This is a genomic window from Agromyces sp. ISL-38, assembly GCF_018613935.1.
In the GTDB taxonomy this organism is placed as follows: Bacteria; Actinomycetota; Actinomycetes; order Actinomycetales; family Microbacteriaceae; genus Agromyces.
Window position 1 is genome coordinate 573,164 of the sequence record NZ_JAGGPF010000010.1, and the last position, 55,482, is coordinate 628,645.

At 68.5% G+C, this 55,482-nt stretch carries 57 protein-coding genes and 1 tRNA gene (2 of these 58 only partly in view); 30 read left to right on the top strand and 28 right to left on the bottom strand.

Annotated features, from left to right (window positions below; translation table 11 throughout):
- Window positions 1–833 carry the 5' portion of a winged helix DNA-binding domain-containing protein gene (locus J7E25_RS12910; RefSeq protein ID WP_214870517.1) on the bottom strand. 277 nt of this gene lie to the left of the window's left edge, so only the first 833 of its 1,110 coding nucleotides appear in the window; its start codon is at window positions 831–833; its stop codon lies off the left edge, out of view.
- A gap of 139 nt (window positions 834–972) precedes the next feature.
- On the opposite strand from J7E25_RS12910, the gene J7E25_RS12915 reads away from it, so the two are divergent.
- Window positions 973–2,571 (top strand): ABC-F family ATP-binding cassette domain-containing protein, encoded by a 1,599-nt coding sequence (locus J7E25_RS12915; RefSeq protein ID WP_214870518.1) that lies wholly within the window; start codon window positions 973–975, stop codon window positions 2,569–2,571.
- A 120-nt stretch (window positions 2,572–2,691) separates the two neighbouring features.
- On the opposite strand, the gene J7E25_RS12920 is transcribed toward J7E25_RS12915, so the two are convergent.
- From J7E25_RS12920 to J7E25_RS12930, 3 genes are read right to left on the bottom strand one after another with little or no spacing between them, the layout of a single operon-like run.
- Complete coding sequence (locus tag J7E25_RS12920; protein ID WP_214870519.1) at window positions 2,692–3,522, bottom strand: SURF1 family protein; 831 nt, start codon at window positions 3,520–3,522, stop codon at window positions 2,692–2,694.
- A complete protein-coding gene (locus J7E25_RS12925; protein ID WP_215004729.1) occupies window positions 3,519–3,809 on the bottom strand; it encodes a hypothetical protein in 291 nt (96 codons plus the stop codon). The genes J7E25_RS12920 and J7E25_RS12925 overlap by 4 nt, the downstream gene beginning before the upstream one ends.
- Entirely contained in the window at window positions 3,806–4,189 is a 384-nt protein-coding gene (locus tag J7E25_RS12930) for a DUF3099 domain-containing protein (protein WP_214870520.1), read from the bottom strand. Before J7E25_RS12930 ends, J7E25_RS12925 begins: the two co-directional genes overlap by 4 nt.
- A gap of 132 nt (window positions 4,190–4,321) precedes the next feature.
- On the opposite strand from J7E25_RS12930, the gene J7E25_RS12935 reads away from it, so the two are divergent.
- Entirely contained in the window at window positions 4,322–5,032 is a 711-nt protein-coding gene (locus tag J7E25_RS12935; RefSeq protein ID WP_214870521.1) for a beta-ketoacyl-ACP reductase, read from the top strand.
- Window positions 5,033–5,064: 32 nt separating this feature from the next.
- On the opposite strand, the gene serB is transcribed toward J7E25_RS12935, so the two are convergent.
- Window positions 5,065–5,727, bottom strand: a complete 663-nt coding sequence (gene serB / locus J7E25_RS12940; RefSeq protein ID WP_215004726.1) for a phosphoserine phosphatase SerB — start codon at window positions 5,725–5,727, stop codon at window positions 5,065–5,067.
- Entirely contained in the window at window positions 5,724–6,971 is a 1,248-nt protein-coding gene (locus J7E25_RS12945) for a glucose-1-phosphate adenylyltransferase (protein WP_214870522.1), read from the bottom strand. Before J7E25_RS12945 ends, serB begins: the two co-directional genes overlap by 4 nt.
- 81 nt (window positions 6,972–7,052) lie before the next feature.
- Here J7E25_RS12945 and glgA point away from each other — a divergent pair, with 81 nt between their 5' ends.
- The 3 genes from glgA to J7E25_RS12960 all read left to right on the top strand — a co-directional run bounded on the left by glgA (window position 7,053) and on the right by J7E25_RS12960 (window position 9,459).
- Window positions 7,053–8,240, top strand: a complete 1,188-nt coding sequence (gene glgA, locus J7E25_RS12950; protein ID WP_214870523.1) for a glycogen synthase — start codon at window positions 7,053–7,055, stop codon at window positions 8,238–8,240.
- 59 nt (window positions 8,241–8,299) lie between these two features.
- Window positions 8,300–9,085: an ABC transporter ATP-binding protein gene (locus J7E25_RS12955; protein WP_214870524.1), complete on the top strand. Its 786-nt coding sequence runs from the start codon at window positions 8,300–8,302 to the stop codon at window positions 9,083–9,085.
- Window positions 9,086–9,210: 125 nt separating this feature from the next.
- The gene (locus tag J7E25_RS12960) at window positions 9,211–9,459 is read left to right on the top strand and encodes a type B 50S ribosomal protein L31 (protein ID WP_129520626.1); all 249 of its coding nucleotides are present in this window, start codon (window positions 9,211–9,213) and stop codon (window positions 9,457–9,459) included.
- A gap of 131 nt (window positions 9,460–9,590) precedes the next feature.
- On the opposite strand, the gene J7E25_RS12965 is transcribed toward J7E25_RS12960, so the two are convergent.
- The gene (locus tag J7E25_RS12965) at window positions 9,591–10,292 is read right to left on the bottom strand and encodes an exonuclease domain-containing protein (RefSeq protein WP_214870525.1); all 702 of its coding nucleotides are present in this window, start codon (window positions 10,290–10,292) and stop codon (window positions 9,591–9,593) included.
- A gap of 112 nt (window positions 10,293–10,404) precedes the next feature.
- Between J7E25_RS12965 and J7E25_RS12970 the strand changes: the two genes are divergently transcribed.
- Both J7E25_RS12970 and J7E25_RS12975 read left to right on the top strand, forming a co-directional pair.
- The gene (locus J7E25_RS12970; protein WP_214870526.1) at window positions 10,405–11,298 is read left to right on the top strand and encodes an alpha/beta fold hydrolase; all 894 of its coding nucleotides are present in this window, start codon (window positions 10,405–10,407) and stop codon (window positions 11,296–11,298) included.
- Window positions 11,295–12,398 carry a glycosyltransferase family 1 protein gene (locus J7E25_RS12975; protein WP_214870527.1) on the top strand — a complete coding sequence of 368 codons (1,104 nt, stop codon included), beginning with the start codon at window positions 11,295–11,297 and terminating at the stop codon, window positions 12,396–12,398. Before J7E25_RS12970 ends, J7E25_RS12975 begins: the two co-directional genes overlap by 4 nt.
- Before the next feature lie 30 nt (window positions 12,399–12,428).
- On the opposite strand, the gene J7E25_RS12980 is transcribed toward J7E25_RS12975, so the two are convergent.
- Complete coding sequence (locus J7E25_RS12980) at window positions 12,429–13,211, bottom strand: Sir2 family NAD-dependent protein deacetylase (protein WP_214870631.1); 783 nt, start codon at window positions 13,209–13,211, stop codon at window positions 12,429–12,431.
- Window positions 13,212–13,361: 150 nt separating this feature from the next.
- Here J7E25_RS12980 and J7E25_RS12985 point away from each other — a divergent pair, with 150 nt between their 5' ends.
- Both J7E25_RS12985 and J7E25_RS12990 read left to right on the top strand, forming a co-directional pair.
- The gene (locus J7E25_RS12985) at window positions 13,362–14,168 is read left to right on the top strand and encodes an RNA methyltransferase (RefSeq protein WP_214870528.1); all 807 of its coding nucleotides are present in this window, start codon (window positions 13,362–13,364) and stop codon (window positions 14,166–14,168) included.
- A gap of 10 nt (window positions 14,169–14,178) precedes the next feature.
- A complete protein-coding gene (locus J7E25_RS12990; RefSeq protein ID WP_214870529.1) occupies window positions 14,179–15,471 on the top strand; it encodes a D-alanyl-D-alanine carboxypeptidase family protein in 1,293 nt (430 codons plus the stop codon).
- Here J7E25_RS12990 and J7E25_RS12995 read toward each other — a convergent pair.
- Entirely contained in the window at window positions 15,453–16,238 is a 786-nt protein-coding gene (locus J7E25_RS12995; protein WP_214870530.1) for an SGNH/GDSL hydrolase family protein, read from the bottom strand. The two genes, J7E25_RS12990 and J7E25_RS12995, sit on opposite strands and share 19 nt — an antisense overlap.
- A 62-nt stretch (window positions 16,239–16,300) precedes the next feature.
- Here J7E25_RS12995 and J7E25_RS13000 point away from each other — a divergent pair, with 62 nt between their 5' ends.
- The 3 genes from J7E25_RS13000 to J7E25_RS13010 all read left to right on the top strand — a co-directional run bounded on the left by J7E25_RS13000 (window position 16,301) and on the right by J7E25_RS13010 (window position 20,072).
- Entirely contained in the window at window positions 16,301–18,100 is a 1,800-nt protein-coding gene (locus J7E25_RS13000; protein WP_214870531.1) for a DEAD/DEAH box helicase, read from the top strand.
- Window positions 18,101–18,331: 231 nt separating this feature from the next.
- Window positions 18,332–18,808 carry an Lrp/AsnC family transcriptional regulator gene (locus J7E25_RS13005; RefSeq protein ID WP_308164553.1) on the top strand — a complete coding sequence of 159 codons (477 nt, stop codon included), beginning with the start codon at window positions 18,332–18,334 and terminating at the stop codon, window positions 18,806–18,808.
- A gap of 172 nt (window positions 18,809–18,980) precedes the next feature.
- Window positions 18,981–20,072: a VIT1/CCC1 transporter family protein gene (locus tag J7E25_RS13010; protein WP_214870533.1), complete on the top strand. Its 1,092-nt coding sequence runs from the start codon at window positions 18,981–18,983 to the stop codon at window positions 20,070–20,072.
- A gap of 1 nt (window position 20,073) precedes the next feature.
- Here the strand turns inward: J7E25_RS13010 and J7E25_RS13015 are convergent, their stop codons facing one another.
- From J7E25_RS13015 to J7E25_RS13040, 6 genes are all read right to left on the bottom strand, one after another.
- Complete coding sequence (locus J7E25_RS13015; RefSeq protein ID WP_308164554.1) at window positions 20,074–20,940, bottom strand: DUF3097 domain-containing protein; 867 nt, start codon at window positions 20,938–20,940, stop codon at window positions 20,074–20,076.
- 47 nt (window positions 20,941–20,987) lie between these two features.
- Entirely contained in the window at window positions 20,988–22,178 is a 1,191-nt protein-coding gene (locus J7E25_RS13020) for an MFS transporter (protein WP_214870534.1), read from the bottom strand.
- 114 nt (window positions 22,179–22,292) lie between these two features.
- A complete protein-coding gene (locus tag J7E25_RS13025) occupies window positions 22,293–25,757 on the bottom strand; it encodes an error-prone DNA polymerase (RefSeq protein ID WP_214870535.1) in 3,465 nt (1,154 codons plus the stop codon).
- Between the two features lie 2 nt (window positions 25,758–25,759).
- On the bottom strand, window positions 25,760–27,301 hold the full coding sequence (locus tag J7E25_RS13030; protein WP_214870536.1) for a DNA polymerase Y family protein: 1,542 nt from the start codon (window positions 27,299–27,301) through the stop codon (window positions 25,760–25,762).
- The gene (locus J7E25_RS13035) at window positions 27,298–28,071 is read right to left on the bottom strand and encodes a hypothetical protein (protein WP_214870537.1); all 774 of its coding nucleotides are present in this window, start codon (window positions 28,069–28,071) and stop codon (window positions 27,298–27,300) included. The genes J7E25_RS13030 and J7E25_RS13035 overlap by 4 nt, the downstream gene beginning before the upstream one ends.
- 133 nt (window positions 28,072–28,204) lie before the next feature.
- A tRNA-Leu gene (locus J7E25_RS13040) sits at window positions 28,205–28,288 on the bottom strand.
- A 123-nt stretch (window positions 28,289–28,411) separates the two neighbouring features.
- On the opposite strand from J7E25_RS13040, the gene J7E25_RS13045 reads away from it, so the two are divergent.
- Window positions 28,412–29,737: a M20/M25/M40 family metallo-hydrolase gene (locus J7E25_RS13045; protein WP_214870538.1), complete on the top strand. Its 1,326-nt coding sequence runs from the start codon at window positions 28,412–28,414 to the stop codon at window positions 29,735–29,737.
- Between the two features lie 48 nt (window positions 29,738–29,785).
- Entirely contained in the window at window positions 29,786–30,604 is an 819-nt protein-coding gene (locus tag J7E25_RS13050) for an undecaprenyl-diphosphate phosphatase (protein WP_214870539.1), read from the top strand.
- Between the two features lie 63 nt (window positions 30,605–30,667).
- Here J7E25_RS13050 and J7E25_RS13055 read toward each other — a convergent pair whose 3' ends face one another.
- Window positions 30,668–31,564 (bottom strand): PAC2 family protein, encoded by an 897-nt coding sequence (locus J7E25_RS13055; protein WP_214870633.1) that lies wholly within the window; start codon window positions 31,562–31,564, stop codon window positions 30,668–30,670.
- 108 nt (window positions 31,565–31,672) lie between these two features.
- Between J7E25_RS13055 and J7E25_RS13060 the strand changes: the two genes are divergently transcribed.
- From J7E25_RS13060 to lnt, 9 genes are read left to right on the top strand one after another with little or no spacing between them, the layout of a single operon-like run.
- On the top strand, window positions 31,673–32,347 hold the full coding sequence (locus J7E25_RS13060) for an HAD family phosphatase (RefSeq protein ID WP_214870540.1): 675 nt from the start codon (window positions 31,673–31,675) through the stop codon (window positions 32,345–32,347).
- On the top strand, window positions 32,344–33,411 hold the full coding sequence (locus J7E25_RS13065; protein WP_214870541.1) for a tRNA (adenine-N1)-methyltransferase: 1,068 nt from the start codon (window positions 32,344–32,346) through the stop codon (window positions 33,409–33,411). Before J7E25_RS13060 ends, J7E25_RS13065 begins: the two co-directional genes overlap by 4 nt.
- A gap of 51 nt (window positions 33,412–33,462) precedes the next feature.
- Window positions 33,463–34,407, top strand: coding sequence for an FKBP-type peptidyl-prolyl cis-trans isomerase (locus J7E25_RS18365; protein WP_214870542.1), 945 nt, complete (start codon window positions 33,463–33,465; stop codon window positions 34,405–34,407).
- Window positions 34,408–34,456: 49 nt separating this feature from the next.
- Window positions 34,457–35,482: a WYL domain-containing protein gene (locus J7E25_RS13075; protein WP_308164556.1), complete on the top strand. Its 1,026-nt coding sequence runs from the start codon at window positions 34,457–34,459 to the stop codon at window positions 35,480–35,482.
- The gene (locus tag J7E25_RS13080; protein WP_214870544.1) at window positions 35,482–36,501 is read left to right on the top strand and encodes a YafY family protein; all 1,020 of its coding nucleotides are present in this window, start codon (window positions 35,482–35,484) and stop codon (window positions 36,499–36,501) included. Before J7E25_RS13075 ends, J7E25_RS13080 begins: the two co-directional genes overlap by 1 nt.
- A gap of 39 nt (window positions 36,502–36,540) precedes the next feature.
- Window positions 36,541–36,759: a twin-arginine translocase TatA/TatE family subunit gene (gene tatA / locus J7E25_RS13085; protein ID WP_214870545.1), complete on the top strand. Its 219-nt coding sequence runs from the start codon at window positions 36,541–36,543 to the stop codon at window positions 36,757–36,759.
- Between the two features lie 50 nt (window positions 36,760–36,809).
- Window positions 36,810–37,562 carry a twin-arginine translocase subunit TatC gene (gene tatC, locus J7E25_RS13090; RefSeq protein ID WP_214870634.1) on the top strand — a complete coding sequence of 251 codons (753 nt, stop codon included), beginning with the start codon at window positions 36,810–36,812 and terminating at the stop codon, window positions 37,560–37,562.
- Window positions 37,563–37,574: 12 nt separating this feature from the next.
- Complete coding sequence (locus J7E25_RS13095; protein ID WP_214870546.1) at window positions 37,575–40,004, top strand: RNA helicase; 2,430 nt, start codon at window positions 37,575–37,577, stop codon at window positions 40,002–40,004.
- A gap of 30 nt (window positions 40,005–40,034) precedes the next feature.
- Window positions 40,035–41,621, top strand: a complete 1,587-nt coding sequence (lnt, locus tag J7E25_RS13100) for an apolipoprotein N-acyltransferase (RefSeq protein WP_214870547.1) — start codon at window positions 40,035–40,037, stop codon at window positions 41,619–41,621.
- Here lnt and J7E25_RS13105 read toward each other — a convergent pair.
- The 5 genes from J7E25_RS13105 to J7E25_RS13125 form a co-directional block, all read right to left on the bottom strand.
- A complete protein-coding gene (locus tag J7E25_RS13105; protein WP_129520650.1) occupies window positions 41,575–41,940 on the bottom strand; it encodes an RNA polymerase-binding protein RbpA in 366 nt (121 codons plus the stop codon). The genes lnt and J7E25_RS13105 overlap by 47 nt on opposite strands.
- Before the next feature lie 85 nt (window positions 41,941–42,025).
- Window positions 42,026–42,781, bottom strand: coding sequence for a glycerophosphodiester phosphodiesterase (locus tag J7E25_RS13110; protein ID WP_214870548.1), 756 nt, complete (start codon window positions 42,779–42,781; stop codon window positions 42,026–42,028).
- 8 nt (window positions 42,782–42,789) lie between these two features.
- Window positions 42,790–43,722, bottom strand: a complete 933-nt coding sequence (locus tag J7E25_RS13115; RefSeq protein WP_214870549.1) for an SPFH domain-containing protein — start codon at window positions 43,720–43,722, stop codon at window positions 42,790–42,792.
- Window positions 43,723–43,756: 34 nt separating this feature from the next.
- A complete protein-coding gene (locus J7E25_RS13120; RefSeq protein ID WP_214870550.1) occupies window positions 43,757–44,230 on the bottom strand; it encodes an NfeD family protein in 474 nt (157 codons plus the stop codon).
- Window positions 44,231–44,290: 60 nt separating this feature from the next.
- The gene (locus J7E25_RS13125; protein WP_308164567.1) at window positions 44,291–44,761 is read right to left on the bottom strand and encodes an NfeD family protein; all 471 of its coding nucleotides are present in this window, start codon (window positions 44,759–44,761) and stop codon (window positions 44,291–44,293) included.
- A gap of 139 nt (window positions 44,762–44,900) precedes the next feature.
- Between J7E25_RS13125 and J7E25_RS13130 the strand changes: the two genes are divergently transcribed.
- Entirely contained in the window at window positions 44,901–45,668 is a 768-nt protein-coding gene (locus tag J7E25_RS13130) for an SDR family oxidoreductase (RefSeq protein ID WP_214870552.1), read from the top strand.
- Window positions 45,669–45,731: 63 nt separating this feature from the next.
- On the opposite strand, the gene J7E25_RS13135 is transcribed toward J7E25_RS13130, so the two are convergent.
- Window positions 45,732–46,340, bottom strand: a complete 609-nt coding sequence (locus J7E25_RS13135; protein ID WP_251039006.1) for an HdeD family acid-resistance protein — start codon at window positions 46,338–46,340, stop codon at window positions 45,732–45,734.
- Window positions 46,341–46,521: 181 nt separating this feature from the next.
- On the opposite strand from J7E25_RS13135, the gene J7E25_RS13140 reads away from it, so the two are divergent.
- Window positions 46,522–46,830, top strand: coding sequence for a thioredoxin family protein (locus tag J7E25_RS13140; protein WP_214870553.1), 309 nt, complete (start codon window positions 46,522–46,524; stop codon window positions 46,828–46,830).
- 23 nt (window positions 46,831–46,853) lie between these two features.
- On the opposite strand, the gene J7E25_RS18220 is transcribed toward J7E25_RS13140, so the two are convergent.
- Complete coding sequence (locus J7E25_RS18220; RefSeq protein ID WP_285289841.1) at window positions 46,854–46,979, bottom strand: hypothetical protein; 126 nt, start codon at window positions 46,977–46,979, stop codon at window positions 46,854–46,856.
- A gap of 34 nt (window positions 46,980–47,013) precedes the next feature.
- Complete coding sequence (locus tag J7E25_RS13145; RefSeq protein WP_214870554.1) at window positions 47,014–47,415, bottom strand: RidA family protein; 402 nt, start codon at window positions 47,413–47,415, stop codon at window positions 47,014–47,016.
- 64 nt (window positions 47,416–47,479) lie between these two features.
- Here J7E25_RS13145 and J7E25_RS13150 point away from each other — a divergent pair, with 64 nt between their 5' ends.
- Window positions 47,480–48,451: an NAD(P)-dependent alcohol dehydrogenase gene (locus J7E25_RS13150; RefSeq protein WP_251039007.1), complete on the top strand. Its 972-nt coding sequence runs from the start codon at window positions 47,480–47,482 to the stop codon at window positions 48,449–48,451.
- Window positions 48,452–48,599: 148 nt separating this feature from the next.
- A complete protein-coding gene (locus J7E25_RS13155) occupies window positions 48,600–49,232 on the top strand; it encodes a pentapeptide repeat-containing protein (RefSeq protein ID WP_251039008.1) in 633 nt (210 codons plus the stop codon).
- Between the two features lie 634 nt (window positions 49,233–49,866).
- On the opposite strand, the gene J7E25_RS17940 is transcribed toward J7E25_RS13155, so the two are convergent.
- Window positions 49,867–50,148 carry a hypothetical protein gene (locus J7E25_RS17940; RefSeq protein ID WP_251039009.1) on the bottom strand — a complete coding sequence of 94 codons (282 nt, stop codon included), beginning with the start codon at window positions 50,146–50,148 and terminating at the stop codon, window positions 49,867–49,869.
- Window positions 50,149–50,208: 60 nt separating this feature from the next.
- On the opposite strand from J7E25_RS17940, the gene J7E25_RS13160 reads away from it, so the two are divergent.
- The 3 genes from J7E25_RS13160 (at window position 50,209) to J7E25_RS13170 (ending at window position 52,853) form a co-directional block, all read left to right on the top strand.
- The gene (locus J7E25_RS13160; RefSeq protein WP_308164557.1) at window positions 50,209–51,030 is read left to right on the top strand and encodes a tyrosine-type recombinase/integrase; all 822 of its coding nucleotides are present in this window, start codon (window positions 50,209–50,211) and stop codon (window positions 51,028–51,030) included.
- Between the two features lie 25 nt (window positions 51,031–51,055).
- Window positions 51,056–51,343 (top strand): helix-turn-helix transcriptional regulator, encoded by a 288-nt coding sequence (locus J7E25_RS13165; protein WP_285289852.1) that lies wholly within the window; start codon window positions 51,056–51,058, stop codon window positions 51,341–51,343.
- A 91-nt stretch (window positions 51,344–51,434) separates the two neighbouring features.
- Window positions 51,435–52,853, top strand: coding sequence for a recombinase XerD (locus tag J7E25_RS13170; RefSeq protein ID WP_214870556.1), 1,419 nt, complete (start codon window positions 51,435–51,437; stop codon window positions 52,851–52,853).
- On the opposite strand, the gene J7E25_RS13175 is transcribed toward J7E25_RS13170, so the two are convergent.
- The 3 genes from J7E25_RS13175 to J7E25_RS13185 form a co-directional block, all read right to left on the bottom strand.
- Window positions 52,839–53,399, bottom strand: coding sequence for a hypothetical protein (locus tag J7E25_RS13175; RefSeq protein ID WP_214870557.1), 561 nt, complete (start codon window positions 53,397–53,399; stop codon window positions 52,839–52,841). The two genes, J7E25_RS13170 and J7E25_RS13175, sit on opposite strands and share 15 nt — an antisense overlap.
- A gap of 616 nt (window positions 53,400–54,015) precedes the next feature.
- A complete protein-coding gene (locus J7E25_RS13180) occupies window positions 54,016–55,005 on the bottom strand; it encodes a zinc-binding dehydrogenase (protein WP_214870558.1) in 990 nt (329 codons plus the stop codon).
- On the bottom strand, window positions 54,998–55,482 hold the 3' portion of the coding sequence (locus tag J7E25_RS13185; protein ID WP_308164558.1) for a TetR family transcriptional regulator. The gene runs 109 nt beyond the window's last position; only the last 485 of its 594 coding nucleotides appear in the window; its start codon lies beyond the right edge, outside the window; its stop codon occupies window positions 54,998–55,000. Before J7E25_RS13185 ends, J7E25_RS13180 begins: the two co-directional genes overlap by 8 nt.

The following is a 55,482-nucleotide window of genomic DNA, read 5'->3' on the forward strand; positions in this document are numbered from 1 at the left end:
TCGTCGAAGGCGGCGAGCGCCAGTCGGCTCCGCCCACGCGGCGTGTCGGAGTCGGCGTCGGCCGGCCATCCGGCGTCGGAAGCGACGAAGCGTTCGTCGTCGAACGGGGTGACGGCGTCGCCTGCGGCGAGGAGGCCGACGCGAGCGTCGCTGAGCGTCAGGCCACTCCACCACGCGAAGTCGCGAACGGTCGCCGGCCCGTGCCCGGTGACGTACGCGACGAACATGGCCGCGAGCGTCTCATCGCGGTCGGTAGGCGGCGCGTTTCCAGGCGCCCACTCGTCGAGCAGCACGAGTCGCTGCCCACGAGCCTCGGTCGGGCCCCAGCAGACCACCGCGTCGTTGGCGAGCCACCAGATGAGGTGGTAGCCGCGTTGCCCGGTCGTCTCGATGCCGGCGGCGTTCCATGCCGCCTGCAGTTCATCGCGCGAGCGGGAGGCGCCGCCCGCGAGCTCGCGCTCGGCGACAGCCCGGGCGGCCCGGTAGACGACATCGTCGAGCTCGAGCTGTCGATGCCGCGTGGCCGCGCGCTGCAATTCGCGTCGGCCGGTGATGGAGAGGATGGGGCGCAGCGACGCTGTGGGCAGCAGATGCAGCGTGCCTCGCATGGGCCAGGACCGCACGATCTCGCGGGAGGCGATCGCCGCATCGACATCGGCGGCGACCGAACCCGGCACTCGCGCCCCGATCACCCACTTCGCGGCGGTGAAGTCCTGCGCCTGCGTGGCGCCGAGCCTGGTGACCGCAGCGGTGACCGACGGCAGGCCGCCGCGGAGCCCGTGAGCGTCGAGCCGGGCGGCGCGAACGCGAGCGTCGGTTGCGAGCTTCGGCATGCGACGAGTCTCTCGCGATCCGGCGACATCCGTCGCCCGCCGTACAGCTGACGTCGATGTTCGGCTGCCCCGGAACGATAGACTGGGAGGCTGTGCCGCTCGGCACGCCATCCCACACCCGTCGCTCCGGAGGATTCCCGTGCTCGCCGTCCATGATCTCGAGATCCGAATCGGCGCACGAGTGCTCATGGAGCACGTCGACTTCCGCATCTCCCCGGGCGACAAGGTCGGCCTCGTCGGCCGAAACGGCGCCGGCAAGACCACCCTCACGAAGACACTCGCCGGCGAGACCCTGCCCACCGGCGGCCGCATCGATCGCGGCGGCGAGATCGGCTACCTCCCGCAAGATCCGCGCTCGGGCGACCCCGAGATGCTCGCCCGCACGCGCATCCTCGACGCCCGCGGACTCGGCTCGCTCGTACTCGGCATGCACGAGGCCTCGATGCAGATGGGCAGCGACGACGCGGCCGTCGCCGAGCGCGCGATGAAGAAGTACGGCAACCTCACCGACCGCTTCACGGCGCTCGGCGGGTATGCGGCCGAGGCCGAGGCCGCCTCGATCGCCTCGAACCTGAACCTGCCCGATCGCATCCTCGACCAGCCCCTCAAGACGCTCTCCGGCGGCCAGCGCCGGCGCATCGAGCTCGCCCGCATCCTCTTCTCCGACGCCGAGACGATGATCCTCGACGAGCCGACGAACCACCTCGACGCCGACTCGGTGGTCTGGCTCCGCGAGTTCCTCAAGGGCTATCGCGGGGGCGTCATCGTCATCAGCCACGACGTCGAGCTCGTCGGCGAGGTCGTGAACCGCGTGTTCTACCTCGACGCCAACCGCTCGATGATCGACGTCTACAACATGGGGTGGAAGCACTACCAGCGCCAGCGCGCCGCCGATGAAGAGCGTCGCAAGAAGGAGCGGGCGAACGCCGAGAAGAAGGCCGGCGTCCTGCAGTTGCAGGCCGCGAAGTTCGGCGCGAAGGCCTCGAAGGCTGCTGCGGCGCACCAGATGGTCGCTCGTGCCGAGAAGCTCCTCGCCGGCCTCGACGAGGTGCGCGCCGTCGATCGCGTGGCGAAGCTGCGCTTCCCGACGCCCGCCCCGTGCGGCCGCACCCCGATCACGGCGAGCGACCTCTCGAAGAGCTACGGCTCGCTCGAGATCTTCACGGCCGTCGACCTCGCGATCGACCGCGGCTCGAAGGTCGTCATCATCGGCTTGAACGGTGCAGGCAAGACGACCCTGCTCCGCATCCTCGCGGGGGTCGACAAGCCCGACACGGGTGTCATCGAGCCCGGCCACGGACTGCGTGTCGGCTACTACGCCCAGGAGCACGAAACCCTCGACGTGCAGCGGAGCGTGCTGCAGAACATGGTGAGCGCATCACCCAACCTCACCGAGACCGAGGCACGCAAGGTGCTCGGCTCGTTCCTCTTCACGGGTGACGACGTGCACAAGCCCGCCGGTGTGCTCTCGGGCGGCGAGAAGACCCGTCTCGCCCTCGCCATGATCGTCGTCTCGGGGGCGAACGTGCTGCTCCTCGACGAGCCGACGAACAACCTCGACCCCGCGAGCCGCGCCGAGATCCTCGACGCGCTCGCCCACTACGAGGGATCCGTAGTGCTCGTGAGCCACGACCCGGGCGCGGTCGAAGCACTGAACCCCGAGCGCGTGCTCATCATGCCCGACGGCACGGAAGACCACTGGAGCAGTGAGTACCAGGAGCTCATCGAGCTGGCTTGAGTCCGCGTGGCGCGAAGCGACGCGCGTCTCAAGCAAAGGCGGAGCAGGAGCGGTCGAGGCGCGCCAGCGTCGCGAAGCGCACTCGGCAGACTCGGCTGCGAGACTCTTGCCCGCAGCCCACTATCGCCGATCGAGAATCTCGTCCTCGACGTCGGCGTCGCCACGCTCGCGCTTCGGCCTGCGCGGCGGAGGCGGTGCGGCATCCGGTCCCGCTGCGAGCTCGGCGAGCGCCCTGCGCTCCTGATTCGCGGCCCACCCGAGTCCGATGAACCCGAGCAGGGCGAAGACGAACCACTGCAGCGCATACGACAGGTGCGGCCCCTCGTCGCGCACCGGGCGCGCGGCGGCGAGCGGCGGTTCATCGCTCTCCGCGCGCGATTGCACGAGCACGCCGTACGCACCGGTGTAGGTCGGCTCGTCGATGCGAGCAGCAAGCTCATCGAGGTCGATCGTCGCGAGCTCGATGCCCGTCGAGGTGCGACCGGCGATGCGGCCCTCACCGGCCTTCAACCTCGCGGTGATCTCGACCTGGCCGTCGGGCGGGGGCGGAACCTCGCTCGGGCGCCCATTGGGAGCTTGCGCGATCCACCCGCGATCCACCATGAAGACGAGCCCGTCATCGAGTCGGAACGGGGTGATCACCTCGAAGCCCGAGTTGCCCTCGAACGGGCGGTTGCGCACGACGACCTCCTCTTCGACGAGGTAGCGGCCCGAGAGCTCGACAACTTGCCAGCGCTGGTCGGCGTCGAACGCGGCCGGGTCGGGCAGGGCCTCGGCGAGCGGCACGGGGTCGGCGTCGTAGTTGGCGTCGATCCTCGCCACCTCGGCGAGCGCCTCGGCGCGGCGGTTCAGCTGCCACGTGCCGAGCGCCGAGCAGGCCACCGCGAAGACCACGGTGAGGGCCAGGTACCCGGCCCAGCGCGGCGAGCGGAGGAACGACCAGGAACTCACGAGTCACTCCTCGTCGCGGCATTCGGAGCCGAATCGATCTCGACGCTGGTTTCGGATGCCTCGAATGGCCCCACCTCGACCGGGAACGAGCGCGCCTCGAGGAAGTCGCGCAGGTACCCGACGTGCTCCTCGCACGCGAGCCACGTCTTCGAACGGTCACCCGTGTGGATGCGTGGGTTGCGCCATTCGATGCGCCATGTGGCCGCTTCGCGGCACCCTGCACGTGAGCAGGTGGCCTTCGCGAGTTCGCCGCCCGGGCCGCCGAGGCCGCCGAGGCCGCCGATCATCGGCCGTCCCGCTCGGCGTCGGGTTCGTCGTTCGCCTCGGGTGCATCGACGGTCGGCGCCTCAGTCGTCGTCGGCGTCTCCGCTGTCGGCGGCGCGTCGGCCGTGCCGGGAACCGCGTTCGGGGGAGTCGTCGGCAGGATATTTCCCGGGCGGAGCACTTCCGGTGCGCGGGTCGGACCGCCCACGTTGGCGAGCACGACCGCGATGTACGGCAGGAAGATCGCCCCCGCTGCGAACACCACGAGCCACCAGCCCTGCGCGAAGAGCATCGCGAAGATGCAGAGCACACGGATCGACATCGCGATCGTGTATTTGATCATGCGCGAGCGCCGCTCCGCTTCGGGCGAGGGCGGGAGCGAGGTGATCGACTGCTGCTTCATAATGCTCGCCGTTGGTCACTCGGCGCTCCTCCTACTCAAGCCTACGTCCGCTGCGCCCGGGCGGATGCCGGAATGGACAGCCGTATGCTGGGACGGGCCGATCGGCCGCACGCACAGAAACGGAGTCCAGCAATGACGACGAGCCGCACCGTCCTCGTGACCGGGGGCAATCGGGGCATCGGGTTCGCGATCGCCGGCGAGTTCCTCGCACAAGGCCATCGTGTCGCCGTCACGGCGCGCTCTGGGGAGGGCCCCGAGGGGTCGCTCACGGTGCGGGCGGATGTCACGGATGCGGCGTCGATCGACCGGGCGTTCTCCGAGGTCGAGGCGGCGCTCGGTCCCGTCGAGGTTGTCGTGGCGAACGCCGGCATCACCCGCGACACGCTCCTGTTGCGCATGAGCGACGACGAGTTCACGAGTGTCATCGACACCAACCTCTCGGGCGCGTTCCGTGTCGTCAAGCGCGCATCGAAGGGCATGCTGAAGGCCCGCTTCGGCCGAATCGTGCTCATCTCGAGCGTCGTCGGCCTCTACGGCTCGGCTGGCCAGGTCAACTACTCCGCGTCGAAGGCGGGTCTCGTGGGCATGGCCCGGTCGCTCACGCGCGAGCTCGGCGCCCGCAACATCACGGCGAATGTCGTCGCGCCCGGCTTCATCGAGACCGACATGACCGACGAACTGCCCGAAGCACAGCAGGCCGAGTACAAGAAGAGCATCCCGCTCGGCCGGTTCGCCTCGCCCGCCGAAGTGGCCAAGGTCGTCGCCTGGCTGACCGGCGACGACGCCGGGTACATCTCGGGCGCGGTCATCCCGGTCGACGGCGGTCTCGGCATGGGGCACTAGGACCCCGCGGGGCTAGGACCCCGCGGGGGGCTCTATCCCCGAAGTCCGAGGAGTGCGAGGACGCCCGAGAGATCGGGCCGGTCGATCGCGACGTGCGCGTGTTCGCGCACGATCGGCTTCGCGCAGAACGCCACGCCGAGCGCCGCGCGCCCGAGCATGAGCAGGTCGTTGGCGCCGTCGCCCACGGCGACGGTGCGTTTCAGTGGGATGCCGCTGGCCGCCGCCCATTCATCGAGTGCCGCGGCTTTGCCATGAGCGTCGATGATCGGGCCGTCGACTCGCCCGGTGAGCCGATCGCCGTCGACCTCGAGCCGATTGGCCCGGCAGAAGTCGAGGCCGAGGCTTTCGGCGAGCGGGTCGAGCAACTCATGGAAACCGCCCGACACCACGCCGATGCGCCCGCCGGCGGCGTGCACGCCGGCGATGAGCTCACCGAGGCCCGGCGTCGGCGTCATCCGCTCGCGTGCCTCGGCGAGTACTGCGACATCGAGCCCCGCGAGGGTCGCGACGCGTTCCCGCAGACTCGCGGCGAAGTCGAGCTCGCCCCGCATCGCCCGCTCGGTGACGAGCGCCACATGCGCGAGGCTGCCAGCGGCTTCGGCGAGCAGCTCGATCGCCTCCTCACGGATGAGCGTGGAGTCGGCGTCGAGCACGACGAGCGGGCCGCTCGCGCGGCCCGGGGCGCCATCCGTCACGCGAGGGCCCGGACCCTGGAGCCCTTGCCGACCACCGTGATGCCCGTGTCGGTCACGATGAAGCCGCGCGCGAGGTCGTCGGCGCGATCGACACCGATGCGTGCACCGGCTTCGACCACGACCTCCTTGTCGAGGATCGCCCGTTGCACGGTCGCACCGGCCTCGATGCGCGCCCGGTCGAACAGGATGGAGTCGGCGACGTGCGCGCCGGAACCGACGATCGCCCATGGGCCGAGCACGCTGCGCTCGACGTGCGCACCCGAGATGACCGAGCCGAGCGAGACGATCGAGTCGATCACCGTGCCGAGCGAGCCTCGCGCGTCGCGGGTGAACTTCGCGGGCGGGGAGTTCAGCTGCTGGCTGAAGATGGGCCACTCGCGGTTGTACAGGTTGAACACCGGCAGCACGGAGATGAGGTCTTGGTGCGCCTCGAAGAACGAGTCGATCGTGCCGACGTCGCGCCAGTAGTAGCGGTCGCGGTCGGTCGAACCCGGCACGACGTTGTTCCGCAGGTCGTACACTCCCGCATTGCCCTGGGCCACGAACGCGGGGATGATGTCGCCGCCCATGTCGTGACTCGAATCGGCGCGTTCGCCGTCGCGCAACACGGCATCGATGAGCGCGTCGGCGTTGAACACGTAATTGCCCATCGAGGCGAGCACTTCGTGCGGCGCATCCGCGAGGCCCACCGGGTCGGTCGGCTTCTCGAGGAACCGGCTGATGTGGTTGGGGCGCGCGGGATCGACCTCGATGACGCCGAACTGGTCGGCGAGCGAGATCGGCTGCCGGATCGCCGCGACGGTCGCGTCGACGCCCGACTCGATGTGCGCGTCGATCATCTGGCTGAAGTCCATGCGGTACACGTGATCGGCGCCGACGACGGCGATGATGTCGGGCTGCTCGTCGTAGATGAGGTTGAGGCTCTGCAGGATCGCGTCGGCAGAGCCCGAGAACCAGCGCTTGCCGAGCCGCTGCTGCGCCGGCACCGACGCGACGTACGAGTTCAGCAGCCCGTTCATGCGCCAGGTCTGCGAGACATGCCGGTCGAGACTGTGGGATTTGTACTGGGTGAGCACGACGATCTGCCGTAACCCGGAGTTCAGCAGATTGGAGAGTGCGAAATCGATGAGCCGATACTGGCCGCCGAACGGAACGGCGGGCTTCGCGCGGTCCTCGGTCAGGGGCATGAGTCGCTTGCCCTCGCCGCCGGCGAGGACGATGCCGAATACTTTGCGCGTCACCATGCCCCCCAGCGTAGCCAGAGCGAGGCATCGATGGGCACCGAAGTCGGAGCATGACGGATGCCGCTGCGCTACCGTTGCACCATGCGCGTCGACCTGCTCACCCGCGAATACCCACCCGAGGTCTATGGAGGAGCCGGCGTGCACGTCGCCGAGCTCGTGCGTGCCCTGCGCCGCGACCTCGAGGTCGTCGTGCGCTGTTTCGGCGCACCACGCGACGAGGCCGGCACCTTCGGCTACCCGGCACCCGCCGAGTTCGCCGCGGCGAACCAGGCGCTCGGCACGATGGGGGTCGACCTCCTGATGGCGAGCGACGCCGCCGGGGCGGACCTCGTGCACTCGCACACCTGGTACGCGAACTTCGCCGGGTTTACGGCGAAGCGACTGCACGGCGTGCCGCACGTCGTGACGGCGCACAGCCTCGAGCCGCTTCGTCCGTGGAAGGCGGAACAACTCGGCGGTGGCTATCGGGTCTCGTCCTGGGTCGAGCGAACGGCGTTCGAGGATGCCGACGCGGTCATCGCCGTGAGCGAGGGGATGCGACGCGACATCCTGCGCGCCTACCCGTCGATCGACCCCGATCGGGTCGAAGTGGTCTACAACGGCATCGACCTCGACGACTGGCGGCCGCTCGACGATCCCGAGACGGTGCGCGCGCTCGGTGTCGACCCCGACCGTCCGGCGGTGATCTTCGTGGGCCGGATCACCCGCCAGAAGGGGCTGCCGTACCTGCTCCGTGCCGCGCGGCTGCTGCCCGACGACGTGCAGCTCGTGCTGTGCGCGGGCGCTCCCGACACCGAAGAGATCATGGCCGAGGTCACTGCGCTCGTGGAGGCGCTGCGCGCCGAGCGGAGCGGCGTCGTCTGGATCGATCGGCACCTGCCGCGTGCCGAGCTCACCGCGCTGCTCACGGCCGCGACGGTGTTCGTCTGCCCGTCGGTGTACGAGCCGCTCGGCATCGTGAACCTCGAGGCGATGGCGTGCGGGGCACCCGTGGTCGGCACGGCGACCGGCGGCATTCCCGAAGTCGTCGACGACGGCGTCACCGGCGTGCTCGTGCCGATCGAGCAGGCCGACGACGGCACCGGCACGCCCCTCGATCCCGATCGCTTCGTCGCAGACCTCGCCGCTGCACTCAGCCGTGTCGTCGCCGACCCGGCGCGTGCGCGGGCCATGGGCGAGGCGGGCCGGCTGCGCGCCGAGGCGCGATTCGCCTGGGATGCCATCGCAGCACGCACTCGCGAGGTGTATGCGGCCGTTCTGGCACGATAGCCCGTCGGCGGAGCGCGTGCGCGTCAGGAGCCCACTCGGTGCCCGATAGCATTGGAGCCATGGCGAGCACGGTTCTGCAGTTCCGCGATGTGTCGGTGGTCCGCGACGGCAATTCGATTCTCGATGGGGTGACGTGGAGCGTCGACTCCGACGAGCGCTGGGTGATCCTCGGACCGAACGGCGCAGGCAAGACGACGTTGCTGCAGATCGCGGCGGCTGCGATGCATCCCTCCAAGGGCACTGCGCACGTGCTGGAGGAATCCCTCGGCAAGGTCGACGTGTTCGAGCTCCGGCCGATGATCGGCTTCGCGTCCACCGCGATGGCGCGGAAGATCCCGCGCAACGAGACCGTGCTCGATGTCGTGCTCACCGCCGCCTATTCGGTCACCGGTCGCTGGAACGAGGAGTACGAGGAGATCGACCTCCGCCGCGCCCAGCGCGTGCTCAAGGAGTGGGGCCTCGAGGGCTTCGCCGAGCGCCGCTTCGGCAGTCTCTCCGATGGCGAGCAGAAGCGCGTGCAGATCGCGCGCTCGGTCATGACCGACCCCGAGCTCCTGCTCCTCGACGAACCGGCCGCAAGCCTCGACCTCGGTGCTCGTGAGGAACTCGTCGGGCTCCTCGGCGGGTACGCCTCCTCGCCCGCGTCGCCGGCGATCATCATGGTCACCCACCACGTCGAGGAGATCCCTCCGGGGTTCACGCACGCCATGCTGCTCGCGCACGGCGCCGTCGTCGCGGCCGGCCCGATCGCCGAGTCGCTCACGTCCGAGGCCTTGACCGAGACGTTCGGCCTCCAGATCGACCTCACCGAGGCCGAGGGGCGTTTCGCCGCTCGCGCCGCCTGACCTGCAATCACGTCGGTTCTGCTAGGATCGATAGCTGGCCCGTGGGCCGACAGCTTTCCTGCCCGTGTGGCAGGTGCGAAACCACCGTTCGAACACTCCGCCATCTGAACTCCAAGGAAGTCTCCATGAAGACCGACATCCACCCCGACTACGCCGCCGTCGTCTTCCGCGACCTCGCCTCGGGTGCCACGTTCCTCACCCGTTCGACGGTCTCGAGCGACAAGACGATCGAGCTCGATGGCGTCACCTACCCGGTGATCGACGTCGAGATCTCGTCGGAGTCGCACCCGTTCTACACGGGCAAGCAGCGCATCATGGACTCGGCCGGCCGCGTCGAGAAGTTCAACAAGCGCTTCAAGGGCTTCGGCCAGTAAGAGCCGATACGAAAGGCGGGCGACCGAGGTCGCCCGCCTTTCGTCGTGCCTGAGAGCGATTCCGCTTCGAGCAATGGCCGTGCCCTTCCGAGTCGAGCCCAGCCGACGGATGCCGCGTTTTGCAGCCCTGCTCAGCGCACCGGCCACTCGCCCGACGTGATGAATTCGGGACTGCCGTTCGCGCGGCGCCACGCCTGGTAGTTCTCGGCCTGCTCGCGGCTCCAGTCGACCTGCCGGGCGTGCAGTGCTGCGACGGCGGTCGTGGCCAGCTCGGGGAAGGCGCGGGCGATCGCCTGGGCGACCCGGCCGGCGGCCACGGCATCGGCGCCGGCGTCGTGGGCGTCGACGAGGGAGACACCGTAGTGCGCTGCGGTCGCGGAGAGGGTGCGCTTGCCGCGGCGGTACCGGTCGACGGCCTTGTCGATGACGAGGGGGTCGACGACGGCGCCCGGCGCCGGCAGCGCGGTGAGGCCGTACCGCAGCGCCTCGCGATCGAGCAGGGTCAGGTCGTAGGCGGCGTTGTAGGCGACGATTGGCAGGCCGCGACTCGCGACCTCGGTGAGGGCCGCGATGATCTCGGCGATGGCGGCCGGCGGCGTCTGCCCCTCGAGGCGCGCACGCTCGGTGGTGACACCGTGGATGATCGATGCCGCCATCGGGATCTCGACGCCGGGGTCGACGATCCAGTCGCGCTGCTCGATCACCTCGCCGTCGCGCCCGAGCACGCCGACGTACGCGGTGACGATGCGACTCGTCTCGACGTCGATGCCGGTGGTCTCGAGGTCGAAGACGGCCAGCGTGTCGGCCCAGGGAGCTGCGGTCGTGTCATCCATGTCGTCAGGCTAGGGGTGGCCACCGTCAACAGCGGGGGAGCCCCCCGCGTGTCCGCAGCATCCGTTGTGGAGAGCGCGCCGTCGCCCAGCCCGCGCCCGTAGAATGGCGGGGATGATCGCCTCCCCGTACGCAGAGCAGCTCGCTCGCATTCCCGTGCGGGAGCACCGCATCGACGTGGCCGGCACCGAGACCGCCTGGTGGGAGTACGGCGACGAGCGCGCTCCCGTGCTCGTGCTCGTGCACGGATTCCGCGGCGACCACCACGGACTCGAACCGGTCGTCGCGCAGCTGCCCGGCTTCCGCATCGTCTCACCCGACCTGCCGGGCTTCGGCGATTCTGCGAACTTCGCCGACCGCCCCCACGACATCGACGGCTACGCGGCCTGGCTGACGGCGTTCGTCGCCGCGGTCGGCATCGAGGGCCGCTTCGCGCTGCTCGGCCACTCATTCGGCTCCATCATCGCTGCGGCGGCGGTTGCCGGCGGGCTCGCGCCTGAGCGGCTCGTGCTCGTGAACCCGATCGGAGCGCCGGCACTCGAGGGTTCCCGCGGTGTCATGACCCGACTCGCCGTGTTCTACTACCGCATGGCTGCCGCACTGCCCGAGCGCGCGGGCTTCGCGCTCCTGCGCAACGGAGCGATCGTCCGGGTCATGAGCGTGACCATGGCGAAGACCCGGTCGAAGACGCTCCGGCGCTGGATCCACGACCAGCACGATCGTTACTTCTCGGCGTTCGGCGATCGCGACGCCGTGCTCGAGGCGTTCCAGGCCTCCGTGAGTCACGACGTGCGCGAATACGCTCCGCAGATCGACGTGCCGACGCTCCTCGTCGCCGCCGAGCGCGACGACGTCACCCCGATCGCCGCCCAGCACCTGCTCGTCACCCTGTTCCCCGATGCCACGCTCGAGGTCATCCCCGAGGTGGGCCACCTCATCCACTACGAGACCCCCGGCGACGCCGCGGCGCGCATCCAGAAGTTCCTGCGCTCCGGAGCACGCGCGTGAGGCTCGTCGTCGACTGCCGGTACATCCGCATCGGGCAACACGACGGCATCAGCCGGTTCACGGCCGGCATCGTGACCGAGCTCGGCAAGCGGCATCCGCTCACCATGCTCATCAGCGACCACCGGCAGCTCGAGATGCTGCCGCCGTTGCCGTGGCAGCTCGTGAGCGCGGTCACGAGCATCCGTGAACCGTTCGTGGCGCTGCAGGTGAGAAAGCTCCGGCCCGATCTCGTCTTCACGCCGATGCAGACGATGGGCTCCTGGGGCCGCGACTATCGCCTCCTGCTCACCGTGCACGATCTCATCTACTACGAGAACCGCACCCCGCCGCGCGACCTGCCGGTCGCCGTGCGCCTGTTGTGGCGGCTCTATCACCTCGCGTGGTGGCCGCAGCGGATGCTGCTGAATCGCGCCGATGGCGTGGTCACCGTCTCGCAGACCACAGCGGCGCTCATCCGCGAACACCACCTCACCGATCGTCCTGTCACGGTGGTGCCGAACGCCGCCGACGACGACCTCGGCCGCCCAGAACTTCCCCGGCGCAGCCCCGCCGCGAATCGGCTCGTCTACATGGGTTCGTTCATGCCCTACAAGAACGTCGACACGCTCGTGCGCGCCGTCGCCGCGCTGCCCGACCACGAGCTGCACCTCCTGAGCCGAATCACTCGAGACGAGCGCACCCGGCTCACGAGGCTCGCGCCGCAGGCGAGACTCGTCTTCCACGACGGCGTGACCGATGCCGAATACGCCGAACTGCTCGCCGGCGCCACGGCCCTCGTCACGGCCTCGCGGGCCGAGGGCTTCGGCATCCCGCTCGTCGAGGCAATGCGGCTCGGCACCCCGGTCGTCGTGAGCGACATCCCGATCTTCCGCGAGATCGGCGGCGCGGCGGCGATGTTCTTCGATCCCGACAATCCCGAGGCACTCGTGGCCGCGTTGTGGGCGCTCGAGCGCGAGGGGGAGTGGGAGCGCCGTTCGGCGGCAGCGGTCGAAGCCGCGGCGGGGTACACCTGGAGCGCGTCCGCCGAGCGGCTGCTCGATCTCATGCAGCGCACGGTCGCGCCAGGATCACGTCGGCGCCGACGCAGCGCCCGCGCCTGAACGCTCCGAGCTCAGGCCACGCGGGGCGGATTACGCCAGCAGCGCGGCGGCCATGGCCGTGAGCGTCTCGCTCGCGCCGGCGTGGATCTTCACGACGGCGCGGCTGTCGCCCTTCGTGATGCCGCGGTTCACGACGATGATGGGCAGCCGCCGCCGGCGTGCCTGCTCGATGAGCCGCATGCCCGAGTTCACGACGAGCGACGAGCCCGCGACGAGCAGGACATCGGCCGATTGCACGAGCGACGCCGCGGACTGGAAGATATCGGCCGGCACGAACTCGCCGAAGAAGACGACGTCGGGCTTCAGCACCCCGCCGCAGACGGTGCACGCGGGAATGGCCATGGCCTCGACGTCGTCGACCTGCACGTCGCCGTCGGGCGCGAGGCGGATCGAGGTGCCGAGTTCGATCTCCGGGTTCAGTTCGGTGAGCCGGTCGGCGATCGCCTGGCGCGCATAGTGCTGGCCGCAGATCACGCACAGCACGCGATCCATGCTGCCGTGGAGTTCGACGACGTGACGACTGCCCGCGCGGCGGTGCAGCCCGTCGACGTTCTGCGTGACGATGCCCGAGACGACCCCGCCCGCTTCGAGCCGTGCGAGTGCCAGGTGACCGGTGTTCGGCCGGGCGCTTCCGAAGCTGCGCCATCCGAGGTGACTTCCTGCCCAGTACCGCTTGCGCGACGTCTCGGAGGCCATGAACGCCTGCACCGTCATCGGCGTGCGCACGGGCGCACCCTCACCGCGATAGTCGGGAATGCCCGAGTCGGTGCTCACGCCGGCGCCCGTCAGCACGGCCACTCGCGCGCCCCGCATGAGGCCGATCGCCTCTTCGAGCCGGGCGTCGGTCGTTACCGGTGCTCCGGTGCCAATTGACACACGTCTCCCTTCGACGGTGGTCTGATTCTAGACGTCTCGGTTTTCCGGTATGTTTCGCGCACTGGCAAGCTGGAGGCGAGGAGACCAATGCACATCGAGCGAGTCCGCGACGCGGCATCCGACACCGTCGCCGACTACGCGCGGCTCACCGACGTGACCCTGCGGAGTGTGAACGAGCCCGAGCGGGGGCTCTACATCGCCGAGTCGGCGAGGGTCATCCGCAGGGCGATCGCCGCGGGGCACCGGCCGCGCTCGGTGCTCATGGAGGAGAAGTGGCTGCCAGGACTGCAGGAGGCCCTTGCCCCGTTCGACATCCCGGTGCACCTCGCCGACCCCGACCAGCTCGAGGCGATCACCGGGTATCGCGTGCACCGCGGGGCCCTCGCCGCGTTCGAGCGGCCTGAGCTGCCCGATCCCGCGGAGCTGCTCGCCGGGGCGCGCCGTGTCGTGGTGCTCGAGGACATCGTCGACCACACGAACGTCGGCGCGATCTTCCGCTCGGTCGCGGCGCTCGGCGCCGATGCGGTGTTCATCAGCCCTCGCTGCGCCGATCCGCTCTATCGCCGGAGCGTTCGCGTGAGCATGGGCACGGTCTTCCAGGTGCCGTGGACCCGGCTGCCCGAGTGGCCTGAGGCGGAACGGATGCTGCGCGCCCATGATTTCGCCATCGCCGCGCTCGCCCTCGCAGACGAGGCCGTCTCGCTCAGGGCCCTCGCGGCCGATCCGCCCGCCCGGCTCGCCGTCGTGTTCGGCGCCGAGGGCGACGGGCTCAGCCGGAACGCACTTGCGGCAGCCGACACGGTCGTCACGATCCCGATGTCGCACGGTGTCGACTCCCTGAACGTCGCGGCCGCCGCCGCCGTCGTGCTCTACGCGCTCAGCGCCGACGATTAGGCTCGAACGGATGTCACAGCAGTTGCCGACCCTCTCGCGCGAGCGCCGACCCGATCGCACCAAGACCTACCGGCGCCGGCGCATCGTCGTCTTCGGCTCACTCGCGGTGGTGCTCGCCCTGCTGCTCACCGGCGGCGTGTACGCGGGCAACGCGCTCGGCGCTCCGATCCCCGCTGCGCAGCCGTCGGTGTCGACTCCCGATCAGATCGTCGCACCGGCGCAACCGCTCGCACTGCCGGGCTTCGGCGGCTACGCGGTCGGAGCCGTCGGATTCGACGGCCTGCTCGCCGCGAGCCCCGACCAGTCGCTCATGCCCATCGCGAGCATCACGAAGATCGTCACGGCACTGCTCATCCTCGAGGCCAAGCCGCTCGCGACGGGTGAGGAGGGCCCCGGCATCGAGTACACCGAAGCCGACGTCGATCTCTACTGGCAGGTCGTCGCCGAGAACGGCTCGGTCGCCCCCGTCAGCGCGGGGAGCACCTTGAGCGAGCGGCAGAGCCTCGCGGCGATGCTCCTCGCGTCGGGCAACAACTACGCCATCTCCCTCGCGACCTGGGCGTACGGGTCGATGGAGGCGTTCCTCGACGCCGCCCGAGGCTGGCTCGATGAGCACGGGCTCGAGAACACCCGGCTCGTCGATTCGAGCGGTATCTCGCTCGACAACGTGAGCACGCCCGCCGAGCTCGTCGAACTCGGCGAGATCGCCCTCGCCGACCCAACGGTCTCCGAGCTCGCCGCGACGCAGAGCATCGACCTGCCCGTGATCGGCACCGTCAAGAACTCGAACAAGATGCTCGGCACCCACGGCGTCGACGGCATCAAGACGGGCACGACCGACGACGCGGCGAACCTGCTGTTCTCCGCGGACTACCCGGTCGGCTCCCAGGTCGTCACGGTCGTCGGCGTGGTGCTCGGCGGCGAGAACCACACCGTGCTCGACGAGGCCATCGCCGCCCTCCTCGACAGCATCGCGCCCGGATTCCACGAGGTCACGGCGCTCGAGGCCGGCCAGGAGCTGGCGTCGTATTCCACGGCGTGGGGCGACACCGCCCATGCACGTGCGGCGGAAGGGGCATCCGTCGTCATCTGGAGCGACACCCCGGTCGACGTCGAGGTCGTGGCCGCTCCAGTCACCGTCGCGGCGAGCGGCGCCGAGGTCGGTACGGCAACGGTGCGAGCCGGCACGCAGGAGATCCGCGTCGCGCTCGAGCTCGACGCGGCGATCGAGGATCCGGGCGCTTGGTGGCGATTGTCGAATCCCGGTGCCCTCGAAGCAGGGGCTCAGCCGCCGCGCGAGTAGGGCCCGGCATCGGGCCGCTTCGCCGTGACGAAGTCGCCCGAGGACTGGTGCCGCACCCGGCGGAGCACCCACGGCACCAGGTACTCGCGAGCCCACGCGAAGTCTTCGACGCGAGCCTGGCGCCAGGTGCTGAGGGGCAGGGGCTCGGGCTTCAGCGGCTCGAGCGAGTTCTCGACGTTGAGCGCGGCGAGCACCATGCGCGCGACCGTGTGGTGACCGAGCGAGTTGAGGTGCAGTCGGTCGGGCGCCCACATGCGCTGGTCTTGAATGGTGGTGAGCGCCCACAGGTCGGCGACGATGCAGTCGTACTTCGCGGCGATCGTACGGAGGTTCTCGTTGTAGATCGCGACCTTGCCGCGGATCCCGCGGAACACCGGGGAGAAGCCGACGTCGACGCCCGTGAAGATCACGATGGTGGCACGGTCGCGTGAGAGCCGCTCGATCGCGTACTGGAACCTGCCCGCGATCTCGTCGGGGTCGGTGCCGGGGCGGATGACGTCGTTACCTCCCGCAGAGATCGTGATGAGGTCGGGGTGCAATGCGAGCGCGGGCTCGAGCTGTTCGTCGATGATCTGCTGAATGAGCCTGCCCCGCACGGCGAGATTCGCGTAGGCGAAATCGTCGACGCCCTGGCCGAGCACCTCGGCCACGCGGTCGGCCCAGCCCCGATGGCCGCCCGGCACATTGGGATCGGGATCGCCCATGCCCTCAGTGAACGAGTCGCCGATGGCGACAAAGCGAGACCAGGGGTGCTGCTGCGTGACCATGACTCCATTGTGCACTCGTCGTGGTTCGGGGATGTCGGCCGCCTCGGGTAGCCTCGAATCCAGTGAGCACCGCGACCCCCTCCGGCCCCCTGCCGGGCACCTCGGCCGCCGAGCACCTCTCTCCGTCCTTCCCAGAGCGCGCCGCATGGGGAACGGCGAGCAAGCTGCGCGCGTGGCAGGCCGAAGCCCTCGAGCTCTACCTGGCCGAACAGCCCCGAGACTTCCTCGCTGCCGCCACGCCCGGCGCCGGCAAGACCACGTTCGCCCTGCGCCTGGCGGCCGAACTGCGCGCCCGCCGGGTGATCGACCGCATCACTGTGGTCGCCCCCACCGACCACTTGAAGCGACAGTGGGCGGATGCCGCGGCGCGCGCCGGCATCCGCCTCGACCCCGGATTCCGCAATGCCCACGGCCGCAGCGCGCGGCACTTCCACGGGGTCGTCGTGACGTACGCCCAGGTCGCCATGCGGCCGGCACTGCATCGGGAGCTCACGCTCTCGGGCCGCACCCTCGTGATCCTCGACGAGGTGCACCACGGTGGCGACGCATTGTCGTGGGGCGACGCGATCCGCGAGGCGTTCGAGCCGGCGACCAAGCGATTGTCGCTCACCGGCACGCCGTTCCGGTCCGACACCGCGCCGATCCCGTTCGTGCAGTACGAGCCCGACGCCTCCGGGGTGCGCGTCTCGAAGAGCGACTACAACTACGGCTATGCGCGGGCGCTGCACGACGGTGTCGTGCGCCCGGTGCTGTTCATGGTCTACGCCGGCCACATGCGCTGGCGCACGAGGGCCGGTGACGAGATGGAGGCGAAGCTCGGCGAGGACAACACGAAGGACATCACGTCGTCGGCGTGGCGCACGGCCCTCGAGCCCACAGGAGAGTGGATTCCGGCTGTGCTGCGCGCTGCAGACCGGCGGCTCACCGAGGTGCGGCACGGGATCCCCGACGCCGGGGGGCTCGTGATCGCGACCGACCAGTCGACGGCGCGCGCCTACGCGAAGATCCTCGAGGAGATCTGCGGCGAGCCGGTCACGGTCGTGCTCTCCGACGAGAAGGAGGCGAGCTCGCGCATCGAGGAGTTCTCGGGCAACACGAGGCGATGGATGGTCGCGGTGCGCATGGTGTCCGAGGGCGTCGACGTGCCACGGCTCGCCGTGGGCGTCTACGCGACGAGCGCCTCCACGGCCCTGTTCTTCGCGCAGGCGATCGGCCGCTTCGTGCGGGCGAGGCGGCGCGGTGAGACCGCATCGGTGTTCCTGCCGAACGTGCCCGGGCTGATGGCGCTCGCGGCGCAGCTCGAGCTCGAGCGCGATCACGCGCTCGATCGTCGAAGCGGCGATGACGACGATGATGGGCTCCTCGACGACCAGCTACTGAACGCGGCGAACCGCGAGGAACGCGCGTCCGAGGAGGCCGGACTCGGCACCTGGGAGGCGATCGGGTCCGATGCCTCCTTCGACCGCGTGCTCTACGACGGAACCGAGTTCGGCACGCTCGCAGAACCCGGCAGCGACGAGGAGTTCGACTTCATCGGCATCCCGGGGCTGCTCGAGCCCGACCAGGTCGCAGAGTTGCTGCGCCATCGGCAGTCACGGCAGTCCCGGCGCGCGGGTGAGCGCCGACGGCAGGTCGCCGAAGAGGAGAAGCCCGAACCGGTCGCCCTCTATCGCACGCTCAAGGAGCAGCGCTCGCTCCTCAACAGCCTCGTCGGCCTCTGGGCGAGGCACACGGGCGAGGCGCACTCGCAGGTGCACGCCGAGTTGCGGCGCGTCTGCGGGGGGCCTGCGGTCGCGCAGGCCAGCGTCACGCAATTGCAGGCCCGCATCGAGCTGTTGCGGCGGCGGCTCGGCAGTCGCTGAGCCGGCCGGCGGGACTCCAGGGTGTCCGCGGTCGCGGTGAGCATGGCGCGCATGGACCGCCGAACTCGCGTACTCGGTCGAGCTCGGCGGAGGGCCCTCTTTGCACGACGACGGTGCCTGATGGCTCGAATCGAACAGATTCTGCGTATCGAGGTTACTTGCCGTGCAGGATCCATGCGACAATCTTCGAACATCGAATGTTCTGCATTCCGATTTGTCAGGAGGCCCGTCGTGGCGCAGAAACCCGAACTCGACCGCGTAGACCGGGCGCTGCTGCAGGCGCTCTCCTCGAATGCACGCGCCTCGGGCGCCGCTCTCGCCGCCGAGGTGGGGGTCGCCGAGTCGACCGTATCGCTTCGGCTCCGTCGGCTGCAGGCGCTCGGCACCGTTCGCGGGTACCGCGTCGACGTCGACCTCGCCTCACTGGGCGTCTCGTTGCAGGCGCTCATCGCGATCCGGCTCGTGAAGCACGATCGCAGCGAGATCGACGCGTTCCGTGCGCAGGTGCCGCACCTGCCCGGCGTACTTGGCGTGTTCCACATGGCGGGCGCCGAGGACTATCTCCTCCACGTTGCCGCTCGCGATGCCGAGGAACTCCGCCAGTTCGTGCTCGATCACCTCACGGGACATCCGGCGGTCGCGCACACGGAGACGAATCTCATCTTCGAGCATGTTGACGGCGACGGCTGGAACCGCCTCGTCGGCTGACGCACCGCCGGCTCGTTCGGCGCTCCGAAAACCTGCCAGTTCCGCCGGGTGGGCGCCCCCCACAATGATCGCGCCGATATCGTGGCTGACGGCCGCGATCGCGGCGTGGACGCGACGGGGCGGGCGAGCGCCGAGCGGATCGCCGAGCCTCTGGTGAACGGATGGAGCACGAGTGACCGAGCAGTCGAGCGGATCGGCGGGCGAGCGCGCCAGGTGGCGCCGCTACCTCGCCGACGAGCGCGCCGAGGCTGCGGTCTACCGGGAGCTCGCAGCGCGCCGCGACGGCGAGGAACGCGAGATCCTCCTCGCCCTCGCCGCCGCCGAGGGGCGTCACGAAGCGCACTGGCTCGCCCTGCTCGGCGGCGACGACGCCGGGACACCCCGCGCCGACGTCCGCACCCGCATGCTGACCGCCCTCGCCCGTCGCTTCGGCTCGATCTTCGTGCTCGCACTCGCGCAACGCGCCGAAGCACGGTCTCCCTATGCGAACGATCCCGATGCCACGGCGGCGATGGCGGCCGACGAGCGGATCCACGGCGAGGTCGTGCGCGGGCTCGCGTCGCGTGGCCGACGCCGCCTGGCCGGATCCTTCCGCGCGGCGGTCTTCGGCGCGAACGACGGGCTCGTGTCGAACCTGGCCCTCGTGCTCGGCATCGGAGCGACCGGCGTGCCCGCCGCTGTCGTGCTGTTCACGGGCATCGCGGGCCTCCTCGCCGGGGCGCTCTCGATGGGCGCCGGTGAGTACGTCTCGGTGCGCTCGCAGCGTGAACTGCTCGAGGCATCCGCTCCCGATCCCACCGCTCGCGAGGCCCTGCCCGACCTCGACATCGACGCGAACGAACTCGCCCTCGTCTACCGCGCACGCGGCATGGGGGAGCAGGAGGCGATCGAGCATGCCGCCCTCGTCGTCGCTCGTGTGCACGCAGCGGAGCAGACCGCACCCCCCACCGAGTCGCTCGCCATCGTTCACCACGACGACGAAGCGATCGGCACGGGGCTGTCGGCCGCGGTCTCGAGCTTCCTCTTCTTCGCGTCCGGTGCGCTCATCCCGGTGCTGCCCTACCTCTTCGGCCTGACCGGTGCCGCCGCCATCGTCACGGCCACCGTGCTCGTCGGCATCGCATTGCTCGCCACGGGTGCGACGGTGGGCCTGCTCTCGGGTGCGTCTCCGCTGAAGCGGGCGCTGCGCCAGTTGGCCATCGGACTCGGGGCCGCCGCGGTCACCTACCTGCTCGGGCTCGCATTCGGCACGACGATCGCCTGAGTCAGCGCGCCGTCGTCACGAAGTCGATGAGCTCCTCGACGCGGCCGAGCAGCGTCGGTTCGAGATCGCCGTAGCCGCGCACCTGCCCGAGGATGCGCTGCCAGGCGCGGGCGATGTCGGCCTGCTCCTCGTGTGGCCATCCGAATGCCTCGCAGATGCCGTGCTTCCACTCGATGCCGCGGGGAATCTCGGGCCAGGCGTCGCGGCCGAGGCGTGCGGGCTTCACGGACTGCCAGATGTCGATATACGGATGCCCCACCACGAGCACATGCGCTCCATGCGGCCCGCGCCGTGCGGCGTCGGCGATGCGCTGCTCCTTCGATCCGGGCACGAGGTGGTCGACGAGTACGCCGACACGCCGGCCGGGACCCGGTCGGAACTCGTCGAGCACGTCGCCGAGCACGTCGACTCCCTCGAGGTACTCGACGACGACGCCCTCGATGCGGAGATCGGCGCCCCACACCTTTTCGACGAGTTCGGCGTCATGCCGGCCCTCGACGAAAATGCGGCTCGGCAACGCGACTTTCGCCGGAGCCGACGCGACGGCGAATGAGCCCGAGGCGGTGCGAAGCCGGCCGGCCGGCGCCTTGGGTTTCGGCACGACGAGCTCCACCACCTTCCCCTCGACGAGGAAGCCGTGCCCGAGCGGGAACATGCGCCGTGCGCCGAACCGGTCTTCGAGGGTCACGGTCTGCTTCTCGACGGCGACGACGGCGCCGCAGAAGCCGTTGCTCGCGAGTTCGACGACGAGGTCGCGTTCGGCCTCGACGACCGGGATCGTGCGGCGGCCGCGTGCCTTCCAGTCGCCGGCGAGCACATCGCCGCCGTACCGATCGTGGCTGATGGGGTCATGGGGCGTAGCGGGCACCGGTCGAGGCTAACGGACGCCGGCGGCCGCTGTCGTGACCGACGCGCTCACGCGACGTCGACGGGTTGCCGCTGACGAGTGCGGCGCTGCAGCAGCAGCGTCCAGATGCCACCCGCGACGGCGACGGCCGCCCCTGTGCCGAACGCCCACGGGATTCCGAATGGTCCGGCGATCAGGCCGAGCGCGATCGGTCCGAGACCGAGCCCCAAGTCGAGGGCCGCACTGGCGGTGCCGGAAGCCGCACCTCGCTGCGATGGCGTCGCTGTCGAGAAGATCGCGGAGAAGAACGCCGGAGTGCTGAATGAGACGCCGACGGCCATGATGACAACGCCGACCAGGAGCCCCACCGGGGTCTGCCAGACGGCGACGAGACCGAGCCCGGCGCCGATCACGCCGAGTGCTGCGGCACCGAGCGGGAGTGACGGCAATCGGTCGGGCACGCGCGCGAATGCGATCCTGCACACCACGACGACCGTGCCGTAGAGGAAAAGCGCAAGGCTCGCCTGGTTCAGGCCGATACGCACCGCGTACAGGGAGGCGAAGGTGAGGAAGCCGCCGATCGCGACGAGCGACGTGATGAATCCGATCGAGATCGGGATGGCGGGCCGATGGATGATCCGGCGGGGCGAGAGGTCGGGCGAGGCGTCGGCCGAGGTGTCCTCCCGGGTCTCTCCGATCAGCAGCGTCAGCGCTGCGGCGAGCGCGGCGAGCGCTGCGGCGCCCAGCCAGGCGATGCCGAATCCCCAGGCCTGCACGAGGATCTCGCCGAGCGGGGGCCCGAGCGCGATTCCGAGATAGAGGCCGAGGGAGTTGTACGAGAGCGCCTCGCCCAACCGCTTGGCCGGTGCGAGGTCGGCGAGCGCCGCGAAACCCGCGACGAAGAAGGCGGCCTCGGCCACGCCGGCGAGCAGGCGCAGTGCGACGATCACGAAGAGATCTTCGGCCAGCGCGATGAGTGCGAGGCTGACGGCGGCGAGCACTGCGCCACCGAGGAGGAGGGGCAGGCGGCCGTAGACGTCGGCGATCCGGCCGGCGAAGGGTCGCAGCACGAGCGCAGACACCGCGAACACGCCGAACGCGAACCCCGCACCGACCTCGTCGCCACCGACGGGACCGGTCACGTAGAGGGGCAGGGCGAAGATCGCCACGCCCACTGCAGTGAAGTAGGCGAGATCTGAGATCCCGAGCGCGATGAACTGGCGCGTGAAGAGCCGCTCAGTCGGCTGCCGCCGCTTCATGGTTCATCGCCCCGGAAGGTGTTCGCGGCGGATCGTGTCTCAGCCACACGCCCACTGTATTCCTGATGCGCCCGGGCGCGCCGATCTGTTCGCCTGCGCCGACGTGTTCGCCCGTCAACGGAAGTCGCGTGAGCGGCCGGGCGCCGACACGATGAGCCGTTCGAATCGATCGGCGACGAGGTTCGTGACGCCCTCGGGCGACCGCTCGAGCATGCCGCGCACGATCATCGCGGGCGCTTCGCGTGCCACTCGCCGGTATCGGTTCCACACGCCCACCCCAGCGATGACGTTGAGGGTGCCCGATTCGTCTTCGATGTTCAGGAAGGTGATGCCGCTCGCCGTCGCCGGCCGCTGGCGGTGGGTCACGACTCCGCCCACTTCGATGCGCCGGCCGGTCTCCGCGTGCTGCAGCCGATCGATGCGGATCGCGCCGCGTTCGTCGAGTCGCTCGCGCACGTGCCGGATGGGATGGTCGTCGGGGGAGATGCCCGTGGCCCAGAGGTCGTAGACGACCTGCTCGGCGGGGGTGAGCATCGGCAGCAACGGAGGCTGCACCACGACGACGGAGCCCTGCAGGTACTCGGCGCGGTCTTCTGCAGCCTCACCGGCGAGCCAGAGGGCTTCTCGGCGCTCGAGTCCGAAGCCGGAGAACGCGCCGGCTGCGGCGAGCGCCTCGAGCTGTTCGGCGCTGAGCGCCGCGCGACGTGAGACGTCGGCCATGTCGCGGTACGGCCCGCGCGCGTCACGCTCGGCGACGATGCGTTCTGCGACGGCGGTGCCGATCGACGAGACGTCGGCGAGGCCGAGCCGCACCGCGAAGGCCGCATCACGGCGATGCTCGGCGGAGCGATCGGGTGCGTGCATGTCGAACTTCCCGACGGGCGGTTGTGCGGGATCGATGCACGAGTCGAGGCCGCTTGGCGCGCGCGATCCGCGCTGCCGATCGCCAGCACCGGATGCCTCGGATGCCCCGGCCGCCGTGAATGTCCCCGCCACCCCGATCGCCTCGAGTCCCGCGTGCACGCCGGAGCGCAGGATGTCGGGCCGGAGCATCTCGACGCCGTGCCGCCTCGCGTCGGCGGTGAGCGTCTGTGGCGAGTAGAACCCCATCGGCTGGGCGCGCAGCAGCGCGGCGAGGAATGCGGCGGGGTAGTGCAGCTTCAGCCACGAGCTCGCGTAGACGAGCAGGCCGAAGCTGATCGCGTGGCTCTCGGCGAAGCCGAAGTTCGCGAAGGCCTCGATCTTCGCGTAGATCGAGTCGGCGACGTCGGGTTCGATGCCGTTGCGCTCCATGCCCGCGTAGAGCTTCGACTTCAGGCGTTCGATCTTCTCGACGCCGCGCTTGGAGCCCATCGCCCGCCGCAAGAGGTCGGCGTCGGCAGCGCTGCAGTCGCCGACGGCGACCGCCATCTGCATGAGCTGCTCTTGGAAGAGCGGCACCCCGAGGGTGCGTTCGAGCACCGGCTCGAGCTTCGGGTGCAGGTAGCTCACCTCTTCCTCGCCGGTGCGGCGGCGGATGTAGGGGTGCACCGCACCGCCCTGCACGGGCCCCGGACGGATCAGCGCGATCTCGACGACGAGGTCGTAGAAGCAGCGTGGCTTCAGGCGGGGGAGCGTGCCGATCTGCGCGCGGCTCTCGACCTGGAAGACGCCGATCGAGTCGGCACGGCACAGCATGTCGTAGACCGCGGACTCCTCTTTGGGGATGGTGGCGAGCTCCCATGTCTCGCCGGTGGTCTGCTGCACGAGGTCGAACGTGTACTGCAGCGCCGCGAGCATGCCGAGGCCGAGCAGGTCGAACTTCACGAGCCCCATCCACGCGCAGTCGTCTTTGTCCCACTGGAGTACCGTGCGGCGCTCCTTGCGGGCGTGCTCGATGGGGCACACTTCGCCGACGGGGCGGTCGGTGAGCACCATGCCGCCGGAGTGGATGCCGAGGTGGCGTGGGAAGGTGAGCACCTGCTCGGCGAGCTCGACGACGGCATCGGGGATGTCATGGTCGTCGGTCGAGACCATCGCACCCCAGCGCTCGACCTGTCGCGACCACGCGTCCTGCTGGCCGGTCGAGTAGCCGAGCGCCTTCGCCATGTCGCGCACCGCGGCCTTCGGCCGGTAGCTGATGACGTTCGCGACCTGCGCGGCGTTGTGCCTGCCGTACTTGTCGTAGACGTACTGGATGACTTCTTCGCGCCGGTCGGAGTCGAAGTCGACGTCGATGTCGGGCTCCTCGTCTCGGAGCGCGGAGAGGAACCGCTCGAAGGGCAGCCCGTAGCCGATCGAGTCGACCGCGGTGATGTCGAGCACATAGCAGACGGCGGAGTTCGCCGCCGACCCGCGGCCCTGGCAGAGGATGCCGCGGCTGCGGGCCTCGCGCACGATGTCGTACACGATGAGGAAGTAGCCGGGGAAGTCCTTCTGCTCGATGACGTCGAGCTCGCGGGCGATGCGCTCCCGCACGTGCTCGGGCAGGCCGGGATAGCGTCGTTCGGCACCCGCCCACGCGAGCTCGCGCAACCAGCTCATCGGCGTGTGGCCGGCCGGCACCTTCTGCTGCGGCAACCGCGGCTTCGCGCTCCGCAGCCGGAAGCCGAGCTCTTCGGCGAGTCGTACCGAGTGCTCCACCGCACCGGGATACCTGGCGAAGCGCTGCGCCATCTCGGCCCCGCTCCTGAGATGCAGCCCATCGGATGCCGGGAGCCAGCCGTCGAGCTCGTCGAGGCTGCGCCGCGCCCGCACGGCGGCCAGCGCGCTCGCGAGCCGGTGCTCGGACGGGCTCGCGTAGTGCACGGCGTTCGTCGCGAGGAGCGGAAGCCCCGTGCGTTCGGCGAGCTCGGCAAGGGCGTCGTTCGCCTCCTGATCGAGCGGATGCCCGTGGTCGAAGAGCTCGACGACGACGTTCTCGCGGCCGAAGAGGGCGACGAGACGGTCGAGCTCGCGCCTCGCGGCATCCGGCCCCTCGGCGGCGAGCGCTCGCCTGACGGCTCCCTTGCGACAGCCCGTCAGCACCGCCCACTCGCCGCCCGCGCGCTCACCGAGCTCGTCGAGGGAATAGACCGGACGGCCCTTCTCACCGCCCGCGAGCTGGCCTGCGGTGATCGCGGACGCGAGGCGGTGGTAGCCCTCTTCGCGGCGAGCGAGGACGAGCAGGTGCTCGCCTTCGGGGTCGGCCGAACCGTTCTGCGGCGCGGTCAGGCCGAGCGAGAGCTCGGCGCCGAACACGGTCGCCAGTTCGGGGAAGCTCTCGGCGGCCTCGGCGAAGTGCACGATGCCGTAGAAGCCGTCGTGGTCGGTCATGGCGAGCCCGGTGAGGCCGAGGCGCTGCGCCTCCTCGACGAGTTGCTCGGGCGTCGAGGCGCCGTCGAGGAAACTGAACGTCGAGTGCACGTGCAGCTCGGCGTAGGGCACGACCGGACCGGTCGGGGCCTCGAGCCCCTCAGAGGGGCGGTACGGATGGCGCTTCCGGCTCCACGCCGGACTGTCGCCGCCGTCGGCGATGAGCGGGGGCCCTCCCGGCCGCCGTGCGTCGGAGAGCTTGCGCTCGAGCTCCGACCACGGAATGGCGGGATTGTTCCAGCCCATGGCTAGTCGTACCTCGCTTCGGCCCACCAGCCCTCGTCGTCGCGCACGAGGAGCCAGGCGCATCCGTCGTCGTCGACGATCTGGAAGCGGTGCACGCGCTTGGCATGCTCGGCGTCCCACCAGCGCTCCACGACCGGCCAGGGGCCTGCCCAGGCCCGCACCGGGGCCGGCGTGCCACCGCTGACGGCGAAGACCTCGGGGGTCGCGGTGATCGCACCTCGCCCGTCGATCGCGACGGTGACCCCGCCGGAACCTTGGAGCGCGATCGGCAGTCGCTCGCGGAAGACGCTCGCGGGGGCGAGCGCGGGCAGGCTCCCGGGCCATGGCGCATCGCTCGGGCGCTCGGGGGCACGGTCGCCCCACGGCACGAGCACCTGCCGGTCGGCGAGCATGCGCCCTCCGCCGATCGTCGCGGTCACGACGCCCTCGTGCCCGAGCATGCTCTGCACGCGCGTGAGGCCGTGATGCACGCGTTCGTCGGGTCCGCCGCCCCAGAGTCCCTCTTCGTGGTTGCCGGTGGAGTCGATGCGCTCGGGCACGACCCGCAACCGCACGATGGGGGAGGCGAGCCCGCTCGCGGTGCCCGCGCCCTGCAACTGCCAGCGCACCCGGTCGACGACGTCGGCGGGCGTGAACCACTGCGGGTGCAGCCAGCTGCGGCTGGAGTGCCCGCCGCCTTCGTCGTCGAGCTCGACGCGGATGCCGGTGCACACGAGCCGCACCGCCCGCATGCGCTCGATGAACTCCTCGGCGAGCACGCGGAAGGCGAAGGCGAGCTGGTCGATGCGGTCGAGCGGCGGCTCGAACTCCTGCTGCACGGCGAACTCGGGCGGCGGCGTGCGGGCGATCACCCTGGCCTGCTCGCGCCCGGCTGCGCGGTCGTGGGCGAAGGCCCCTGCTGCGCCGAAACGCCGCCGCACATCTTCTCGCGGCAGCTCGGCGAACTCGCCGAGCGTGCGCACTCCGAGCCGGTTGAGCAGGGTCGTCGTGCGGGTGTCGGTGACGAGACCGACGGGCAGCGGGGCGATGAATGCAGCGGATGCCCCGGGCGCCACGATGCCCACGGGAGACGCCGTGGCGGCCCGCGCCGCCTGCTCGGCCGCGAACGGCCCGTCGGCGATGCCGACCCTCGCTCCGGGCACCCCGAGCTCGGCGACGGTGGTGAGCAGGGCCGCAGCCGCGGCATCCTCGCCGCCGTAGTAGCGGGCGGGACCCCTCGCTCGCATCGCGAGCGAGCCGGGGCGGATGAGCTGCACGCCCGGCACGGTCTCTTCGACCCGGCGCACGACGGGCTCGAAGATGCGCGCATCGAGCGCGGCGTCGTAGTCGAGCACCACGACCTCGGGGGAGCGGTATTGCGCCTCGCGGAGCTTCAACCCGCGGATGACCCCGTCGCGGCGGGCGGCTGCCGAGCAGGCGAAGACGAGTCCAGACCGGATGAGGGCGATCGGCTGCCCGGGATCGAGCGCACGCTCGCGGCACGCCGCGAGGATCGGCCAATCGGGGCACCAGAGCACGATCGTGCGGGAGAGCTCGGAAGTCATCCGGTGGCCCGCCGTTCGACGTCGCCGAGGGGAACCGGCTCGGCCCACTCGGGTTCGACCCGGGTCGGCAGGGTGCGCACCCGCTCGGGGAGCGGCAGCGCCTCGCCGGCAACCGCGAACCCGAGGGAGCGATCGGGCAGGAGGAGCCGCGATCGGGCACGCCGCCCGAACCCGCCTCGACCGGCGGCGCTCACGACGACCTCGCGTTCACGCAAGCGGCCGTGCCCGCGTTCGAGCCCCTGCCACTCGCTCTCTTCGAGGCCGAGTCTCGCGTCGCTGCCCGGCCACTCGCCCGCGACGAGCAGGGTCGAGCCGCGCTGGCGGAGCCTCGCCGAGAGCCGGGACGCCTCGGCGGGCGACACCCGGCCGACGGGCCGCACGGCGACCATGGGGATGACGTCGGCGAGGGCGGCGACCACGGTGAGCCATTGCCCGCCGGGATCGGGCACGAGCACGAGGCGGTCGAGCACGATGCCGAAGCGTGAGGCGGCCTCGACGCCGAAGTCGGGCAGCCCGACGACCGCGACCCAGCGCCCGCTCGCCGAGGGGGCCGCGAGCAGTGCCATGAGCAGTGTCGTCGATCCCTCGACCTGCACGACCGTGCCCTCGCGGAGGGTGCCGCCCGGCAGCACCGATTCGAATGCCGGATGCGTCGGCACGGCCTTCGAATCGAGCCGCGTCGCCTGCATGCCGCTGATTCGGGCCTGCAGCTCTTCAACACGCTCGAGCCGCGCAGGTGCGGGCGAGGCCGTGGTGAGGGGAGCGGTCATGGTCATACCCCAGTTTCGAACATATGTTCGAAGAGGGCAAGTCGGGAATGCCGACTGTCCACGTCGTGCGCACAACGCAGCCTTAACGCGAGAAGGGCCGGATCTCGATGATCCGGCCCTTCTCGACACATCGTGCGCGAGGGGGGACTTGAACCCCCACGCCCGTTAGGGCACTAGCACCTCAAGCTAGCGCGTCTGCCATTTCCGCCACCCGCGCATGTGTCTGGCCACCCGATCGCTCGGAGGCCCGAGAGAAGACATTAGCACGGATTACTGGGTGCCTCGAACGCCGGCAGGGCCCCGCTGGTCGCCGTCTGCGGTGGCGGCTAGCGTGAAGTTCATGGCCGAGTCATCCGCAGTCCAGAACCCGACCCCAGAGCTCGATGAGACGGCCGAGATCGCGCGCGACCTGATCCGCATCGACACGAGCAACTACGGCGAAGGGCGGGCGAACGGCGAGCGCGAGGCGGCCGAGTACGTCGAGGCGAGGCTCACCGCGCTCGGCCTCGCCCCGAGGCTCTACGAGCCCGAATCCCGCCGCACGAGCGTGGTGGCCAGGGTGCCGGGACGCAACCCCGCCAAGCCCGCGCTCGTGCTGCACGGCCACCTCGACGTCGTGCCCGCCGACGCCCGCAACTGGAGCGTCGACCCGTTCGCGGGGGAGATCCGCGATGGCATGCTCTGGGGCCGCGGCGCCGTCGACATGAAGGACATGGACGCCATGATGCTCACGGCGCTCGGCGACATCATCGGCTCCGGGTCGCAACCCGAGCGCGAGCTCATCGTCGCGTTCTTCGCCGACGAAGAGGCCGGCGGCGGCCTCGGTGCGAGCTGGCTCGTCGACGAGCATCCCGAGCTCTTCGAGGGCGCCACCGAGGCGATCAGCGAGGTCGGCGGCTACTCGATCGCCGTCGACGGGAAGCGCGCCTACCTCTTGCAGACGGGGGAGAAGTCGCTCATCTGGGTCCGGCTCGTCGCGCACGGGGTCGCCGCGCACGGCTCGCGCCTCGTTCGCGACAATGCGATCACGAAGCTCGCCGAGGCCGTCGCGCGGCTCGGGCGGACCGAATGGCCGGTCCGCCTCACCGACACGACGCGGGAGCTCCTCGGCGAGATCGCCGGCGTCCTCGGCGTCGATCCCGAGCGGGTCTCGCCCGATGAGCTCGCCCTCGCGACCGGCTCCGCCTCGGGATTCATCACCGCGACGCTCCGCACGACGTCGAATCCCACGCTGCTCGCGGGCGGCTACAAGCACAACGTCATCCCCGATCGGGCGGAGGCCCTCGTCGACATCCGCACGCTCCCGGGCGAGGAGGACGCGGTGCTCGCCGAGATCCGAGAGCTCCTGGGGCCCGAGATCGTCGTCGAGATCGTGCACCGCGACGTGGGGCTCGAGAGCCCGACATCCGGCGCCCTCGTAGATGCCGTGCGACGCTCGATCGCCGTGCACGACCCCGGCACCCCGGTGTTCCCCTACCTGCTCTCGGGTGGCACCGACAACAAGTCGCTCAGCCGGCTCGGCATCGCCGGCTATGGCTTCGCGCCACTGAGGCTGCCAGAAGGCTTGGACTTCCCGGCGATGTTCCACGGGGTGGACGAACGCGTGCCGCTCGACGCATTAGTCTTCGGTAGGCACGTTCTGCGGGACCTGCTCCTCGACTACTGACGGTCTCGATCCTCCGGCGTTCCGCGGAGGCGGAAGGCGGATGCCCACGTGTTCGAAGCGCTCATCCTCGGCCTGGTGCAAGGGCTGACCGAGTTCCTGCCGATCTCCTCGAGCGCCCACCTGCGCATCCTCGGCGAGTTCCTGCCCGGAGCGCACGACCCGGGGGCGGCGTTCACCGCGATCACCCAGCTCGGCACCGAGACCGCTGTCGTGGTGTTCTTCTGGCGCGACATCGTGCGTATCGTCTCGCACTGGTGGGGTTCGCTCTTCGGGAAGGTGCCGCGTAGCGACCCCGACGCACGCATGGGCTGGCTCATCATCATCGGCTCGCTCCCGATCGTCGTGCTCGGCATCCTCTTCCAAGCCGAGATCGAGACGAGCCTGCGCTCCCTCTGGATCGTCGCGACGATGCTCATCGTCTTCGGCATCGTGCTCGGCCTCGCCGACTGGGCCGGTGAGAAGCGGCGCACGCTCGACCAGCTGACCGTTCCGCACGGCGTGATCTTCGGGTTCGCGCAGGCGCTCGCGCTCGTGCCGGGCGTGTCCCGCTCGGGCGGCACGATCACGGCCGGCCTGCTGCTCGGCTACGAGCGTCCGGCGGCGGCGCGCTACGCCTTCCTCCTCGCGATTCCGGCGGTCTTCGGCAGCGGCCTGTTCCAGGTCTTCAAGAGCTGGGGGCAGCCGTCCGTATACGGCCCGATCGAGACGGCCGCGGCGACGATCCTCGCGTTCTTCGTCGCCATCGTCGTGATCGCGTTCTTCATGAACTACATCTCGAAGCGCAGCTTCCTGCCGTTCGTGATCTACCGCATCCTCCTCGGCGGCCTCATCTTCGTACTGCTCGGCACGGGAGCCATCCAAGCCTGACGAATGACGGATGCCGCGGCGCCGCGGCATCCGCCGGCGTGCGACCTCAGCGGCACGGCCGCATCACTCGCGCGGCCGCCACGGCTCGTCGCGCGGGCCCTCGCCCCGACCGTCGGCGCGACCCTCGGGGCCCTCGCCGCGTCGCCGGAGGTACCGCTCGAACTCCTGCGCGATCGCCTCGCCGCTCGCCTCTGGGGCATCGACGGCATCTCGTGCCTGCTCGAGTTGCGTGATGTAGCCGGCCATCTCGTCGTCGTCGGCGGCAAGGGCGTCAACGCCCGCCTCCCACGCCTTCGCGTCGGCCTCGAGGTTGCCGCGGGGGATGCTGAGCCCGGTGAGCTCCTCGAGCTTGCCGAGAAGGGCGAGCACCGCCTTCGGCGAGGGTGCGTTGTGCACGTAGTGCGGAACCGAGGCCCACAGCGAGACCGTGGGGATGCCCACTCGCTCCGCCTGGTCGGCGAGCACGCTGAGGATGCCGACGGGTCCTTCGTAGTTGGAGCGCTCCACGCCGAGCGCGGCCCGCACGTCGGGGTTCTCGCTCGAGGCGAACACCGAGAGCGGCCTCGTGTGCGGCGCGTCGGCGAGCATCGCGCCGAGCAGCACGATGCCCTCGACGTCGGCGGTGAGCGCCGCGTCGATGAGCTCGGCCGCGAAGCCCTTCCAACTGCGCGCCGGCTCAGCGCCGATGAGCACGTGCAGCGTGCCGGCGCCGGGGCCGGTGACGCGGTCGTCGTCGAGCTCGTCACCGCTCGGGCCGAGGATCGCGGCACCCGGCCACTCGATGCGACGGTCGCCGTCGTCACCGACGACGATGGTGGGTCGCGTGAACTGGTAGTCGAAGTAGAGTTCGGGGTCGACGGCGGCGATCTCGACCAGGCCGAGTCGCTCGACGAGCAGCCTCGCCGCTCCGGTCGCCGCCTCGCCGGCGTCGTTCCATCCCTCGAATGCCACGACGAGCAGCCTTCCGCCCTCGAATCCGGCCGGCTGAATCACTCCTGGTGCCCCGCTTCCCGCCCCGGATCTCCGGGTTCCCCTCCACAATAGGCCGTGCCCGTAGACTTGCGGGTTGTGACTACACGCCTGCCTGCCGCCGTCCTCTGGGACATGGACGGAACCCTCGTCGACACCGAGCCGTACTGGATGACCGCCGAAGAGGAGCTCGTGGGCTCCTTCGGCGGCACCTGGACCCATGAAGACGCCCTCGCGCTCGTCGGCACCGGCCTGTGGGAGGCTGCGACGGTGTTCCAGTCCTTCGGCGTCGACCTCGATGCCGACACGATCGTCGCGCGCCTCACCGGGCGCGTGAGCGAGCAGCTCGTCGCGCACGGCGTGCCGTGGCGCCCGGGGGCGCGCGAACTGCTCGAGGCGCTGCGCGAGGCATCCGTTCCCACGGCGCTCGTCACGATGTCGGTCCGGTCGATGGCCGATGAGGTCGTGGCCGCGATCCCGTTCGAGGCGTTCGACGTGATCGTCACGGGCGATTCGGTGACGGAGGCCAAGCCTCACCCCGAGCCCTACCTCACCGCCGCCGCCGAGCTCGGCGTCGACATCCGCGATTGCGTCGCCATCGAGGATTCGCCTGCCGGCGTCATGTCGGCCTTCAGTGCCGGGGCCGTGGTGGTCGGCGTGCCGAACATCCTGTCGCTCGACGACACGCCCGCGAGCGTGCTCTGGACGACCCTCGCCGGCAAGTCGGTGGCGGATGTCGCAGCGCTCGTGCCTGCACGGGAGAAGAGCCGATGAGCGAGCCGGTCAGCGAGTCCACGCACGAACCGACGAACGAGCCCAGGCATGAGAGCAGGGGCCAGCAGAGCGGCCCGTTCCGCGTGGGCGACCGCGTGCAGCTGACCGGCCCGAAGGGCCGCATGCACACGATCACCCTCCAGCCCGGTGCCCTCTTCCACTCGCACAAGGGCCCGATCGCGCACGACGATCTCATCGGGCTGCCAGACGGCTCCGTCGTCGCGAACAAGGTCGGAATCGAATACCTCGCCCTCCGGCCCTTGCTCAGCGACTTCGTCATGTCGATGCCGCGCGGCGCGGCGATCGTCTATCCGAAGGACGCGGCGCAGATCCTCGCGCAGGCCGACATCTTCCCCGGCGCCACCGTCGTCGAGGCCGGAGTGGGCTCCGGCGCGTTGTCGCTCTGGCTGCTTCGCGGGATCGGCCCCGCGGGTCGCCTGCTCTCGTTCGAGCGCCGTGAGGAGTTCGCCGATGTCGCGCGCGGCAACGTCGCAACCTTCCACGGCGCCGACCCCGAGAACTGGTCGATCACCCTGGGCGACCTCGCCGAGGTGCTGCCCGACCTGGCGCCCGAGGCATCCGTCGACCGCGTCGTGCTCGACATGCTCGCGCCGTGGGAGTGCCTCGACGTCGTCTCGACGGCGCTGAAGCCGGGCGGCGTGCTGCTCTGCTACATCGCGACCGCCACGCAGCTCTCCCGGGTCGCCGAGGCGATCCGGGCGACGGGGGAGTACACCGAGCCGAGCTCGAGCGAGACGATGGTGCGCGGCTGGCACGTGCAGGGGCTCGCGGTTCGGCCCGACCACCGCATGATCGCGCACACCGGATTCCTCATCACCGCCCGCCGCCTCGCGCCGGGCACGGTGCTGCCCGAGCTCAAGCGCCGTCCATCGAAGACCGAGTTCAGCGACGAGGATTTCGAGGCGTGGACCCCGGGCGCCCTCGGCGAGCGATCGGTCAGCGACAAGGCGTTGCGCAAGCGCGTCAGGGCTGCGGATGCCGCTGCCGAGCGCTCCCGTGCGGGGAACGGCCCGGGCACCGAACCCCCGGCCGAAGCCGGGTAGGCTTTCAACGACTTTTCACCGCCCCCGCGACCATCGAAGAATCGAGGATCAGTGCGCTCGTCTCTCGCGCTCATCGCCACCGCCGGCCTCGTCGCCGTCGCGCTCTCCGGTTGCGCCGCCGCGCCTGCACCCCAGGCTTCGGCGGGCGACTCGTCCGATGCCGTCACCGTGTCGGGCAAGTTCGGCGAGGCACCGAAGGTCGATTTCCCGACGCCGCTGTCGCCGGGCGAGACGCAGTGCACCGAGGTCATCGCAGGCGAAGGGGAGCTGCTCCAGGAGGGCCAGCTCGTGCTGCTCGGCGCGTCGTTCTTCAATGGCACCACTGGTGAGGAGCTGCGGGCCATCGGCTACGACGACCAACCAGCGCCGCTCGCACTCGGCGGTGAGAAGACGGCGATCGCCTTCACGAAGGGCCTGAGTTGTGCCCGAGAGGGTTCCCGCGTCGTGATCGTGGCTCCCTCGGAAGAGATCATCCCCCCGGGTGAAGATCCGGAGAGTGCCAAGGGCGGCGACAGCATCGTGGCGGTGTTCGACGTGCAGCGCGCGTTCCCGGGTCACGCCAATGGAACGCCTCAGCTCACGCGCGACGGGTTCCCGGCAGTCGTACTCGCGCCCGACGGTCGACCAGGAATCACCGTGCCGAAGGGTGATCCGCCGACGAAGAAGGAGTCCGAGGTCGAGGTGCTGAAGCGGGGCGCCGGTGGGGTCGTCGAAGACGGCGACACGGTCGTCGCGCAGTACACGGGAGTAACTTGGGCCGACGGAAAGGTCTTCGACTCGAGCTGGAAGAGCGGCACGCCGGTGACGTTCACCGTCGGTACCGGCGAGGAGTCACAAGTGGTTCCTGGCTTCGCGAAGGCGATCATCGGGCAGAAGGTCGGCTCCCAGGTCGCCGTGATCGTGCCGCCGTCCGAAGGCTACGGCGACCAAGCCAGCGAAAAGATCCCGGCCGGCTCCACCCTGTTCTATGTCATCGACATCCTGGGTACCTACTGAGCCCGTGCAGGCAGCCATTGCCCGCCCGCGGGCCAGTATGATCGCACGTGTGGCTGGTGGAGGGGGCAAGGGCGATTCGAGGATCCCGGTCGAGGATCGTCTCTTCAGTCTCGTGCTCGCGTTGCTCGCAACCGAGACCGGGCTGCTGAAGGCCGAGATCCTCTCGACGGTGCGTGGCTATGCCGAGCGTTTCGACACCTCGGGGCAGAACGCCAACCTCGAGCGGCAGTTCGAGCGCGACAAAGACGACATCCGCGAGCTCGGCATCCCGCTCGAGACCGTGGAGTCGCCCGATCGGCCCGGCGACAACCAGGCCCTGCGATATCGCATCCCGAAGGGGCAGTACGACCTGCCCGACGAGGTGCGCTTCACTCCCGACGAGCTCGCGCTGCTCGGCCTCGCCGCAGAGGTCTGGCGCGAGGCATCCCTCTCGGCCGACTCCCAGCGCGCGCTCACCAAGCTGCGCTCGCTCGGCATCGAGCCTCGTGACCCCGTCATCGGCTATGCGCCGAGGCTCCGAGTTCGGGATGCCGCGTTCGAACCGCTCCGCCAGGCACTCGACCGTCGCCAGACGGTGCGATTCCGGTACTTCAAGCCCGGGGAGCCCGAGGCGAGGCTCCGCACGGTCAATCCGCTCGCGGTCATCCTCCACGAGAGCCGTTGGCATCTGCACGCGTTCGACCTCGACGCCAACGGCCCCCGCACGTTCCTGCTCTCCCGCATCATCAAAGCGGTGACTCCGGTCGCCGGTTCCACGTTCGAGGCGCCGCCTGCCGGCATCCAAGACCGGGTGATCGCCGAGCTCAACGAACTCCGGTTGCGGAACAGTGCCGACCTCGCGGTCACCGCCGGTAGCGACGCCGAGGTGCGACTCGGCAAGCGAGCCGTCGAGGGCGACGAAGACGCCGGCGTCATCCGGCTCCATTACACGGATGCCGCAGTGCTGGCCGATGAGCTCGCCGCCTACGGTCCCGAGGTGCGCGTGCTCTCACCCGAGTCATTGCGTGAGGCGGTGCGCGAGCGCTTACGCGCCGTCGCCGCGGCCCACCGCGACGGCGTGGAGGAGGCATCCTGATGGCCAAGCGCACCAAGCCCCTGAAGGCGCCCGACAAGCTCGTCTTCCTGCTCTCGTTCGTGCCCTACCTGCTCGAACAGCGGGTCGTCGACGTGGCGGAGGCCGCCCAGCACTTCGGGATGACCGAAGAAGAGATCCGCGATGCAGTGCGTCTCATCGCAACCTCGGGCCTGCCCGGCGCCACGGGCACCTACCAGCCGAACGATCTCTTCGACATCGACTGGGACTCGTTCGAAGACGATGACGTGATCGTGATCGTGCACCATGTCGCGATCGACGACGCACCGAGGCTCTCGGCGCGTGAGGCCGCGGCGCTCATCGCGGGCCTGCAATACCTCTCGGCTTCGCCCGAGAACGCGAGCAGCGCCTCGCTCGCCTCGCTCATGGCGAAACTCACGGCGGGGGCCTCCGCAGCACCAAGTCGACTCGCCGTTGCCGAGACCGAGGCCGACTCGTCGCTCGCCGTCATCCGCAGCGCGGTGACCGGCGGCCGACAGCTCGAGTTCGACTACCGCAACGCACTCGGGCAGGCGGGTCGCCGTCGCGTCGATCCGTTGCGCATCCTCTCGCAAGACGCCGACTGGTACCTGCAGGCCTACTGCCACACGCGCGAAGACGTGCGCAACTTCCGCGTCGACCGCATGAGCGGTCTCGCGGTGACCGAAGTGCCGATCGACGACCATTCCGATCGTGAGGTGCCTGACACGCTCTTCCAGGTCTCGGACTCCGACCTCGACGTCGTCGTCGACGTCGCCCCCGAGACGATTCCGTTGCTCGCCGATTACCTCGCCGACTCCACATCCGTCGAGGTCGACGGGCGGATGCGGGTGACGCTGCGGCTCGCCCACGTGCATGGGTTGAAGCGGCTCGTCGCGGGCCTGCCGGGCCTCGTCACGGTCGTCGCACCGGCCGAGGCGCGCGCCGTCGTAGCCGAGTGGGCGACCGCCGGACTCGCGGGATATGGTGACGAGGCGCCCCCGCTCGGCGACGAGAACGGCGCGGAGACCCCCGACAGGTAGACTGTCGTCACCCATCCTCCGAGAAACGGACGAACACCTATGTGGCAAGGCTTCACTGGTTGGCACGCGCTGATCATCCTCGTGGTCATCCTGCTGCTCTTCGGCGCGCCCAAGCTCCCCGCGCTCGCGCGCAGCCTCGGCCAGTCGATGAAGATCCTGAAGAGCGAGGTGCGCTCCGACAAGGTTGACGGCGAAGCGCCCGCCGCAGGCGACGCGCCGGCCAGCTCCGAAGAGCCGGATTCCGGCAAGAAGTCCTGACTCCGGTGACCGCGGTGAAAGATCGCGGCGAGAAGAACCGCGAGAAGCGGATGTCGCTCGGTCAGCATCTGATCGAGCTGCGCAAGCGCCTCTTCATCTCCGCGATCGCAATCGTCGTCGGCGCAGGCCTGGGCTGGTGGCTCACCGACCTGTTCGTCTGGAAGGCGATCCAGGAACCCGTGCAGCGCGTTGCCGATGCGCAGGGCTCCGACACGGCGATCATCTTCCCGACGATCTCGAGCGGGTTCGACCTGCTCCTGCAGATCGCGTTCACGCTCGGTCTCGTGATCTCGAGCCCGGTGTGGCTGTACCAGATCTTCGCATTCCTCGTGCCGGGGCTGAACAAGCGTGAACGCCGCTTCACGCTCGCCTTCTTCGCGACGGCGATCCCGCTGTTCTTCGCGGGCTGTGCCGCCGGATGGTTCGTGCTGCCGAACATCGTCAAGCTCATGACGGGCTTCGTGCCCGAAGGTGCATTGTCGCTCCTGACCGCGAAGGAGTACATCGACTTCGTCCTGAAGCTCGTGGTCGCGATCGGCGTCGCCTTCGTCGTGCCGGTCTTCATCGTGCTGTTGAACGCCGCGGGCATTCTCAGCGCCGCGGCGATCATCAAGTCGTGGCGGGTCGCGATCCTCGTGATCGTGCTCTTCACGGCCATCGCGACGCCGTCGGCCGACATCGTGTCGATGTTCATGCTGGCGATCCCGATGATCGCGCTGTACTTCGCGGCGTGGTTCATCGCCCATTTGCACGATCGCCGTGTCGAACGGCGGAACGCCCGCGAATTCGGGGCGGCTGTCTAGGCTGGAGGGGTGATGAGCCTCTCGCCGTCCGAGCGCTACGCGCTTTCGCGTCAGGAACGCCGCCAGCCTCGGCTCGCCGAGTTCGCCGCCGGGCTCCGGTTCGAGCTCGACCCGTTCCAGCGCGCGTCGTGTGCGTCGCTCGACGAGGGGCGCAGCGTGCTCGTCGCCGCGCCCACCGGTGCCGGCAAGACGATCGTGGCCGAGTTCGCCCTGTACCTGGCGATGCAGGCCAGCCACGAGAAGGTCTTCTACACCACGCCGATCAAGGCGCTCAGCAACCAGAAGTACCAGGAGTTCGTCGACACATGGGGTGCCGACAAGGTCGGCCTGCTCACGGGCGACACGAACATCAACTCAGGTGCGCGCATCGTGGTGATGACCACCGAGGTGCTCCGCAACATGCTCTACGCCGACTCGCCACTCCTCGATCGGCTCGCATACGTGGTCATGGACGAGGTGCACTACCTCGCCGACCGGTTCCGCGGTGCCGTCTGGGAAGAGGTGATCATCCACCTCCCCGAAGCGGTGCGACTCGTCTCGCTCAGCGCGACCGTGTCGAACGCCGAGGAGTTCGGTGACTGGTTGCAGGCCGTGCGCGGTGACACCGACGTGATCGTCTCCGAGGAGCGTCCGGTGCCACTCGAGCAGCATGTGCTCGTGAAGGCGAAGCTGCTCGACCTGTTCGATTCTTCAGGCCCGGTGGCCACGCACCGGGTGAACCCCGAACTGCAGCGCCTCGCGAGGGCCGGCGGTCGCTCGATCACGGCGCGCTCCGAGCGCGGCCGTCGCGGCGGCGATCGGGGGCGGTACCACCAGCCAGGGCAGGGCAGCGGCCGCGCCGACCGGCCCGAGGTGGTCGCGCTCCTGCAGGGCAAGAACCTGCTCCCCGCGATCGTGTTCATCTTCTCGCGGGCGGGCTGCGATCAAGCTGTTCGCCAGGTGCTGCAATCCGGCATCCGGCTCACTGAATCGCACGAGCGCGCCGAGATCAAGGCGATCGTCGAGGAGCGGGCACGGATGCTGCGCGACGAGGATCTCGCCGTGCTCGGCTACTGGGAGTGGCTCGAAGGCCTCGAACGGGGCGTCGCGGCGCACCACGCGGGCATGCTGCCGGCCTTCAAGGAGATCGTCGAGGATCTCTTCCAGAGAAAGCTCCTGAAGGTCGTCTTCGCGACCGAGACGCTCGCCCTGGGCGTCAACATGCCGGCGCGCTCGGTCGTGCTCGAGAAGCTCGAGAAGTTCAACGGCGAAGCGAGAGTGCCGATCACACCGGGGGAGTACACCCAGCTCACCGGCCGCGCCGGCCGGCGCGGCATCGATGTCGAGGGGCACTCGGTGATCCAGTGGGTCGACGGCCTCGACCCCGAGTCGGTCGCCTCACTCGCGTCCCGGCGAAGCTATCCGATGAACTCGAGCTTCAAGCCGACGTACAACATGGCCGTCAACCTCATCGACCAGTTCGGACGCGAGCGCACTCGCCAGATCCTCGAACTCTCGTTCGCGCAGTTCCAAGCCGATCGTGCGGTCGTCGATCTCGCCCGCACCCTGCGCAAGCAGGAGGAGTCGATGGTCGGGTTCGAGGAGGCGATGCGGTGTCACCTCGGCGACTTCGGCGAGTACGCGGCCTTACGGCGGCGCATCGGCGAGCTCGAGCGGCAGGCGTCGAAAGGCAATCCCTCGCACGGCCAGCGCGAGCGGATGCAGCGTGAGCTGACCGCTGCACGCAAGGCGATGCGCGCGCACCCGTGCCACGGCTGCGCAGAGCGCGAGCAGCACGCACGGTGGGCCGAGCGATGGTGGCGACTGAAGCAGGAGCACGAGCAGTTGTCGCGGCAGATCCGCACCCGCACCGGGCAGGTCGCCAAGCGCTTCGACCGGGTCGCCGAGGTGCTCGAGTCCCTCCGGTACCTCGAGTACGACAAGCACGGCGCCCTCGTGTCGACCTCCGCGGGTCGCATCCTGAAACGCATCTACGGTGAGCGCGACCTGCTGGTGGCGGAATCGCTGCGGCGCGGGCTGTGGGACGGCCTCGACACCGCGGGCCTCGCCGCGATGGCCGCCGCGCTCGTCTACGAGCCGCGCCGCGACGACCGCGGCGAGCAGTACCGATTGCCGCGCGCCGGCTTCCGTGAGGCGTTCGAGCGAACGCTCGACGTCTGGAGCGAGCTCGACCAGCTCGAACGCGAACATCGGCTCGCGGGCAGCGAGCAGCCGTCGCCGGCACTCTCGTCGGCGATGTACGCGTGGGCGCGCGGGGCCGCGCTGGGCAACGTGCTCGACGACACCGAACTCGCCGCGGGCGATTTCGTACGCCTCACGAAGCAAGTGGTCGACCTGCTCGATCAGGTGTCGATCGTCGCCGACGCCGAGCTCGGTGCGACCGCTCGAGCCGCCATCGACACGGTGCGCCGTGGCGTTGTGGCGTACGGCTCGCTGGGCTGATCACACCCGCTGGTCGCCTAGGCTGAACGAGTGCCCGAGAAACTCCAGCGTCCTGTGCTGCCGACTTGGGCCGCCGTTCTCGTTGCTGTCGCCGGCGGCACCGTCTACGACCTCGGCTTTCCCGGCGCGAGCGTCTGGCCGCTCGCATTCCTCGGCATTGGGCTCGCACTGGTCAGCCTGATCGGCCGTACCTCATGGTCGGCGCTGCTCGTGGGCTTCGCCTTCGGCCTCACGTTCTACCTGCTGCAGGTGTCGTGGACCTCGCTGTACCTCGGCCCGGTGCCGTGGCTCGCGCTGTCGTTCCTCGAATCGACGTTCGTCGCGGCGGGCGCGGTGCTGATCGCGCTCGCGTACCGGTGGCTGCCGCAGGCGAGTCCGTCACGGTGGGTGCGACTGATCTGGCTGCCACTGCTCGTTGCGGGCCTCTGGTGCGTGCGCGAAGCCGCGACGGGATCGGTGCCCTACGGCGGCTTCCCCTGGGGCCGTGCGGCGCTCAGCCAGTCCGAGAGCCCGTTCGCCGACGTGGTCTCCTGGATCGGGTCGACCGGACTCAGCTTCGTGATGGTCGCGATCGTGGCCGCGCTGATCGAGTGGGTGCGACTGCGAGGATGGCGCGACCTGCGCACCGCCGTGCCGGCTGCAGCGGTCATCATCGTCGCGATGGTGCTCCCCGCGTGGCCGACGACGCCCAACGGAGAACTCACGGTGGCGAGCGTGCAGGGCGATGGCCCGGCCGGATACTTCGACGAACGGTCACCCGGAGACGTCCTCGCCGCGCAGCTCGACGCGACCGAACCGATCCTCGACGAGTCGGGCATCGACGTGCTCCTGTGGCCCGAGGGCGGCTCAGACGTTGATCCGATGCGAAGCACGGAGACCGCGCGCATCTTCGATTCACTGAGCGCGCGCCTCGATGCACCCGTGATCCTCAATACCGTGACGAGCCTCGACGAGAAGTTCTTCAACACCTCGCTGCTCTGGCGCGCAGGAGAGGGGGCGGTCGCGAGCTACGACAAGCAGAATCCGGTGCCCTTCGGGGAGTACATCCCCGATCGATGGTTCTACGAGTCGCTTGCCCCCGACCTCGTCGGGCTGATCCAGCGCGGCTATACCCCCGGCACCACCCCGCCCGTCTTCGATCTCGGTGATGCCGTGACGGGCCTCGCGATCTGTTTCGACGTGATCTATGACGAGCTCATCTGGCAAGGGGCGCGCGAGGGCGCCGAGCTCTACATGTTCCAGACCAACAACGCCGATTTCCGCGGCACTGACGAGAACGAACAGCAACTTGCCATCGCGCGGCTCCGCGCGATCGAGACCGGGCGCTCCGTCGTGAACATCTCGACGGTCGGCACGAGCCAGGTGATCGATCCGACGGGGCGCACCATCGATTCGCTGCCCGCCTATGAAGAGGGGGCGATGGTGACCGAGGTCGAGCTTCGTGAAGGCCTGACACCCGCGGTCGCGATCGGCGGAGGCATCCCGTTCCTCGTCATCATCGGCGCGCTGGGCGGGCTGATCGCCGCGGCAGTGCTCGCGAAACGGCGAGCAGCCGCGGCGTGGTTCGCGTCTACGCGCCGATCTTCTGCTGACCCCGACGGGCGCGCAGGTAGTTGAGCCGCTCCTCGAGCAACTCTTCGAGTTCGGCGCGCGTGCGGCGCTCGAGCAGCATGTCCCAGTGGGTTCGGGCGACCTTCTCACCCGAACGGTCGATCTCGACCGGCTTGGAGTCGACGAGCAGCGTCGCGGCTGCACCGCAGAAGCGGCACTCCCACGTCTCGGGGAGCTCAGCCTCGGTCGAGAACGTCATCACCGTCTCGCGGCCGCACACCTCGCAACGGTAGGTGTAGTCGGCGCGGTCGGCGAACACTACGCCGTCCTCGCTCTGCAGGCTCTGGGCGCCGATTCGCATGCCCCGAAGGCTCCTGTCCGCCATGGCGTACTCCTCTCGATCCTCTTCAGGTATAGACGATCAAGCTGGGCATTCCCTTGCCGCAGGCTGATGGATTGCCGGGGAATTCTCAGCTTCGAGAGGAAATAACCTCGAGCGCGACGTCGGGGCGGTCAGTGACGAGTCCATCGATGCCGAGGTCGAGCAGTCGTGCCATGTCAGCGCGTTCGTTGACGGTCCAGACGTGCACCTCGCTGCCGGCCCGTTGCACCGCCTCCACGAAGCGGGGTGTCACGAGCCGAATCCTGCCCGAGCGCTCGGGAATCTGCAGGGCACCTGCACCGCGCAGCGCGCGAACGAGTCGAGCATCCGGCCCCGCGAACACCGCGATGCGGGCACGGATGACGCCGGCGCTGCCGGCCGACGTTGCGACGCCCGGTACGAGCGACGCGAGCCGGAGCCGACGCCGCTCTGAGAAGCTCGTGAGCAGCACGCGGGACTCGGCGCGAGTGCGTATGACGGCTGAGACGACAGGCTCCACCGCCCGCTCGACTTTCACATCGATGTTGAATCGCGTCTCGGGGAACGCGTCGAGCGCCTCTTCGAGCGAGCAGAAGCCCTGGCCTCGACCGAGATCGACGCGGCCGAGCTCTGCCATCGCCAGTTGCGCCACCGTGATGTCTCGACCGGCCACGCGCAGGAGCGACGGGTCATGAGCGACGACCGCCGTTTCGTCGCGACTGACGTGCACATCGGTTTCGATGTACTGCACGCCGATGGCGACGGCCTTCTCGAACGCGAGGAGCGTGTTCTCAGGCGCGTCGACCGCGAAGCCGCGATGGGCGAGCACACGCGGCCCGATCGGTTCGAAGTACGTGGACGCCACGCTCGGCGTCAGCTCCTGGGCGGCGAGGAGTCATGCGGGCCGTCTTGCGACGGCACGAACGCTCGCCCGATGCCCTTCAGCGCCTCGGTGAGCTCGCTCGGCACGATCCAGAGCTTGTTCGACTCGCCCTGCGCGATCTGGGGGAGCATCTGCAGGTACTGGTACGCGAGGAGCTTGGGGTCGGGATCGCCTTGGTGAATGGCCTCGAAGACCTTGAGGATCGCCTCCGCCTCACCCTGAGCTCGAAGGACTGCCGCTTGCGCGTACCCCTCGGCCTGGAGGATGGCGGCCTGGCGGGCGCCTTCTGCAGTGAGGATCGCAGACTGCTTGGTTCCCTCCGCGGTGAGGATCAGCGCGCGGCGGTCGCGCTCGGCGCGCATCTGCTTCTCCATCGAGTCCTGAATAGAGTGGGGCGGGTCGATCGCCTTGAGCTCGACTCGGGAGACGCGGATGCCCCACTTGCCGGTGGCTTCATCGAGCACGACGCGAAGCTGCCCGTTGATGTTGTCGCGCGACGTGAGCGCCTCTTCGAGATTCAATCCGCCGACCACGTTTCGGAGTGTCGTGGTGGTCAGCTGTTCGACCGCACCGAGATAGTTGGCGATCTCGTACGTCGCAGCCCTGGCATCCGTGACCTGGAAGTAGACGACGGTGTCGATCGACACGACCAGGTTGTCTTCGGTGATGACCGGTTGCGGAGGGAACGAGACGACGGTCTCGCGCATGTCGACGAGCGGGCGCACCCGATCGATGAACGGCACGAGGATGTTCAAGCCCGGCATGAGGGTCTTGTGATAGCGACCGAGCCGCTCGACGACGCCGGCGTAGGCCTGCGGGATGATGCGGATCGCACGAACCAGGACGACAAGGACGAAGATCCCGACGACGATCAGTAGCGCGATGACGAAGATCTGGCCGACGAATCCCTCGATGCCGATCATGGTGAGCTCCTCTGCGGTTGAACGAACGGCGGCTTCAAGCGCTTTCGCGCTCGGCGGGAACGATGACGACGGTCGCGCCGTCGACGAGGACGACGCGAACGGATGCCCCGGTGTCGACGAGGCGTTGGGCCGCTTCGGGTGCGAGCCGCGCCGTCCACGTCTCGCCGTTGGCAAGCTTGACGAGCCCGGTCGTGTCCGCGACGGGGGAGACGACCCGCCCCGACATCCCGTGCAGTGCGGCGATGTTGCTCAGTGCCGGGTCTGCCCCTCGGCGCATGTAGCGGAGCATGACGGGGCGGATGGTGAGGAGGAGCAACACCGAGACGCCGGCGGCGACGAGGAACTGCACCCACCATTCCCAGCCGAGGAGATTCGCGCCGAGACCGGCGACCGAACCGAAGGCGATCATGAGGAAGGTGAACTCGAGCGTCAGGAGTTCGATGATCACGGCGATCAAGATCAGGATGAGCCATGCGATCCAGACGTACTGGGTGAGGTCCACCACCATGCGATCGCCCCTTCGACATCCTCTGTGTTGAACCTATCACCGGGGGGTCGGGCGGCATGCCTACGCGTTCGGCGTGCTGCGCTCGATAGGCACGACGACTGCGGTCGCACCGTCGATGCCGGTGACGAGCACGCGCTCGCCCACGGAGACATCCGACTGCTCGGTGATGGGGGAGAGGCGAGCCGTCCAGACCTCTCCATTCTGGAGACGAACCTGGCCGCCCGTTGGGGTGACTGTGCGCACCGCCGATCCATCGGCACCGATGAGCGCGTCGACATTGCTGCGCGCCGGATCGCCGCCACGGCGGAGCAGCCTCAGCAGCGGCGGCCGGAGGGCCAGGATGAGCACGACGGAGACGACCGCTGCAATGAGGAACTGTGCCCACCAGGGGATGCCGAACAGTCCGGAGAGGAGCCCGGCGACGCTGCCGAGGGCCATCATCAGGAACGTCATCTCGAGCGTGAACACCTCGATCGTGGCGAACGCGAGGATCAGGACAAGCCAGACGATCCAGGCGTACTGGGTCAGCACATCCAATTGCTCTCCTTCGCACCCGCCCTCTTCCGAAACTAGCAGTGCGGAACTCGAGACGGGGGAGTTGATAGTCTCGGTTCGGCGTCCTGCCCACGGGACCGAGGGTCCCATTTCCGAAGCTTCGAGGAGTCGACTCGTGACCAACCCACTCGCCCCCGATTCGCTCGCCGGGCGTGTCGCCCTCGTGACGGGTTCATCGCGCGGCATCGGCGCCGACACGGTGCGCTACCTCGCCGGAGCTGGTGCCGCCGTCGTCGTGAACTTCCGCAACAAGGAGGCCAGGGCCGCGAAGCTCGTCGACGAGATCGTCGCTGCCGGCGGCCGGGCGATCGCGGTGGGTGCCGACCTGACGGATCCTGCATCGGTCGCTGCGATGTTCGAGCGCACGGTGGCCGAGCTCGGTCCCATCGACATCCTCGTCTTGAATGCCTCGGGCGGCATGGAGTCGGGCATGGGGGAGGACTACGCGATGCGCCTCAACCGCGACGCGCAGGTGAACGTGGTCGACGGAGCACTCCCGCATCTCGCCGATGGCGCTCGCATCGTGTTCGTCACAAGCCACCAGGCGCACTTCATCCGCACGACGCCGACGATGCCCGAGTACGAGCCGGTCGCGCTGTCGAAGCGTGCTGGTGAAGACGCACTGCGGGAGAAGATCCCCGCCATCGAGGCGGCCGGATTCGAGTTCGTGGTCGTCTCCGGCGACATGATCGAGGGCACGATCACCGCGACCCTGCTCGAGCGAGCGAACCCCGGCGCGATCGAGGCTCGCAAGCAAGACGCGGGTCGTCTCTTCAACGTGGCGGAGTTCGCCGCCGAGGTGGCCTCCGCCGCGGTGGAGCCGGTGCCGTCCGAGCACACGCGCTATGTGGGGGACACCTCGGGGTTCAACCGCGAGGTGTGACCCTCTGACGTGATGAGGCCGGCCCGGAGCATCCGGGCCGGCCTCATCGTCGTTCGCCTGGAGTCACACCGTCGCCGGCGCGCCGCGACCGAACGTGAACGCCCGCACGATCTGCATGATGCCGAGCACGATGAGGCTGATGCCGGCGATGATGAACAACACGATGGCGGCCCAGAGCGGCGAGAAGAGCAGCACGATTCCGGCGATGATGCTGAGGATGCCGAAGAAGATCGCCCACCCTCTCGACGGGGCATCGCCGAGCTGCGCGAGGGCGACGACGCCCTCGACGATCCAGAGGACGCCGATGAGTACGCCGATGAAGACCGCGAGGAAGACGGCTGTCGCGGCGAGATTGGCGAAGGCGAGGATGCCGCCGACGAGGAACAGGATGCCGAGGATGATGTCCATGGCCCTCGCGCCGCCGGAGATGCCCTTCGAGAAGATGCCGAGACCCAGGTAGGCGATGCCGGCGATCACGAGGTAGATCGCAAGCATCACCGTGAGCACCACAGCGGAATCCTTCGGCCAGAACGTGATCAAGAGGCCGATGATGAGCGCCGTGGCACCGGTGATGCCGAGCGTCGTGCGCACCGTGTTGATGGCCTGCTTGGACAGGCTCGAGGCGTCGAGAGAGAACGAGGCGAACATCGCGTTGGGCTGCGGAGTAGACATGGAGTGTCCTTTCTGGCAACGATGACGTGCGGGATCAGGGTATTCCTCACAATCGGCTGGGTGTTGGATGTGTCCCGCGAGTCTTGGCGCCTCCTGATGCGACTCATGCCCGCGTAGGGTCGATGCAGACGACCGCTGCGATCTGCGGAGGGATCCGGGGGCGATATTGCGGAGGTGCTCGATGAAGGCGGTGATCCTGCACATCGACGAGTGCGCAAACTGGGCAGAAGCAGGCCGAAGCCTCCGCGCGGCCCTCGACGCGACCGGGCACGGCGACGTCCCCATCACCTACACCCTCCTCGATTCCCCTGATGAGGCGGAGCAAGTTCCATTCGCAGGTTCGCCGACGATCCTCATCGACGGCGCCGACCTCTTTCCATCCGGCGGACGCACCAGTGACCTCGCGTGCCGGGTGTACAAGACGCCCGACGGCCTCGCTGGTCGACCCACGCGAGAACAGCTCGAACAGGCCCTGGCCGCTCGCGATTGACGTCGGGGGAGACGGACTCGGGCTCAGACCTCTTCGTCGAGCAGTTGTACGAGCGCGGCGAGGTCTGTTTCGAGGCTGTGCTGGACATCCTGTCCGAACTGGAGCGCCGCAGCGGAAGAATACGCCGTCGTATGGGCAACTTGAATCATGCGAAGCCAGCCTCTTCGGATGACCGCCGGACGCTCATCGCAGCACGGCGGCGACCGCGCTGATCTCGACGAGCGCGCCGGGCACGCCCAGCCCGGCGACACGCGCCGCGGTCACCAGAGCCGGTTCATCGGACGCGAGTTCGGATGCGATCGCGCCGTACCCCGCCGCAAGATCGACGCCGTCGACGAAGAGCACCGTCCACTGCACGACGTCGCCGAGCGTCGCGTCGGCCGCTTCGAGCGCGGTCTTCGCGTTCTCCAGGGCGCGTGCAGACTGCACGGCAACGTCATCCCCGCCAACGAGCGAGCCATTGACGTCGACGGCATTCTGACCGCCGACGTAGATGGTGGTTGCGCCAGGCGGCACGATGGCCACGTGGCTGAAGGCCGGGCTCGAGACGAGCCCTTCGGGACGGATGCGCTGGATGGCTGCCATGCCCGTACGATCGCACGGACCACCGACACCGGGGCTCCGCCAGACCCGGCGTACACTGACTCGCATGTCGAGACGGCCGACCAGCATGAGGGCCGTCGTCTATGACCAGTACGGCTCACCCGACCAGCTGAGAGTCGAGGAGGTTCCGATGCCGTCGCCGGGCGCGAAGCAGGTGCTCATCGAGGTCGTCGCGACATCCGTCAATCTCTCGGACTGGGAGAGTCTGACCGGAAGCCCGGCATACGCGCGATTCGGGGGACTGCGAACCCCCGCGCATCGGGTTCTCGGGTCGGACATCGCCGGGCGGGTCGCAGCAGTCGGCTCGGACGTCACCGGTGTCGTCGTCGGCGACGAGGTCTACGGAGACAATCTGGGACTCATGGGCGGTTTCGCCGAATACGCGGTGGCACCCGAAGCGGCGCTCGCACGCAAGCCTCGGGAGTTGACGTTCGCTGAGGCCTCCGCGCTGCCCCAGGCCGCCTCGATCGCTCTTCAGGGCACCGCCCGCTCGCGCCCCGGGCTACGCGTGCTGATCAACGGGGCGGGCGGCGGAACAGGGTCCTTCGCGATCCAGCTCGCCTCGCGCTCCGGGGCACACGTGACCGGCGTCGACAACGCGGGCAAGCTTGATTTCATGCGGGAACTCGGCGCCGACGAAGTAGTCGACTATCGCAGCGAGGACTTCACCCGGCTCGAACCGTACGACCTGGTGCTCGATCTTGTCGCCCACCGATCCGTGTTCGCCTACCGACGGGCGTTGGCTCGGGGCGGCCGATACCTCTGCGTCGGTGGACCGGTTCGAACCTTGCTGCGGGTTGTGACGGTCGGGGCGGCGCTCGGCCTGCTTACCGGACGCCGACTGGGGGTCCTGGTTGTAAGGCAGGGGCCGGAGCACTTCGAGCCCGTCGCTGAGCGTTGCGTCGCCGGCGACCTTCGCATCCACATCGATCGAGTCTTCCCGCTCGACGAGGTGCCGCAGGCGCTCGCCCACGTTGGTGAGGGGCGCGCACTCGGCAAGGTGGTCGTCACCCCATAGAGCGTCTCGAGTTCGTCGCTCAACGCAATGCCACGGTCTGGATCGATGCCGAGCCGGGTTCTCCCCACCGAATCGAGCTCCCGACGCTTGATCGGTAGAGGCGCGTAGAGAATCGAAGGATGACGGCCACTGTGTCAGCCGCTGATGGTTGGATGAGCGCATGTCAGAACGACGTGGCGGTGCGCCTCCCTCTGAGACCACGTCGACGATCAGCGACGAGGATTGGTACGCCCGCGAGTTCGGCGGCGCGGAGTATTCCGACGTGCGATTCGTCGACATCGACCTCACCGAGGCATCGAATTCCGGCGCGACCTTCACCAACTGCGTCTTCGTCAATGTGAAGTTCAACGTCTCTTCCCACGAATCCACCGCGTTCGTGAACTGCACGTTCCGCGGCTGCAACTTCTTCGACGCGACCTTCACCGGCTGCAAGCTCATCGGCAGCATTTTCGACAGCTGCGACTTCAGCATCCTGAAGGTCCATGGCGGCGACTGGTCGTTTACGGGGTTCCGTCGCGCGGAGCTCCAGGGCGTCGAATTCACAGGTGTACGACTCCGCGAGGCCGACTTTACGAACGCGCGATGCGCCCGCTCGACCTTTGCTGGCTGTGACTTCTCCGGTTCCGTGTTGCACGGCGCTGACTTCGCTGACGCCGATCTGCGTGGGAGCGCCCTCGGCGAGATCGACCCGCTCACGGTGAATCTTCGAGGCGCCTCGGTTACTGGCGACCAGGCTGCTGAGATTGCACGTGGGCTCGGGCTGGTCGTCGACGAAGTCTAAGGAAGACTCTGTGTCGCGAACTTCACATCAGATTGATACAGCTCCTGGATCGCCGCTCGAGACGATCGACGCTCCGACTGTTTTCGCAACTACCTGGTGCGCGCACTGGTCTGCGTAGCGTGATCGATTGGTTGAACCAATTCTCCCTAGCCGAATTCATTGGGCACGAAGACGGCCGCCGGCGTGCGCTTGAGTTGGTCTCAGCTGGGCGGCCGAATCTGACGACGACGCCGACGATGATCGTCTGCGGAATCACACGGGATCCTGCGAGTCGCATCTGATTCCCGACGAAGGCGATCGAGTCTGTGCCAAATCGGGCTGGTCTCCAAATCCCGCGAGATCTCGCAGGCATCTGGGTTCTCAATCGGAATGGAGGCCGAATGGCCCTGCCGCCGATAATGCACATTATGTCCGAATGATGAGGCATTATTGCAGCAGATGCACGATCCGGATGCTGAGCACTTCCCCGGTGCGGCGACTATGCCAGGTTGTCCGATATTCCATCTGATCAGTGACTTCTGCGAACCCCGAACCAGTTGACCTGACCCGTTCTTTTGGTTCGACAGTATTTGCGCGTCGTCGAGACCATCGCGTTTGGCTAATGGTTGCGTGAATCGTTCATCGAATGCAAGAATCAGCCATTGAATGCACGAGGTTGGAGGGCTGCATGCTGGTGGATGACCGTGGCCGGGTGGTTCGCGAGGACGTTATTCGCATGCTCCATCCTGAGGAACAGACCGTCCGCGACATGCTCAACGGGTGGCGGAACTAGCAGCTGAGCCGCAACCTCTCCTTCCAGACGATCGAGCAGCGCGAACGGCTCGTCGAACGATTCCTCGCTGCGACGAATGAGTACCCATGGAACTGGACGCCGACCCACGCCGATGAGTTCTTCGCTGATCGACGTGTTCTCCATCAGAACAAGCGCTCGACTATCCGCTCCTATCAGAACGCAATCAGCCTGTTCTGCGATTACGTGTCCGACCCGGGCTACGGCTGGGATCGATGGTGCCTCCAGTACTTCGGCACCCACCCGACGCAGATCTGCCATGAGTGGAATACCGCGACACACGTGCAAGATGCTGAGCACGGCGGCGACAAGCGCCCTTTTACGCGCAGCGAGCTGCAGTTGCTCTTCGACCGCGCTGACGATGAAGTCGACAGCATCGCGCGATGGCACCGCAAGGGATGGTTGCCGGCATTTCGCGACAGCGTGATCCTGAAAATTGCCTATGCCTATGGCCTGCGCCGAAACGAGGTGCGCCATCTCCAGACCGTCGACTTCAGCAAGAACCCCTATGCGCCGGAGTTCAAAGGCTTCGGGCACCTGAACGTCAGATTCGGAAAGGCGATGAAACGATCCGGGCACAAGCAACGGAACGTGCTCGCCACCCTCCCCTGGTCCACGTCAATTCTTGAGGAGTGGCTCGAACGCGGCCACCAACAACTCTCGGGCAGCGGCCCAGATCTCTTCACAACCGAGCGGGGATCCCTTGTCTCACAAGCTGCCCTGAGTGCCCGATTCCGCCGGTATCGTGACGACCTCGGATTCGGCCCAGAACTCGACTTCCACTCCCTGCGCCGCTCCTACGTGACTCATCACATCGAAGATGGTTGGGACGCTCGATTCGTGCAAGAGCAAGTCGGTCACGAATACGCGTCGACGACAAGCATCTACACCGGCGTCTCGAGCGACTACCGCACCAAGATCCTTCGCGCGACGCTCGATGGAACGCTCGGCGCAGCACTCCAGCGCAGGAACGACGACAAGGACGAAGACGATGAGACGCACCGTTAGCTACGAATGGACCCTGGCTGAGCTCATGGCTAGAAACGGGATGCACAACACAACCGACCTGGCATCCCACCTCAAAGAACGCGACATCAACCTCTCCCCCTCGCAGGTGTACCGGCTCGTCACACAGCGGCCAGAGCGAATCTCGCTGCAGATCCTCGCCGCGCTCTGCGACATCTTCCACTGCACTCCCGCAGATCTGGTCGTCACGCACGCCGCGGACAACCAGATCAAGCAGGCCGTCAACGCCCCCGTCATCGACTTGAACGCACAAGTCCGCCCTCGACGGGCACACGTGCACATCGACGATGACTGAGCCGCAACCCGCCCGCCGTCCCCGCGGCCGGCCGCGTACGACAGGACGGTTCATCTGCGACCGATGTGGCCGTGCGTGCGCGAAGATCGCCGTGCACTGGCCCGACGGCGCCATCTGCGGGATCTGCCACTACGACGCCACACACACCCGCGGTCAATGCCCCGAATGCCGCAGCGACCGGATGCTCCCTGGCCGAAACGGCGCCGGCCAGCCCGTCTGCGTTGAATGCGCCGGAATCACTCAACGATACGAATGCTCCACCTGCGGAAACGAACGACCACCGTTCCGCACCCGCCAGTGCATCCAATGCAGCCTCGAGTCCGATCTCAACGACCTTCTCAGACCCAACGCCAGCACGAAGACCCGCGAACTCACCACCCTGCGGGACCGCCTCGTCTCGGTAAGCCGACCAGAGAGCATCCACACATGGATGCGCAACCCGCAAGTACAGGGCTTGCTCACCCACCTCGGCGACGACGCGACCGCGCTCAGCCATGAGGCGCTCGACGCACTCCCCCGCAACAACGCGGTGCAGCATTTCCGCGCGATCCTGGTCGACCTGACGCTCCTGCCTCCGCGGGACGAGGCCATCAGCCGATTCGAACACTGGCTCGAGCAGAAATTCACGCCGCTCGAACCTTCCATCAAGAAGCCCGTTGAGCGGTTTGCGACCTGGCACCATCTCCGCCGCATCCGAAACGCCAGCTCGGACCACAGCAACAGCCACGCCGCGGTGCACAATGCAAAACAAGAAGTCACTGTCGCCATCAACTTCCTGACCTGGCTCGCCAATAATCGCGGGCGCGGCATCGCAGCATGCACACAGACAGACGTCGACCGATGGCTCGCCGACGGTCCGACAACGCACTTCACCGTGCGCTCATTTCTCGTCTTCGCCGTCGACAAGCGACTCTGCCCTCAGGTCGACGTACCCAAACGCGCAGCCCGATCCACACGCCGACTTACAGCCGAAGAGCGACTCGACTGGATTCGCACGTGCCTGGTCGACGACGTCGACACGGTTGCCGGCCGCTGCGCCGCGATGCTCGTCCTCCTCTTCGCGCAACCTGTTGTACGCGTCGTCGGGCTTCGCGCCGACGCACTCTCGACCATCAACGGACGCCTCCACATCCGCTTTGCCGACGAACCGTTCGAGGTACCCGAACTCTTCGCCAGGTTGCTTCGCACCCACGTCGCCAAACGAGCGCGAACACGAACGCAGACATCCGCGAGCAACCCCTACCTCTTCCCGGGCGGGCGGGCCGGCACGCACCTCACCCAGGGCCACCTCAGGAACCGGATGACCGACCTCGGAATCAACGTGCTCGCCGCACGCAACGGTGCCCTCGACCAGCTCGTCAAGGAAATGCCCGCACCACTCGTCGCCGATGCCCTCGGCTACAGCTACGCAGCGACCACGCTCCACGAGCAGCACGTCGGCAAGGGCTTCGAACGATATGCGGCGCTCAACTCGGCCCATGGAACGCGCGCCGACCTACTCGAGCGTTGAGTCACGCCCTGACGCTCGTCGATCAATTCCTGGATGTGTCAACGACGGGTCGGCGCCGCGTTCGCGTGATGCTCGTGTCTGCCAGATAATCCACAGAATGAATGCCGACAGCGCCGTCGCTACGCCAACGAGAGCGAGCGTCGTCGAGATGATACTTCCCGCGGTGTCGATGTCGCGGACCACGTTGGCGATTCCGATGGACATGGCGCTGTACGGGAGAAGCACGGAAACGGAAGCGGTCGAGAATAGCAGCATGGCGATGAGTACCAGCCTTCGCCGTGGATTTAGGCGACCCGGGCCATCCATGCGTTCTTTGCGAATCGCGAGCCCGATCGCTCCGAAACCGATCGCCAGCCAAATGGTGAACATCACCAGGAACTGTGTTCTATTGGGCTCTGGAAGACCTCCGAAGGCCTCCACAATGTTCTGGCTGATCGTCTGCGGCATGAGGAGGAGCAAGTCGAACGTGCCAACGAGGAACGGTCCTGCCATGGCCACTCCCCCAGTTAGCCACAACTGCCGGGTGGCAATTTTCGTGTTCACCATGTGTTCTACCAATTGCAATAGGCCGGCGGCGCAGGCGTTTGGAACACTCTACCCACGCCGTTCACCTTCAATTTGGATCTGAGGATCTGGAGAAATCAAGATCCCAGCTATTCGGTTCGGACGGCCCGCCGTCCACCCGGCGCGCCTACCCGCAACCACTCACGACATGGCGGGCCCCAATATCGACAGATCGAATACTGCTTCTCACCGATAGTAAATCCCCAGTCTGCAAAAGATGCAGGAACTGGCGCGCTCGAGCCCGCGAACAAGGCCCGCAAAGGGATCCCTCAGCGGGAACATAAGAGGTGCCCGGCATTCACAAATGTGACTCAATACCCCCCGGCACGCTATGACTGCGACAGTGTTCGCCGAGAAGTGTTTCCGAGACATCAGCGCTGCCGCAAGCCACCAACTTCTTTTGTCCTTGCAGCTCCCGGCCGGTGTCTCGGAAAGCTGAAATTGATCGAGACGTTTGCCAGCCGCTCCTGTCGAGCTGCACGCGACGCGCGCAACGCGGGGCGCACACTCGTTGTGGATGTACCGGGCTCGACGAACTTGTCGCTCTCTGGAGCAAGTTGAAGTAGGTCATCGCCGGCTTGGGCCGTGCTCGAGGGGATCAGGCGAGGACGACGACGTGTTTCCCTGGCTGACCGCCGGAGGTGAGCGCGCGTTGCGCGGCCGCGACGCCGTCCAGTCCCCGGTGGGTACTGGCAATGGTGACATGGAGGCTCCCGGCTTCGATCGCCCTGAGGTACTGGTCGAGCGCGGCGGCCGGGAGGTCTTGGGCGGTGCCGGAGTAGCTGGTGAGCCGAACGCCGGAGGGGATGCTGAACGGTGAGAAGTCAGGGATGGTCCACTGCCCGGTGAGTGCGCCGACGAAGCAGACGGTGCCGGCCGGGCGGACGAGGGACAGTGTGGCGGGCAGTGCGGTGGCGCTGACGAATTCGAGCGCCGCATCCAGTCCTGTCGGGGCAATGGCCTGGACGGTGGTGGAGAGCGTGGCGTCGTCGAGGATGGGGTGGTCGGCGCCGGCGTGTGTGAGGAGATCGAGGCTGGCTGGGTTGCGGGTGGTGGCGATGACGGTGGCGCCGAGCTGGAGTGCAATCGCGATCGCTGTCAGTCCGACGGTGGAGGTCCCGCCGTGGACGAGGATGCTCTGCCCGGGTTGCAGTTGCAGTGCGGTGGCGAGCGTGCCGTGCGCGGTTTGTAGCATTTCGGGCAAGGCGCCGAGGGTTTCCCACGGCAGGTCGCTGGCGAAGGGAATAACGTTCCTGGCGTCGACGACGGTGTATTCGGCGTAGCTGCCGTCGATGGAGCGGCCGAGGCCGCCCATCATCGTTGCGACCTTCTGGCCCGGTTCGAGGTCGACACCATCTCCGACAGCGTCAACCACACCGACCGCTTCTATGCCGAGGATGCGGGGGAAGGTGAAGTCGGCGTTGGATTTGCCTACCCGGCTGGTGGCCTCGGATTCGTTGATCCCGAACGCCATCACCCGGATACGGACCCACCCGGGTCGCACCTCGGGGATCGGCACGTCGCTGACGGTGAGACCGTCGATGTCTACGGGGTCGGTGAGGCGAATTGCGCGCATCGTGTCAGGCATCATTCTGCTCCTTCTTGTGGAATGGGTGATCGGCGGACGGTAGCGCGACGAGAGCTTCGTAGGCCTGGCGCACGGTCTCTTCGTCGAGCGGACTGTCGGGGTGGATCACGCGGTGACTCCACCAGCCCCACAGCAGGGCATTGACGGCAAGGGCTGTGCGATCCGGGAGTACGCGGTGGAGCATCACGAGTGACTCCGCCTCGACAGTGCGGAGCACGTCTTCCACCTTCGGGTTACGGGCCCCGTAGTGGCGTATTTCCTCGTAGAGGCGAATGTCGACGAGGCTCGGGCTCGTCGCACCGATCGTGGCGTCGACGAGCACATCGACGACGTCTGCGCTGGTGCGGGCATCACGCAGCGGTGCTGCGTAGCGGGGTTCAAGTTCGCCTCGGGTCGAGTCGAAGGCGCTCACGATCAGGCCCTCGAGGCTGGGGAAGTAGTAGGTCATCGACCCCAGCGGCACCCCGGCGTGCGAGG

Excerpts from the sequence above, each read along its gene's own strand:
- J7E25_RS12925 (WP_215004729.1), bottom strand. The coding sequence starts at position 3,809 with ATGATCGGCGGCCTCGGCGGCCTCGGCGGCCCGGGCGGCGAACTCGCG.
- J7E25_RS12930 (WP_214870520.1), bottom strand. The coding sequence starts at position 4,189 with ATGAAGCAGCAGTCGATCACCTCGCTCCCGCCCTCGCCCGAAGCGGAG.
- J7E25_RS12935 (WP_214870521.1), top strand. The coding sequence starts at position 4,322 with ATGACGACGAGCCGCACCGTCCTCGTGACCGGGGGCAATCGGGGCATC.
- J7E25_RS12945 (WP_214870522.1), bottom strand. The coding sequence starts at position 6,971 with ATGGTGACGCGCAAAGTATTCGGCATCGTCCTCGCCGGCGGCGAGGGC.
- glgA (WP_214870523.1), top strand. The coding sequence starts at position 7,053 with ATGCGCGTCGACCTGCTCACCCGCGAATACCCACCCGAGGTCTATGGA.
- J7E25_RS12955 (WP_214870524.1), top strand. The coding sequence starts at position 8,300 with ATGGCGAGCACGGTTCTGCAGTTCCGCGATGTGTCGGTGGTCCGCGAC.
- J7E25_RS12960 (WP_129520626.1), top strand. The coding sequence starts at position 9,211 with ATGAAGACCGACATCCACCCCGACTACGCCGCCGTCGTCTTCCGCGAC.
- J7E25_RS12965 (WP_214870525.1), bottom strand. The coding sequence starts at position 10,292 with ATGGATGACACGACCGCAGCTCCCTGGGCCGACACGCTGGCCGTCTTC.
- J7E25_RS12970 (WP_214870526.1), top strand. The coding sequence starts at position 10,405 with ATGATCGCCTCCCCGTACGCAGAGCAGCTCGCTCGCATTCCCGTGCGG.
- J7E25_RS12980 (WP_214870631.1), bottom strand. The coding sequence starts at position 13,211 with ATGCGGGGCGCGCGAGTGGCCGTGCTGACGGGCGCCGGCGTGAGCACC.
- J7E25_RS12985 (WP_214870528.1), top strand. The coding sequence starts at position 13,362 with ATGCACATCGAGCGAGTCCGCGACGCGGCATCCGACACCGTCGCCGAC.
- J7E25_RS12990 (WP_214870529.1), top strand. The coding sequence starts at position 14,179 with ATGTCACAGCAGTTGCCGACCCTCTCGCGCGAGCGCCGACCCGATCGC.
- J7E25_RS12995 (WP_214870530.1), bottom strand. The coding sequence starts at position 16,238 with ATGGTCACGCAGCAGCACCCCTGGTCTCGCTTTGTCGCCATCGGCGAC.
- J7E25_RS13020 (WP_214870534.1), bottom strand. The coding sequence starts at position 22,178 with ATGAAGCGGCGGCAGCCGACTGAGCGGCTCTTCACGCGCCAGTTCATC.
- J7E25_RS13025 (WP_214870535.1), bottom strand. The coding sequence starts at position 25,757 with ATGGGCTGGAACAATCCCGCCATTCCGTGGTCGGAGCTCGAGCGCAAG.
- J7E25_RS13030 (WP_214870536.1), bottom strand. The coding sequence starts at position 27,301 with ATGACTTCCGAGCTCTCCCGCACGATCGTGCTCTGGTGCCCCGATTGG.
- J7E25_RS13035 (WP_214870537.1), bottom strand. The coding sequence starts at position 28,071 with ATGACCGCTCCCCTCACCACGGCCTCGCCCGCACCTGCGCGGCTCGAG.
- J7E25_RS13045 (WP_214870538.1), top strand. The coding sequence starts at position 28,412 with ATGGCCGAGTCATCCGCAGTCCAGAACCCGACCCCAGAGCTCGATGAG.
- J7E25_RS13065 (WP_214870541.1), top strand. The coding sequence starts at position 32,344 with ATGAGCGAGCCGGTCAGCGAGTCCACGCACGAACCGACGAACGAGCCC.
- J7E25_RS13080 (WP_214870544.1), top strand. The coding sequence starts at position 35,482 with ATGGCCAAGCGCACCAAGCCCCTGAAGGCGCCCGACAAGCTCGTCTTC.
- tatA (WP_214870545.1), top strand. The coding sequence starts at position 36,541 with ATGTGGCAAGGCTTCACTGGTTGGCACGCGCTGATCATCCTCGTGGTC.
- tatC (WP_214870634.1), top strand. The coding sequence starts at position 36,810 with ATGTCGCTCGGTCAGCATCTGATCGAGCTGCGCAAGCGCCTCTTCATC.
- J7E25_RS13095 (WP_214870546.1), top strand. The coding sequence starts at position 37,575 with ATGAGCCTCTCGCCGTCCGAGCGCTACGCGCTTTCGCGTCAGGAACGC.
- J7E25_RS13105 (WP_129520650.1), bottom strand. The coding sequence starts at position 41,940 with ATGGCGGACAGGAGCCTTCGGGGCATGCGAATCGGCGCCCAGAGCCTG.
- J7E25_RS13115 (WP_214870549.1), bottom strand. The coding sequence starts at position 43,722 with ATGATCGGCATCGAGGGATTCGTCGGCCAGATCTTCGTCATCGCGCTA.
- J7E25_RS13120 (WP_214870550.1), bottom strand. The coding sequence starts at position 44,230 with ATGGTGGTGGACCTCACCCAGTACGTCTGGATCGCATGGCTCATCCTG.
- J7E25_RS13135 (WP_251039006.1), bottom strand. The coding sequence starts at position 46,340 with ATGTCTACTCCGCAGCCCAACGCGATGTTCGCCTCGTTCTCTCTCGAC.
- J7E25_RS13140 (WP_214870553.1), top strand. The coding sequence starts at position 46,522 with ATGAAGGCGGTGATCCTGCACATCGACGAGTGCGCAAACTGGGCAGAA.
- J7E25_RS18220 (WP_285289841.1), bottom strand. The coding sequence starts at position 46,979 with ATGATTCAAGTTGCCCATACGACGGCGTATTCTTCCGCTGCGGCGCTC.
- J7E25_RS13145 (WP_214870554.1), bottom strand. The coding sequence starts at position 47,415 with ATGGCAGCCATCCAGCGCATCCGTCCCGAAGGGCTCGTCTCGAGCCCG.
- J7E25_RS13150 (WP_251039007.1), top strand. The coding sequence starts at position 47,480 with ATGTCGAGACGGCCGACCAGCATGAGGGCCGTCGTCTATGACCAGTAC.
- J7E25_RS17940 (WP_251039009.1), bottom strand. The coding sequence starts at position 50,148 with ATGGAGAACACGTCGATCAGCGAAGAACTCATCGGCGTGGGTCGGCGT.
- J7E25_RS13165 (WP_285289852.1), top strand. The coding sequence starts at position 51,056 with ATGGCTAGAAACGGGATGCACAACACAACCGACCTGGCATCCCACCTC.
- J7E25_RS13175 (WP_214870557.1), bottom strand. The coding sequence starts at position 53,399 with ATGGTGAACACGAAAATTGCCACCCGGCAGTTGTGGCTAACTGGGGGA.
- J7E25_RS13180 (WP_214870558.1), bottom strand. The coding sequence starts at position 55,005 with ATGCCTGACACGATGCGCGCAATTCGCCTCACCGACCCCGTAGACATC.